Here is a 57,671-nt window from a genome sequence, read left to right on the forward strand (position 1 = left end):
TTATCTACCTGGCCGCTCGTTCGTCACACCTTTTATTATCAAATATTAAAAAAAAATATTGGCTTTAGTTCAAAATTTCGAACCACTAGTAAAGTTCAGCTCATAAAAAATGGGCTTTATGGTGTCAGGAATCTTCTTAGAATAAAAAAGTTCGATTATCTTTTTTTTAATAATGCAGATAAAAGAAATCTGGTCGTTGATAAAAAAAAATATGATGTTTTCTTTGATGCCTGGGCCGATAAACTAGGGCAAGATCGCTCACTTTTCATAGAATGGGCAATTGAAAAGCATTGGAAATCAAGTGAGGTATATTCGAAGCATGTAATTTCTGACTTGTTTGTTAAATTCGGAAGTTTCCTGTTCACCCTTTTTACCAGAAAGCAAATCAGCGCATTTGAAGCTCTGGAAAAGGTAAAGCAGGAATATCAACTTGAGATAGATATTAAAAAAGAAGTTAACTCCATGTACGGCAAAATTCGCTTTTATAGGTTTTTGCTAAGATTGATTCGACCAAAGGCTATTTTTTTGATAAGCAGTTTTACCAAAATGGATTTGGTTGTCGCTGCCCACCTAGAGAATGTAAAGGTATATGAGGCCCAACATGGCTATATTGGGGACAACCACCAATTCTACCTTTCTTATCTGAATTTTGGAAGTCTCTATTACCCCGATTTTTTGATTGCTTTTGGTAACCAGGAAAAAAACGTGCCTGTTGACCATTTTATTTTTAAACAACAACAGATTATTCCTGTTGGGAGTCTCTATTTAGAGCATGTTAAGAGTAACATCAAGAATAAGTACCTTGCGGAATTGAAGGAGAGCTATACCAAAATATTCTGCGTGACTTTGCAAACAGTGGAAGAAACGCATCTATTGGATTTCATTATGAAAGAGGCACTGAAAAATAAAGAATGGTTGTTTATTCTTAAGCCAAGGAATTTCAATCATCTTGACTATTCCAAATATACCCAAGTTAAAAACGTTGTTCTTTTTCCTGAGTATAGTGTTTATGAGATTCTTAAATATTCAGATTATAACATCACTATTTATTCGACAACAGCGGTAGAGGCAGAAATGTTCGGGGTCAAGACGCTCTTTTACAATATTGGGGGTTTGTCAGAGAAATATTTCAATGTAAGAAAGATGTGTGCCTCAATTGTAGATGCCGAGATAGGAATTGAAAAGGAAGCACTCATGGGTGGTCATAGTTTTGTCCCTTACTTCAAGTTGGGGTATCATGAAAATGTTAAAAATACCGAGCTATCTTGAAAAGTTTAATATTCATACTATTGGTTCTTCAGCCGTTGGTCAATAAACTTACTTTGAAATCAGGTGTTCCTTTCGATGTATACAATGAGCTCATAAGCTTGGCTGTTTTTCTACTATATGCCCTTCAGGTATTACAAAAAAAGAAGATTGCAAGTATTGCATTACTATTTCTAATCTTGGTTGCTTACATGACCTTAAATGTAGTTGCCAAAAACATATACCCCCTAGGGTTTTTACAGATTGCTATATACAGCCAATGGTTTTTTTATTTTCTGTATTATCACTCATTGAGTGAAGACGCCAAGATAAGGACTATGGTTGACATTAAGTATATACTTGATAAAGTGCTTATTTTCATGGTTTTTTTCGGGGTTTTTGAATTATTTTTTTATGCAGAGTACCGAGCATTTTTAGATGTTAAAAGTTTTAATAGGGGATTGGGTGGATTTTACATGGTCTCGATTTTTGGATCCGGGGCAAGTTTGGCCAATTTTATGAGTTTTTATCTGATGGTATGGTTTTATTTTCATTATGGGTTAGGCTATAGTATAGCAAGAAAAGACAAGATATTTCTCGTAATTGCTTTTATGTTCTTGGTACTATCCTTTTCGCGAAAGGAAGTGCTTTTCATGTTTTTGTTTTTAATGTTCTTTCCCTTCTCATACCGCTCTACCCTTAGAAAATGGTTTAGAAAAATCATATTATTTGCCGGTGTTGTTACCGGCCTATTAATATACTACTTGGTCTTTTTTTCGGAAGCTAATCAAGTGGCTTTCGGAGATAAGTATATTCGTTGGCGCATTGCTGGTAAATCTGGGGAAATACTAATGGATAATCTGCCTTGGGGCACTGGTGTTGGAACTTTTGGATCAAGAGTATCTTTGATGGTTACCGATATTTACAAGAAATATGATATTGGTCCTGAAATGTTGGGTTATAGATCTTTGGGTCAGCTACGGGGCCCCATATACGACGCTTTTTTCTTTACATTTACAACAGAAATGGGTATTGGCATACTGCTGTTTTTATTTTTCTTCTTTAAACTTTTTAATGCAAGGGCATTGAATGAAAATAAAGCAAAGACTTATATCAAAAACTTTTTGATTCTCTATGTTCTTGGGTTAAGCGTTTTTCAGCCTGTTTTAATAAGTTCGTTCGGATATCTATGTGCTATCTTTTTAGGATTATCTATTCATCGAATTCCATTGCTAAAGTTTAGGACATATGCGAAAATTTAAGTTGATAATCTATTACCTTTTGGTTCAAAATCTGCCTCATTCCCGGTTTTTGATGTTAAGCAATGCAATTAGAATTTGGTATATGTCCCGAATTCTAAAAGTTATGCCATATGATAGTAACTCGAAATTCGAGAACAATATTTATATATCCGATGGGCGACATATTGAGATTGGAAATTTTGTACGTGTAAATGAAAATGTATTTCTTCAAGGAGAGGTGCATATAGGTAATCATGTTATGATTGCACCAAATGTGGCTATATATAGTAAAACCCATTTACATCATGATATCAACATTCCCATGGTTTTGTCGGGTGAAACACCAACAAAACGGGTCACGATAGGAAACGATGTTTGGATTGGTATCAATGCCGTGATATTGCCCGGGATTACTATCGGGAATGGAGCTATAATTGGTGCCAACGCCGTGGTCACCAAAGATGTGTCGGCCTATTCCATTGTGGGTGGAGTACCAGCTAAGTTTATTCGAAATAGAGATTAATGTCAGTCATCAGTACAATATCGAAATGGTCAAAGCAAAATTACGTAATACTTCTATTGCCGATATGTATATTTAATCTTCTTTACTTTGGTTTTTTCTATGAAAAGGAATATCGAGAGGTTTCCATTCGTACCGAGATTAACTGTGCCCAATCCACCGAAGTATGGTACGTTTACAAAGAAAAATTCTCGGAAAAGCGTTTTTTCTCAGATAGGAAGGAGATTGGCCCGAACAAGGATTATTCCTACCAGTTTCAAATTGCTTCTAAAAATGAAATTGAATATATAGGTCTTTATTGGAAGACAGAACAGAAATCGTTCCTTCGAATTAAATCCTATGCTTTTACTGTGGACGGAAATTGGCTAACAGAAAAAAAACATAGAAATGTCTTAGAATATGTAAGCGTTGGGAGCGAAACTACGGAGGGCGAACAAGGCGTTAAGGTACAATCGAAAAAGGGTGGGTCGAACTGGATAATGTTGAACACCACGGAGAGCTTGAATAAGAAAAGACATAGCAAGGTGCGTCATTTCATTCCTGTTTGGGCGAACATATTTATTCTAATCATTACAGTGGTATTCTTATTGCTAAACCCCAAAAAAGAATATTTTGCCATTTCAAGAGTGACATCAATAAACGGAACTAAAGTTTTAAAAATCATATTTTCTATATGGGTATTTATAATGCCTTTTTGGACTATGATTTCCCATGTATTAATGGCCCTGACAGTTGTAGTGACTACGTACTTAGAGATTAAGGCAAAGAAGCAAGAATCTCTTCTCAAAGTGTTTAAGAATAACTATCTCTTTTATTCGTTCTATGCATGGCTACTAATTTCCTCCATCGTAACAGATAGTCCGTCTACTACGATGAAAGTTGCATTGGATTATAGTTATTTTATATTATTACCCGTCGCCTTCGGTCATATAAATAAAGAGAAACTCCTAAAAGTATTTGAATTCTTTGAAAAAGGTGTTTTGATTTATTTTTTTCTTTTGAGTGTATATGTTATCAACAACTATATAAAAATTGTTCCAGAAGGGTCTTTTTTTAATTTTGTCGAGGCTTGTGTAGAGCGATTTTGGCATACTAGTTATTTGAGTCTTCTTCTTTTACTCCTTTTTATAAAAAACCTTGAAACGCCATTAAGAAATGGCTTTTTTCAGTTCGCATTTTATCCAATGGCACTCTTTTTTATGTTTATGGTAAATGCGAGAATGCCTTTTATGGTTGGTATATTATTGCTGGTAATTAAAGTGGTATTAATCTTGAATACCAGGAGAAGGAAATTTACATTGGTAGTTTTGGCGCTATTGTCTATAGCCGCCATTACCTTTTATTTTTCAGTTGGAAAAAACAATGTTCACAATATAACTTCCAAAGGAACCAGTACCGAGGCCCGAATTTCCTTATGGAAAGCAAGTACGAATCAGATTGAGAAACATTATCTATTCGGGGTAGGTCATGAAAGTACCCAAGAAGCTATTGGACAGGCATTAGAAAAAAATGCAAATACTAGGTTTAGAAACTATAATGCACATAATCAATTTTTAGAAACGGCTTTGGGCAATGGTGTCTTGGCACTTTTACTGTTAGTTGCTATGTTGGTGCGTTTTTTGCGAAAGGGAGGCCCCTATGCGTTTTGTTTCGCAATCAGTTTTGCGTTTCTCTTTATGGTAGAATCGTACCTGAACAGACAGGCAGGAATGATTATTTTTACATTCTGGTATTGCTTTTTTTTTAAAACGGATGTGAAACGGCATTAAATAGGCCAATAGATTTTCTATAAAGTCAATTTGGGCTGCACATTTCCAGATTGCTAAAAACTACAATGTTTTTCGATCGAAAGCCCCATTTGATTAGATTTAAAAAGGATTACCTTACTTTTGTCCATCAATCGATATTACTTAGAAAGTATGGAGCATGACTTCCAGAAAATCAATAACAAAAAAATCTATGCATTTACATCTAAAGACCAGTTCTTGGATTTTATACAAGGCAAAAAAAGCATATTGATTGCTTTAAATGCGGAAAAGCTTAATAGATCTGATCCTGAATTAGACGATTTAATTAATTCCAATATCGGTTACCCTGATGGTATTGGAGCGGTTTGGGCCCTAAGGCGAAGAGGTTTGGACGCTACCAAAATTGCTGGTGCCGAATTTTGGCTTGATATTATTGAGAAGTACCATCATGAAAAATCGTTTTACCTTATAGGTGCGGCGCAGGAGGTAATAGACATGACTGTTACCAAGTTAAAGACCGAATTTCCCCAATTGGACATTAAAGGCTATAGGAATGGTTTTCTCAAAAAGGAAGATACGGATTTGTTATTAAGTGATTTTGCCAGAAAAAAACCCGATATAATTTTTGTTGCTATGGGCAGTCCAAAACAGGAATTTCTAATGGCTGAGTTTATGAAAAGTTACCCTGCTCTCTATATGGGCTTGGGAGGTAGTTTTGATGTATACTCGGGAACAAAAAAAAGAGCCCCTCGTGTTTTTATCAGTTTGGGGCTTGAGTGGTTATATCGACTTTTGAAGGAGCCCACAAGAATAGGCCGGCAGTTAAATTTAGTAAAGTTCTTTTTTAAAATTATCTTTGATAGAATGTAAAATCATTTTATAGCATTTGTTTTTTCTCGAAACCGCCATATCAATTTTCATAGGAGCATTTCTCCTAACCTATTTGACAATTCCTAAAATTATCAAAATAGTCGAATACAAGCGCCTAATGGATAACCCCAACCAGCGGAGCTCGCATAGTTCGAGAACGCCCACCTTGGGAGGCATTGCATTTTTTTATACCCTCATATTTGCGCTGTTCTTTATACGTGGCCGCGACGTTTTTGATGAGGCCATGTACATTATTCCAGGCCTTACCATACTCTTCATAGTAGGGTTGAAAGACGATTTAGTAGTCATTTCCCCTGGGGCAAAACTACTATCGCAAGTTTTTGCCATTGCTTTTATTTTGACTAACCCCAGTTTTACTATTCATTCGTTGAACGGGTTTTTGAATATTAGTGAAATACCGTATTATCTCTATCTTATTATTGGAGGTTTTATGATGCTGACCATTATAAATTCGTATAATTTGATTGATGGTATCGACGGGCTGGCTTCTGTTGTGGGTATTGTGATCATGGTTATTTATACCACCATCTTTTACTTAACGGAGGAGTACTTTTTTGCGTTGTTAAGTATAACGCTAAATGCTAGTTTGATGGCTTTTTTAGGGTTTAACCTCTCCTCTGATAAAAAGATTTTTATGGGCGACACCGGTTCGCTTATTGTGGGCTTTATTATTAGTATTTTGACCATTAAGTTTTTAGCATTGAGGCCTGATTCTTATACCGAATTACCCTTTTTATTGGAGAATGCTCCCTTGATTGCCATTAGTATTTTGATTGTCCCGCTGTTTGATACGGCTCGGGTTTTTGCTATTCGGATCGCGAATAATAAGGCGCCTTTTTCGCCTGATCGGAACCATACACACCACGTGCTCATTGATTATTGGGGACTGACCCATAAACAGGCTAGTTTTATTATAGGTTGCTTTAATTTGTTGTTTGTTATGCTTTTTATCGTTTTGGGCAGTAAAGCACGAAATTTGGGCATGGTCATCATGTTGGTGTCGGTAGTTGTTGCACTTGGGTATATTTTCTTTAAGTACAACTACAGTTTTGCAACCCTAAAGCAAAAGATTATGTTGCGGAGAAAGGTTGATAAAATAAAGGGTAAAGTGGAAGAGGTAAACGGGAAGAAGAAAAAGAAGAATTTGAGTGACCAGGCACAAAACAAAGAAGAGGTAGAATGAAGAAAGTTCTTATAACAGGCGCAGCAGGGTTTTTAGGATCACATTTATGTGATAGGTTTATAAAAGAAGGGTTTTATGTTATTGCCATGGACAACCTTATCACAGGAAATATCAAGAACATAGAACATCTTTTTCCTCTGAAGGAGTTTGAATTCCATCACCACGATGTCACAAAATTTGTGCATTTACCCGGAAAATTGGACTATATATTGCATTTTGCCTCTCCGGCAAGCCCTATTGACTATTTGAAAATCCCTATTGAGACCCTGAAAGTCGGGTCTTTGGGTACTTTAAACTTATTGGGTCTTGCCAAGGAAAAGAAATCGAGGATTTTAGTAGCTTCCACTTCGGAGGTATATGGCGACCCATTGGTACACCCTCAAAACGAGGAGTATTATGGCAATGTGAGCCCGATTGGCCCACGCGGAGTTTATGACGAAGCCAAACGTTTTATGGAATCGATAACTATGGCCTATCACCGTTTTCATGGGGTAGATACACGCATCGTTCGTATTTTTAATACGTATGGGTCACGTATGCGCCTAAATGATGGCCGCGTAGTGCCTGCATTTATGGGACAAGCATTACGAGGAGAAGACCTTACCGTTTTTGGTGACGGTTCCCAAACACGTTCTTTCTGCTACATAGACGATCAAGTGGAGGGTATTTATCGCTTATTAATGAGTGATTACACAAACCCTGTGAACATTGGTAATCCGCACGAGACTACTATTTTGGAGTTTGCCCAAGAGATTATAATGTTAACGGGCACCGAACAAAAAATTGTTTTTAAGCCTTTGCCAAAAGATGACCCATTACAGCGACAGCCCGATATTGCTAAGGCTAAGGAAATATTAGGGTGGGAGCCCAAGGTAGGTAGAGCTGAAGGGCTGAAAATAGTTTTCGATTACTTCAAATCCCTTTCCCCCGAAGAATTACAAAAAAAGAAGCATAGGGATTTTTCAGGTACGGTATAGATAATTCCATGGCAAGCCGTATTTTTGACCAAATTTGAAAAAAAATGAATATCCTTATACTTGGCTCAGGTGGCCGCGAACATGCATTTGCCTGGAAATTGAACCAAAGCCCTAAAATTAATAAGCTGTTCGTTGCGCCGGGTAATGCGGGCACCGCAGAAATTGCAAAAAATATACCGATTGGAGTAAATGACTTTGATGCCATTAAGAAATTCATTTTGATCGAAAATATCGACATGGTAGTTGTCGGCCCCGAAGACCCATTGGTCAATGGGGTGCACGATTTTTTTCTTAATGACGATGAAATCGATCATGTTTCGGTTATCGGGCCCCAAAAGGCAGCAGCAACATTGGAAGGAAGTAAGCAGTTTGCCAAAGAATTTATGTTTAGACATCAAATTCCCACGGCTGCTTATGAAAGTTTTACTTCAGAAAGTCTTGAAAAGGGCTTTTCGTTTCTAGAGACGCTTACCCCTCCATATGTGCTGAAAGCCGATGGTTTGGCTGCTGGTAAGGGCGTTTTGATTTTGAACGATTTACAAGAAGCTAAGAAAGAATTGAAATCAATGTTGGTAGATGCTAAATTCGGTAATGCCGGTGCCACGGTTGTAATCGAGGAATTTTTGTCGGGTATAGAACTGAGTGTTTTTGTATTGACCGATGGAAAAGGCTATAAAGTACTGCCTACCGCAAAAGATTACAAACGTATAGGTGAAGGAGACACAGGGCTGAACACAGGTGGTATGGGTGCTATCTCCCCTGTTCCTTTTGCAGATAAGGAGTTTATGGACAAAGTACATGAACGAATTGTAAAGCCAACTGTAGAAGGGCTTAAAATGGATGATTTGCCTTATAAGGGTTTTATCTTTATAGGATTGATTAAAGTTGGTGATGATCCTTTTGTGATAGAGTATAACGTTCGAATGGGTGACCCAGAGACTGAAGTCGTCATCCCTAGAATAGCGAATGACCTCGCTGAAGTTTTTCAAGCTGTTGCCGACCAGACTTTAGATGCTATCGATCTAGAGATCGACGAACGTAGCGCTACCACTATAATGACTGTTTCCGGTGGCTATCCTGGAGTATACGAAAAAGGAAAAGAAATTACCGGATTAGAAAATATTTCAGACTCATTGGTATTTCATGCAGGAACAACGACTGATCAAGGAAAAGTGGTGACCAATGGTGGAAGGGTGATTGCAGTAACTTCTTATGGAAATGAATTCAGGGAAGCATTGGAAAAATCATACCGAAACGTTGAAAAAATCAAATTTGACGGAATTAACTTCCGTACCGATATCGGTTTCGATCTTTAAACCTACTCAACTTCAAAATAAGGACATCTTTAATCGAGATGTCCTAAAATTCTATTTCAAAAGCCCAATGAGATTCTAAAGATAGGAATGAGAAGAAATACTTTTGTCTTCTTCACCATTGTCATTATACTGTTTCAACTGAAGCATCCAGTAAACAAAGGCAACAGCTACAACAATAAATAAGATCCAGTTTACTATGTTGGCCGTCCACCAATTATCCATAAACCGAAAAAAATCATAGGGCGCAAAGAGATAATTCACAAATAAATCTTGTATACCTTCAAAAAATGCTTTCATCTTATAGTATATTTACGTTGCAAAAATATAAAAACCGTAGATGATTTCAAGCGTTTTTGGTAAAACAAAACCAATAAATTACATAATTGTTCTTTCGTTCTTGTTTGTTTTCTACTGGTTCGTACATTTTTTTCTTTTTGAGCGGGTATATTCACCACTTCAACTTCTGCTACAAGCTATTGCATTTCTGCTATTAATGTTTAGTTTTTTCATAGTAAATTTTATTACAAAGCGTAATAAGATTACGGGTACCAATTCTTTTTCATTACTGTTCTATTTCTTGTTAATGTTGGTTTTTCCTAAGACAATAGCTGATAATAACACTATTTTCTGTAGTTTTTCTTTATTGTTGGCTATACGGCGGCTAATTAGCATGAAATCACTGAAAAACGTAAAACTTAAAATTTTTGATGCCTCCATCTGGATTATGGTGTCAAGTCTGTTTTATGATTGGGCTCTATTATTTATGCTTGTGGTGTTTGCTGCGATCTATATCTATGAACCCAAAAACATTCGAAACTGGTTAGTACCGTTCGCTGCCTTGTTTGCGGTATTTATGATATCGTATAGTATTCTAATTTTGGCCGGGTATCCCAATTTTTTAGTAACACATTACAAGTTTAACTTTCAGTTTAATACGACCTATTTTCTTGATTTGGGCAACGGATCGAAGCTTATAATATACGTCTTAATTACTTTTGTAACGGCAGTACTGGCTTTTTTAAAATTAGGCAGTGCGGGCCTTGGAAAAATAGCCTCAATGCGGCTAATAGCTCTTTATTTTATTGTTGGCTTGGTTTTAAAGGTCTTGACTACGACTTCAGATGCATACCCAATTCTGATTACCTTTTTTCCTGCGGTGGTGTTCTTTACGAATTATATCGAGTCGATAAGAAAGGCCAATATCAAAGAGATTGTGCTTATGGCATCAATTGTCATCCCTCTTTTGGTGTTTCTTTTTGAAGTGTCGATAAAATAAATTTAAGGTATCTTCGTAACAAATTTATATTGCCATGTTTAGTGAATTTGCTTACAGAATTTTTGACGAGAGTATCAAGAAGTATCATGAGAAAAATGATGTTTCCCAACCCTTTGAGAACCCTTACCCCATTGACGAAATAGGCCACCTTCTTTATCGTAAAAATTGGATCGACACTGTGCAATGGCATTACGAAGACATCATTCGTGACCCCAATATTGATCCTAGCGAAGCTCTTGTGCTCAAACGAAAAATTGACGCCAGTAATCAAGACAGAACTGATTTGGTAGAATATATTGATAGTTTTTTCCTTAAAAAATACCAATCGGTAGATGTGAAGGAAGAAGCCACGATAAATACCGAGAGTCCGGCTTGGGCTATCGATCGCCTTTCAATTTTGGCTTTAAAGATTTATCATATGGATGAGGAGGCCAATCGAAAAGATGCTTCCGAAGAACACCTGATAAAGTGCAGACAGAAATTAAATGTGCTGTTAGAACAACGAAAAGATCTTTCCTTGGCCATAGACCAATTGCTTAGCGACATCGAATCGGGAAGAAAGTATATGAAGGTCTACAAGCAAATGAAGATGTACAATGACGAGGAATTAAATCCGGTGCTTCGTGGCACTCAATAGAAATTTTTCTGGGAACACAGAAAACTTGGAATTGGATAAAGAAGTCCATATTCTAGTAATACGTTTGTCCGCCATGGGTGACGTTGCGATGGTTGTACCCATTCTCGCTGAAATTGCAAGACGTTATCCTAAGGTTAAAATCACCATGTTGACCAGGGGATTCTTTAAGCCGATGTTCTCCCACATAAGTAATGTGCAGGTATTTGAGGCCGATGTTAAAGGAAAACACAAAGGAGTTTTCGGTCTGTGGAAACTGTATAAAGAGCTTAAGGCGCTTAATATTGACCAAGTCGCTGATTTGCATAACGTGCTTCGCAGCAATATTTTAAAGTTGTATTTTAAAATCGGAAATATACCATTCGTTCAGATTGACAAAGGACGGAAAGAAAAGAAAGCGCTTACCTCGGCAAATAGCAAAATTCTCAAACCATTACGAACCACGCACCAGCGGTATTCTGACGTTTTTTCCCAATTGGGAGTTTCTGTCGATTTGAATGAAGCGGTTAGCTTGCCAAAGCAACCCCTAACCGAAAAGGTATTGGAAGTTGTTGGCCAACCGTCAAAAAAATGGCTGGGCATTGCTCCTTATGCGGCCTTTCCAGGAAAAATGTATCCTTTAGATTTGATGGAACAGGTCGTCTCCCAATTGGATACTTCCAAAAAAACTAAAATCTTGTTTTTTGGTGGTGGTCATAATCAAAGACGGCAGTTCGAAACTTGGGAAAAAAAATTCCAGAATTGTATTAATGTTGCAGGCATTTTTTCCTTCGAAGAGGAATTGGCCCTGATTTCAAATCTCGACCTTATGTTGTCAATGGACAGTGGCAATGCTCATTTGGCCGCAATGTACGGGATACCGACCTTGACATTATGGGGTGTTACCCATCCTTTTGCTGGCTTCGCTCCCATAAGCCAAAATGATAGTAACATGCTACTCTCCGATAGGGATGAATTCCCTTTGATACCAACATCGGTATATGGAAACAAACTTCCGGAAGGGTACGAAAGGTGTATGGCAACCATTACACCTGCAACCGTCATAGCTAAAATTAATACCTTGTTAGGTAAAACAGTGTAATTTTTTTCTATACCGTAATATTTCTAGGTTCCATAGATTTGAGGTATTGTCTTAATTGCGACATATAGCGATATTTACGGGCGCTTGGCGCTGTTTCCACCATTAAGGTACGTATGCCAATATACGAGCTTATCAAATAAACGGCTACACCTTCAGCATCTACGTGCCTATCAATATTCCCGTTGAACTTCCCCTTTTGAAGGGCACCGACTAGATTCACTTCCCATATTTGCATAATGTTGTTTAAATGTTTCATGATTTCCGGGTTACGACCATTGAACTCATTAATAAAGTTGCTCAAAATAAAACCATAGTCCATCTCATTGTGAACAGCTGTTTCAAGTGCATCGTCGAAGCATTCGGTAATAAGATCCAATGTGTTTGAATGACCTTCAATCGGTTCAATAAGCATGCTATATACCTTTCGGGTAAGCAAGTTCTCAATGATTTGGATAAGGAAGTCTTCTTTGGAATCGAAATGATAATAAAAGGCTCCTTTAGAAAGCGATAGCTCTTTTAAAATATCATCGACGCTCGTATTGTAATATCCTTTTTTGTAAAATAACTCTAGGCCGGTAACTTGCATTCGGTTCATGGTGGCCATACGTTTTAGACTCTTGTTCATAAGATTTGGGTTTTGGGTTAAAACAGACCCTGAGGTCCGTAACAAAGAACCCTCGATATGCCAACGCGTTCAATATTTAAAGATGTAATACTTAAGAAAATCGTTAAAATGACGGAATCTCGGTGAACAACATGTTTCTGAAGAGAAGTTACCGACCGACTGGTCAGTTTAAAGGTTTTATTTTTCGGATTAAAAGCAAGTATTTTCCTACAAAGATATACGTAGACCTAAAAAGAAAGGGTATTTTGACCTGAAAATGGAATGTTCAAATAAAGATTCGGTCCTTTTGAGCTAAAACACTACCGTATCAGGCATTCCCTTGCAGTTTCCAATAACGAGATGCGTTTGCCCAAATCAATTTCTAAGGGAAGTTGCGCCAGCCCCAAAAGTCTTCTTATAATTTCAATGGCGGTGAACTTGGCGCACAGTTCATTGTCTAATTTCGCCAAGGTTTTATAATGTGTTAACGCATTGTCAATCAGTTTTTGAGGTTGATCGGCCATTTTCAAATGGGCAATAGTTACCCCGATTTCAAATTCGGGAAATCCGAAAAAGCAGAATTCGGGGTCAATGACTTTGATTCCATTATTTGTTTTTAACCAACTTCCCGGAAAATAATCTCCATGCAAAAGTGTATTGCCATCCGCTAGATAGCGTCTCCCCAGTTCCTCAACTTTTGTCTTCAAGTCATCATCTTTTGAAAATGATGCTCCAATACTCTTTAGCCCAGGAAGTATTTGGTCGAGATCAAGTCCGTTATCACTTAAATAAAGATATTGAAAAATATGTTCATGATTCAAGGCGCGCATCTTTCGATTCCGAATGGGGGCAGTAACCGAATTAGCATCGAAACTTGTATGCAGGGTTGCAACAAATGTAATGATGTCTAACAACTCTTTTTCACCGATTGTTTTACCACTTTTATAAAGAAAAGTGTAATCTGATCCGGCACCTAGGTCTTCCATTGCCATCACACTATTCACTTTATCAAGTCCTATAAGTGTGGGCATCATTTGATTTAATGATGGTTTCGTTCTGATTAGCTCATAGAATTCCGCTTCACGAAGTACCCGTTCTTGAGGCGCTGCAACTTGGGGATATTTTTCCACATAATCACGGCTCTGTTTTATTATAAAAGTACGCTGGCCCGTATCAATACGAAGGGTAAAGTTCATGTTTCCTTCCCCGGGCACTTCCACAGAAGCTATTTGCTCATGTGGTTTTAGCCAACCCTGCTGTTTTAAGTACGGTTGTAATTCGATTATGTCGTTTGATAATTTTTTCATTCGTGCTCTACTTTTATCCGACTATTCACTGGCAACTAGACTAGAAATCAATTTCTGATGATAACCTTCCACAACATCATAACAGTAGGTGATTGGATAGCCATCACCGTTATCGCAAAGTAAATACTGTTTGTAGACAGTATTGTTGTTCTGCTTTACGGTGTCATCAAGATGTATTTCCAAACGGGCATTTAATGGTTCTGAAATAATATCTTCAGGAGCCATAATATAGTGGCTGGCTAAAACGTCAAAGGGATTAAAGCCCTTGGCTCCTTGATCCAACCACTGTTTTAACCAAGGTTCGGAAGCTTCTGCCAGCCATTCATTTTTTATATCCCCATTTTTTAAAGTTTCTACATCTTCTTTTTTTAGCCATACTTTATTTGAAATTTCGAACGGACAGAGTACAACGGGAACCTCGTGTTCAAAAAGAATTCTAAAAGCATCATTGTCTAAATCAAAGTTCAGGTCTTGGGCGTGATTGCCCTGATTTCCGATTTTAAAATAATCGGTGGGTTTTCTGCGTCCCGCGACTAAAACGACTTCTTGTATTTGAGATTTAAGTTCAGGATATTTCAACAGCAACAGCCCAACATTAGTAGCAGGGCCAATCGCCATAATAATCATTTTTTGGTGCTTTAGGGCTTCCGCTAAGGCTTCTACGGCATCATTGGTTGTCACGTTTTGTATGTTAATGCCTTTATCGGCACCTTTATAAACGGGAATTTTATACGACGAAAACTCATCAGCCATTTTTTTTGACAGGCTAAAGGCATTTTCGATAAGGGTATTTCCGAAAATCGCACTGATACCGCAAATATCGATATTATCAGCTTTCATCAGCTGAAGTACGGCGTAGCCATCGTCAACGTCACAATAGCCATCTCTTTTATGTCTTTTCATTCCTACGGAGAGATCGGTATCGATCCAAACCTGTTTTTTGTTCATTGCTCTAATTATTCGTTATTAAATTCCGGACTAAAATACTTTGTAAATTTTGATGTCTAATAGGTCGTTCTATATGCCAAAACTTAATTTTAATCACTGTTCACTTTCAACCCGTCCCAAAAAGCAATTTCATGCTGTACGCCGGTATTTGGGTCATTGATAAACTCTTTTTTGCCTTCATACACCTTGAGTTGACCTTTATGCATATATCCGATTTTATCTCCCATCAATACAGCTTCCTTAAGATCATGAGTGACGAACAATGATGTAATTTGATATTCCTTTGTTAATTTTTTGAACAACACTTGCATACGTTGGCGTGTACCTGCATCTAAACTTCCAAAGGGCTCGTCTAACAGCAATAATGAGGGTTCGGTAATGATGGCTCTTCCGAAAGAAACGCGTTGTCGCTGACCGCCCGAAAGTTGATTGGGCATTTTTTTTGCCTGCCCTTCCAATTCTAAACTTTTTATCATCTGGCTTACTCGCTCCGTTATATCGGTATTTGATAATTTTTTCAAGCGCAGACCAAATGCAATGTTCTCGAAAATATTGAGATGCGGAAATAGTAAATCCTCTTGATAGAGATACACAATGTTACGCTCCGAAGGTTTTTTATCATTGATGCGTTCGCCGTTCAATATTATACTTCCCGAATCTGGGCTTACGAGTCCGGCAATTGTTTTCAGCATGGTAGTTTTTCCACAACCTGATTTTCCTAAAATACTCAGGGTTTGATGGGCCTCCAACTGAAAATTAAGCGTCTTTACAACATGCTCGTTATGAAAACTTTTTACAATATCCTTTATTTCTAAAAACATCAGACCATTTTTTTGAATACATACCGCTTGTTAAAATATAACAGTACAACAGGCGGGAAAATTAATAAGCAACAACTTAAAGCGCCATAGTAATAATTGGCTTCTTTGATAAACAAGAATACCTTAATAGTCAACGTCTGTACTTTTCCAATCCCAATAATGGAGGTAAGACCGTATTCGAACCAGGAAATAAGAAAGGTCTGGAAAAAGCAGACCAATAACATACTTTTGGCCATGGGCAATAATACCTTGGTATAAGTTTGCAATCGGCTCCCCCCTAATGTGGCCGTTAAATCGGCATAGCTTTTCATCTTTTGGTTCCAAAAACTGCTAAAGAAAATAAGGGCATACGGAAAGGCAATCAGAAACTGCGCTACGACTACGCCGGTTACATTGCCAAAAAGCCCAAGTTTTATAAAAAAGAAACTCAAACAAGCCGCAAATACTACGGGTGCCAATATATAGGGAAAATAGGCCAATACGTTCAGTACTTTACTTTTAGGATGGTAATAAACAACCCTACTTATAAAGAAGCCGGAAATAGTTGTGACTATGGCAACGGATAATGATATGATAACAGAAATGACAAAACTCTGTAGAAGTCCGCCCTCAGAGGTCATAATTGTCGCCCAGTTCTTAAACCCGAAATAAGAGGGCAAGAAATCAGGAAACTGCCAACCGGACATTAATGATAGCAAGACCATATAGGTAAAGGGAAATAGCACCAAAAGCACTAAAAAACTTAGAAAAAAAGGTTTCCAGTAGCGTTTCATATCAAAGCATTTTTTCTTTTGGGCAAAAACAGAAACAATACAGTAGCTGAAACGATTATCGTGTAGAGCACGGCAGCAACATAACCTTCTGAAATTTTATCCAAATCATATTGTTTTATTTCCCTGATAATAAGAACCGAGAGCATTTGTGGTGATTCTTGCCCCAAAATCAGTGGTACTTCGTAAGAACCCAACAAAAATATAAAGTAAAGCACAATCAGAATGCGTGCCTTTTTTAATAGGATGGGCAGCTGTATGCGTTGAACCACCTGTCGGGGGTTTGCACCTAGAGACTGGGCAAGTATCGACAGCTCATCTAAGCGCTCATTTTTAAAGACATTGAGAAATAACAACACAAAAAAAGGAAGTACCATGGTGATAAAGGCCAAGTTGATTCCCAATGCAAAAGTATCATTTACCAAATCTGGAAAATCCGTGGCTTCCCGAATCCATCCGAAAGCATAGCTGATTCGCGCAAAAAATCCACTTTTGGATAGCAATTGGAAAATAAAAAAACCGGTTACCACGCCCGGGATAGCCAAGGGGAGGTAAGCAATAAAAGACAAGAATTTTTTTTCAAGGTTTTGGCGGAATTGAATGGTGATCCATAATGCTCCTCCAACGGAAGCTGCCATCGAAACAAAGGCAATCAAAGCACTATAGATAAGTGACTTAAAGAATTCACCCGATTGCAATACGGCGAGCCAGAATTTGAAAGTAAACCCCGTGTTTACCACTCCTACTACGCCAAAACTATAGAGCAAAGCATAGATGAAAGCTAATGCGAAAGGCAATATACCGATTAGCACAAAAAGTACTAGCCCTATATGTGGTATTCTATTTTTCAATTACTTTGGTTCTAAAGTCTTCATACAATCGAATCATATATTCAGGTGCCGGTTCTTCCATGGCATAAGGTTCCAATTCCTCCATAGTAATGCCGTAATTTCTTTTTGGGGCACTTTTGAATTTTTTTTGCCATTCTACCGGTAGTTTTGAAACCTTCAATACCGTATTGGCATCCATACCATCAGCTCTTGATTTTTCGAGCTGTGCTTCTGGGGATATCAAGAAATCGATGACCTGCATCGCTCCGGCCTTTTGTGACGCATTATCTAAAATACCCAAATAGTTCGCATTTTTAATGGTACCGTTTTCCCAAGGATATCCTTTTGTAGATTTTGGATAGAGTCCGCTCAATACTTTGTCTTCTATTCCTCCCTCATTAAAACCATACACAATATGAAGCTCGCCAGTGGCGAATAATTGGTTCATTTTCGACTGTTCTTTTGGAAAGGTTTCGCCTTCCTTCCAAAAATACATTTTGTTGGAATTGATAAAATCCCAAAGTGCTTTTGATAGTGTCTTATATTTTTTTTCGTCGAAAGGCCCGTCGAGGCCTTTAGGTCCTTCTGCTAATTCGGCGAGGAAACTTTTCAGCATGGTCATTCCCGTAAAGTCGTTGGAAATGGTGAATGTACCCGGGTATTCTCTCACATACGCTTCCAACTCGCGAAGATTTTTAGGAGGGGCTGGTACTTTTACCGAATTATAAACCATGGCGAACTGGTTGATGCTCCAAGGGCATTCCATATAATTTACGGGTTGCTGAAAATCGGTATTGATAAAGGTGTCGTTAAAATCAATAAATTTTGCATTCGGCAGTTGTTTGACAAAAGGGCCCCAGAGTCCGTCTATTTTACGAAGTTGAAAGAAGGTTTCTCCGTTTATCCATACCATATCGACTTGACCATTTCTTACATTGGCCTGTTTCTCACCCATGACCAATTGAACGATTTCAGGCCCCTGCCCACCACTGATTCTTAGGTCAATGTTGTATTTTTTCTTTACAGTGGGCACCACATAGTTATTCATGTAGTTATTGATGACCGGGCTACCCTGCCACATCATAAAGTTTACAGTGGTTCCTGTCGCTTTTATCGAAATCTGTTCCCAAGGTTCTTTTCTCAATTGCTCATCGTCTGCTTTCTTTGCATCACCATTACAGGCAATCAATAAAAATCCGATTAAGAATATGGCCAATGATTTATACATCGTCACGTTTTTTATTTTTTAGAAGACTGTCCAGCTCCATATATTTTTCCTTGTAGGTACTTAAAGCAAAAGCCGCTGCGGCGGCCGTAAATACGGAATAGTCAAAAGCTCCTTTTATTCCTGTCGAAAAAGTCATTGACAGCGCAAAAATTAATAAGAGAACACCACTGAGTTTCGCAAATAGTTCCGTCTTGAAGCCCACAATTAAAAATAGTGCAAAAATGATTTCCGCAATCGTTGCTATCGTTCCGATTGTCGGAATGATCGCCTCAGGAAACCAAGGATTTATGAGTTGGGTATACCGTAAAAAACTTTCCCAATTGCCCCAAGTTGAAATCTCGGTTGGCCACACTCCCAGGCGATCTGCCACTGCCGATAAAAAGCCTAGAGAAATCGCAGTGCGTAAGAATAGCTTGATTATTTTTTGCTTCATGTCGTTACATTTTTGTCATCAGTCCTACTCTTTTTCCCACCAGGCTTTACTATTGATATTATCTCCACCGATACGATCGACAGCCTCGGTATAGTTAACCTTATTAGTGGCCTGTTCCGATTCAGGATACAAATACCGAACGGGATATTTTCCTTCGTTGAGGTTGTCAGGGCCAGCCTTGAGTCTAGGTACACCTGTTCTGCGAATATTGAACCAGGCTTCGTGCCCAACCCCTATAAGACTCAACCACTTTTGGGAGAGTATCTTGTTGAGATTATCGGCCCCGTTCAGTGCGATGGCTTCTCGAGTGAAATAGTCATCGGGTAGGGCAACATCATAATATTCGAAGCTGGCAGCAATTCCATTTTGATAATACGTAGCTGCATCTCCGGCAATATAGTTTTTTTCTACCGCTTCCGCTAGCGCGAATTGTACCTCCGCGTACTGCATGAATTGAGCGTTTACCCCATCAGGCACATCCCTGAAAATACTTCCGAAAAGTGAAACATCGTTCAAGTCGATGCCTTCAGCACTTATAGTTTCACGAGTCTGACCGTTCAAAAGTCCTTTGTATATAGGAGTATTATTGGCCAGACTAGTCTGCGTAGGTTTGTAAAGTACCGTTACACGTGGATCGTTCCATAGAGAAAGTACAGAATCGACCGTTTTCGTCATACGGTGTTCTTGATAAAGTCCGAGACTGGCCGTCGACATGGGCCATTGATTGGGCGCCGATCCCAAATAAGGTACCACGGCATTGTCGGCATTCGAAGCAATCAGTTTACCATCATCTGCCAATGCCTGAATTTCCGAAAAATCGGTAAGCCGGTTGCTGATACGTAATAAATAACGTAGACGTAGTGAATTTGCAAAACGCACCCATTTGTTCAAATCATTGTCGAACATAACATCACCCTGAATGCTTGATGCAGTATTTTCTAATCGGGTGGCGGCACTTTCAAGAACTGTCAAAATACCATTTTCGGGATCGGTATAAATAGCTTCCTGTGTATCGTACTTCGCAGTGAATTGTCCATCCAAAGCCTTTACTGCTTCGGAATAGGGAACATCGCCCCAAAGATCGGTCAGCTGTGAATAAAGATAACTAGCCATAATATCACCTACTGCAACATAAGCTTCGTTGGAGGTTTCAAGTGTTTGCATGGACCGAATGTCAGACAACAACCTAAAGATGGTGTTCCAATAACTACTGTTTGAACCCATTTCGTAACGATCTATGCGTTCAAATTCTACACTTGCCGCGAATTGTGCGAGGTAGTTCGACAACCGAAAACCTTGTTCATAGGCGTTTCTGTCAGCAGCGACCGATATAATATTTGTGAGTAAAAATTGTGGGTCTACATTTTGTGGTGCATTGGGGTTTTCGTTAAGTTTATCAAAGTCTTCGGTGCACCCCGTGGTAAGAAAGAGAAGGGAAAGAAAGCTTATAAATATGTGTTTTGTGTTTTGCATTTGAAGCCTTTTAAAATTCGGTTTTTAAACTAAAGCCAAAACTTCGGGTTGAAGGATATGACATATCTTCCACCCCTTGAATGATATTGGTTTCTTGCAACGCGTTCAATTCGGGGTCAAAATGCGGATTTTCGGTAAACAACAGCAGATTGCTTCCCACCAACCCGAACTTGATATGTTGAAAGCCCAACAATTTTGTCAGATTATCAGGAAAAATATAGTATAGGGCCACTTGCCGAAGCTTAACATAAGACGCACTATACAGAGCACTTGCTTCGTTACCGCGATCGAAGAAGTTATTGTAGAATTGACTGGCGGGCACGACCGTAGTATTTGCAACATATTCGGGATTATCTGTCGTGCCTACATCTACCAAACCATCACCGATAATACCCTCTTCCCTTCCGACTAGGGTCTCCTTTAAAATGCCTGAGGTACTCCCCAGAGCTTTGGTACGTGATACTATTGTACCACCCTTTCGCCAATCGACTAAAATTTTCAATTCAACCCCTTTGTACTTGAACTTATTATTAAAACCCATTGTATAATCAGGATTATAATTGCCCAACAATCGCAAGGTGCCATCTTGTAACGGCAACCCATTGGAACCGTAAAGTGTTTGTCCGTCAATCTCAATAAAACCACTACCGTACATATCACCCACTTGTCCATTTTCCTTGGCAATATAAAAAACAGTGTTGGCACCGCCCGACCCTCCAAATACATTTGCCATTCCCGTGACGAATTGGTCTACGCCTTCAGGAAGTTCGGTGACCACACTTTTATATGTGGAGAAATTCATCGATGTCTGCCAATTGAAATTCGTATTTTGAATTACTTCTGCACTCAAAAGGGCCTCAAAACCACGGGTGCGGACTTTCCCACCGTTGACATTAAAGTTTGCAAAGCCGCTGGAGTTTGAGATGGGGCGAGAAATAATCTGATCGACACTGGTATTTTGATAGCCAGAAACATCAAATTGTACTTTGCTATTAAAGAAACGGATATCCAATCCTGCTTCTAAGGCATTCAACCTTTCTGGCCGCAGATTGGTGTTTTTAAGCACCGTTTCGTTGGTGACCCTAAAATTTGGTCCATAATTTTGATTAAAAAGAAAGTTTTGCGCATTTTGATATGGATCGGTATCGTTACCTACACTTGCCGCACTTAGACGAACATTCAAAAAAGAAATAGGGTTGGGAAGTTCGAACATGTTGGAGGCCACGTAGCTTAAACCAGCAGAATAGTATCCAAATGAATTATTGCTTTGGGGTAGGGTGCTGCTCCAGTCGTTCCTATAGGTCAAATTTAGATATACGGAATTCTGATAGGAAATATCCCCCGTACCATAGATACTATGAATACGTTTTTCGAATAACTGGCTATCCCCTTTCAAAGGGGTTCTAGAGTTTGCCAAGGTATAAATGCCGGGCAACGCCAATTGCGAAGCTTCCGAAAATTGGTATTTAATACGTTGATCAAAGCGGTTGGCACCTGCTGAAAGTGTATAGTCCCAATCTTCATTGATAATATCTTTATAGGATATCAATATATCAGTATTCAATTCTCTAAAACGAACATTGTCTTCTCGATAAGTACCAAATGGATTGCTATTTGTGCTCACAGCCCTTCTGAAAGCTCGGGCATCGTCATAAGTATCCAATCCGGTTCGTACGCTTAGGTTTATCTTATCAGAAAAATTATAAGTAGCAGATGCGTTCCCTAGAATTCTATTTTTTGTAAAACTATTGGTGTTCTCGAAAAGCGTTAAATAGGGGTTCGTTAGCCATAAATAATTGAAGTCGTAATGCTGTAAACCTTCTTGGCCTGCCTGCCAATAGTTACGCAGTGATTCAATATTGGTCTGTCTTCCCGTCCAATTAAAGCCGTACAGCACATTTTCATACCCATACCCCAAATTAGGCCTGTTTTTACTGCGGGTATTGATATAATTTATGAAGGCCCTTGCCTTCAATTTATCACTTAAGACCTGGTCTATACTGACGGCGAAACCATCACGTTTCAAATCAGTATTGGGCAAGATGCCTTCACTTCGTAAATTACTGTATGAAAGCCTACTGCTTCCGTTTTCTCCGGATGAACTGATGGCAATATTGTTTTGGGTCGTAACACCGGTCTTGAAAAAATTACGGACATTGTTGGGCCTAGATTCCCAAGGCGTCGGTGTAATTTCGGTAAACGAACCATTGGGGAAAGTACGGGCAATTACATCACCAGCACGAACTGGATTGCCATTAATGTCCGTTGATGGGCTATCAAATTGAGCTATCAATTGACCTTGGTCTAATCGAGGGCCGTAACTACTAATTCCTCCGTCGTTGATGCCCGAACCGATGCCATCTTCAAAGGCGTATTCGCCATTTGATCCACCGCCATAAAGATTTTGATAATCAGGCAGGGTAAGTAAATTTTCTATGGTCAAGGTACTATTGATACTTACACCTAAACCCTGTTTTCTGCGACCTCTTTTAGTCGTGATAACCACTACGCCATTAGCTGCACGGGCACCGTAAAGTGCGGCTGACCCAGCTCCTTTTAATATGGAAATGGAAGCAATATCATCAGCACTGATTTCCGATCCGCCATTGCCGTAATCTACCTCTTGAAGCGTTCCATCATTCACAAGGTTACTGGTAATTTGCTCATTGCTTATAGGTACGCCATCCACAACAAATAGAGGTTGGTTACTCCCGCTTAAGGAGTTTTCACCGCGAATTATAATACGTGAAGACGAGCCAACGCCCGATGACCCATTGGTAACCTGCACCCCGGCAACTTGTCCGGCTAGGCTATTAACTACATTAGTAAACGAAACCGCTGTAAGCGCTTCCGCGTCAACTTTTGTCACTGAAGACCCTAGTGACTGCTTTTCGCGCTCTATGCCTAAAGCAGTTACCACGATTTCGTCGAGCTGTTCCGTGGCTATTTGAATGGTTATGAACTCAGGAATATGACCGTTGATTACTTCAATATCTTGGGAGACGTAGCCAATTGACGAAATATGTAAAGTAAAACTACGATTATCGGTATTCAACTTAAAAACACCATTTTCATCGGATGTCGTATAATTCTGTGTCCCCAATTCATTGATTGTTGCATAAGCCACGGGAAAATCGTCAGCACCAATTAATTTGGAAGAATAGGTATTTGTTTGACAAAAACCTGGAGCCAAAAATAGCTGCATAAGCGCTATTATTGCTATTTTCATTACTATTTTTTTTGATTAAGGAGCGATAAAAACACAAGACACGGAGCGTCCAATGGTTTTTATCCGATAAAGTGTTAAGAATCTATTGGGCCAGTAAGTGTGGGGGTCCCCTTAAAACATGAAGGGTATTATGGAGTGTCGAGGTTATATCTTTCGATTGACGAAAATTGGGCAATTGATTTTCCCGCAAATGAAAAAAGATAAATTGAGCGATAACCGAATGTATTTGGCGATGTGCAAATTCAAAAATGTCAGCTACCTGGTCTAGGTCGGATAAAATGGCCAAACTGAAAATGGTGGCATTATTTCTACGACCGTGAAGTAGAAGTTCTTCGTAAAGCGAATCTTTTTCCCAAGGTAACCAACAGAATTGTTCCGCAGTAAAAGCCTGTTTTTGAATTCCGATGAGGTAGGCACCTCCATCTTTTGATGGCCCGATTACAAAATTGTTTTGTTCGAGTTTTTTAACGGAATAGTTGATTTCGGCTGCCGTCAAATCAGGACAGTCATTGCCAATGGAAAGAACATTGGTGTAACCTTGGTTAAATAGTTCTTGAAATGCATTGGCATACCGCTGGCCGAATGAATTTCCATTTTGTTTTTTTTCATCCATCCAAACCACATCGAGACCACTTTCTATGGCGATACCTGAAGTCTGTCGAATAAGAAGTTCAAAAAAGCTTTTGGAAACAGATTTATTATGGTGACGAAACAACGATTTACGTTCCACTTCTTGCGCTGCAGAAAGGGAAAAAACCATCAAAACCGTTTTGTTTTGAACCATATAAAAATAACGTTGTAGGTGTAAACTTACGATAAAAACCTTCGTACGTTGACTTAGTCGTTGCTATTTTTTTTCATTACAAGAAGATATAAATTGCCTATGAGATTATTTTTAAATACCGACCGCAACGTTTTGTGCAGTACTTTCAAATAATCTAGGAATTGTATTTTTGACTATTAAATTGGATAAATAGAGGATGTATGACTTCATTAGACAAAATCAAATGATAGTGTACAGGGAAAACAAACCGTCTGGTCAGTTACCACAATGTTATTAAGTGCCAAAATTTGTCTCAAACGAATGACAACTTGCTATTTTTGTTAGAAAAGAAACTGTTTTGAAAAGTACAGACCTTAATATAGAATTGCTGAAATCAAGTTCGATAGGTTTGGTGCTTTCAGGCGGTGGGGTAAGAGGTATGGCCCATATCGGTTTAATCAAGGCGATGGAAGAATATGAACTGTCTGCCGATGTGGTCAGTGGCAGTAGCGTTGGTGCCTTGGTCGGGGCGCTATATGCCAACGGTAATTCAGTAGATGAAATGTTGGCTTTTTTTAAAGAGACCCCTCTGTTTAAATACAATTTTTTGACTATTCTCAAACCTGGCTTTATAGACACCGACAGGTATTTCGATATTTTTAGAGGCTATTTTTCCGAAAACAGCTTTGAGTCTTTACAAAAGAAGCTACATGTGGTGGCCACAAATCTACAGCAAGGCGAACAGACTTTTTTTTCTAATGGAGAGTTGATCGGTCCCTTATTGGCATCTGCGGCCCTGCCCCCGGTTTTTAGTCCTGTGGAATTAAATGGACAGTTGTATGCCGATGGAGGTATTATGAATAACTTTCCTTCAGAACCGGTACGGGAAAAAGTTGACTTTCTAATAGGAAGCAACGTTTCAACGGTGGGCGGACTCGAAAAATCGGATCTTAAAAACTCTTGGCAAATTACCGGGCGCGTTACAGGCTTGATGATTTATGCAAATAACCAGAAAAAGTTGAAAACCTGTAATCTGCTGTTGGAGTTTAGGGAATTGGAAAAAATAGGCGTTTTAGATCGGAAAGGTATCGAAAAGGCATATCAAATCGGTTATGATTATGGGATGAGAAAGTTGGGAGAATCGATAACTGATAAATAGCGTCCAGAAATCTGTCAACAGTCAGCAAGTAGCAGTAAAAACGACTAGTCCCTTTCGAACATTATTTGATAAAGCAATTAAGATTTATGTATCAGACTAAACATCATCATAATCCACCGTCAAAGTCGGTGTTAACGGATGCGCTTGACAGGTCAAAATAAGGCCTTCGGCAATCTCACCATCGGTCAAAATCTGATTTTTGACCATTTCGGCCTTGCCTTCTTTGATGCGGGCGATGCAACTACTACATACGCCGCCTTGACATGAATATGGGGCATCAATGTTTTCCTTGAGCACAGCATCAAGTACCAACGTATTTTTATTCATTGAAAAGGAAAATTCCTCATCATCGACGATTACGGTAAGGTTAGTTTTTCCATCCGGTTTTTCCGGAAGTTCGTCTAAAATTTCGGTAGTAGTAAACAGCTCAAAATGAATTTTATCCTCTGGAACATCATTATCCTTTAAGGTGTCTTTCACCAAATGAATCATTTCTTCCGGTCCGCAGAGATAATAGGCGTCAAAATCGGTGTCCTTATGTTTATTCTTTATAGCATAATTGACGGTAGAAGTGTCAATACGACCGAAAAGAGAATTGTCTTCTTGAGTCTGGCTATTGGTGAAGTAAACAAAAAACCGATTGGCATAATCGAGTTCTAATTTCACCAAATCAGTATAGAACATAGTGTCTTTAAAAGATTTGTTGCCGTAAACCAGTACCATTTGATTTTTGGGATTGCTTTCCAAAACCGCCCTGGAAATACTCATTATAGGCGTAATACCGCTCCCGGCGGCAAAGGCAATGATTTTTTTTGGTGTATTGGAGGGTTTAAAAGTAAACCTTCCTTCTGGAGGCATCACCTCAAGCATATCACCTACCGCTAATTTAGAATGGGCATAATCGGAAAATCCGCCTTTGTCGACTTTTTTTACTCCTATAGTAAAGCAATCGCTCTTTGGAGATGAACTGATCGAGTAGGCACGACGAAGTTCTTTTCCCTTGATTTCTTTTTTGATAGTAATATATTGTCCCGGTATAAAATCAAAAGTTTGAATCAACTCTTTTGGAATACTAAAAGTAATCGCTACGGAATTAGGAGTAAGCGCTTTTATATGTTTTACCGGTAATGAATGAAAATCTGCCATGCAAAGGTGTTTGGTCTTTTGGAGACTATTGTTAATGGAGTACAAAATTAAGCAATGGCGTGACGATTTAAAACGGAAAGCGTAAAAAAACATACCTAAAAAACTTATGCATAAGAAAGTTATGCATACATTTGTAGTGACTGAACAAAGTATATGCAATAATCTTAGGGCTGTAATAAGTGAAACTTAATCAGGGTTTAAATGAGGTTACATAGCATTGATTCAAAAACAAATTGAACATTCTTCCTTTTATTAGGAAGATTATGATGAACAGATGGCAAATTCAAAACTTTACAAGGGGAGTCTTAACACAATCATTTTAAAACTGCTGGAAGAACAGGGCAAAATGTATGGTTATGAAATCACTCAAAAGGTGAAGGTACTTACCAAGGGAGAACTTAGTATAACCGAAGGGGCGCTCTACCCGGCACTTCATAAATTGGAAGCCGAAGGGTTACTTGATGTTGAAGTGGCCAAGGTCGATAACCGTTTACGCAAATATTATAAACTGACCGAGGCGGGCGAAAAAGAAACCGTAAACCGATTGGCCGAGCTCGAAGAATTTATTCGTAGCATGCAACAGCTTGTTAACCCGAATTGGAGTATTAATTAATCCCTGCACTTATAAAACTATAACATTTTAGAAAATGAGAAAACTCGTAGCCATTTTTATTTTTTTGATGATAACTGTCACCATCTCGGCGCAAGAAAACCCCGAATTCAAAAATCAAACCATAGAGTTCTTAAAGCTTACCGGTACTGGAGCCGCTTTTGAAAACGCAATTGGACAAATCGGGGCTACGGTACCTGATTTGAATCGCGTGGCCTATACCGAAGAGGCCAACACAACATTGGACGGACTTTACTCAAAAATGGCAGATTTGTACATGAAGGAATTTACTCCCGATGAAATTAAGGAATTAGTAGCCTTTTATAATACCGATTTAGGCAAGAAGGTGTCTTCAAAACAAATGGCCCTATCACAACAGGCCATGATGCTGGGCCAAGCCTGGGGCGGAGAGATTCAACAGATAGCCCAAAAGCATAGCAAATAGTTATTTAGTATTTCAGAAAAGTTTTTATATAACAAGAACGACTTTATGGCACAACTGACCAAAGACCAAATACTGTTTATAGACGATTATCTCAAAAGAAACAAGGTTAAGTACTGGGATGTGCGCATGGAGCTTTTGGATCACGTCGCCAGCGCCATTGAAGATGAATTGAAAAAAAGTATTTCTTTTGAACAGGCCCTACAAAATGTGCACTTGAGTTTTGGGAACAAAAAAACTTCCAAATCATTGAATAAATCCCGCACCGCATGGATTATCAACGAATCTATTTATGCCGATAATTCTGGATATAAAAAATTTATCGGGGATAAACAAAAGGCGCTACAGTCGAATTTGCGAAAAATGTACGGGCAAGCACTTATAACATTTTTTAAGACTCCTTTATTGTTAGTTACCTATATTCTGCTTTTGTACATTCTATTTAAAGCTAACGGTCATATTGGTGGCGAAGCATTGCTTAAAGGTCTCGCAAGTATAGTTAGTATTGGCGTAGCAATTCCGTTCTGTTTTTCATTATTCCATTTCATAAAATATGGTAGGTCAATATATCTTTCGGTCTTATCGGGTCTGACATTCGGCCTACTTTATGGGGTTTCTAGTTTATTATTCTATTTACCCAAGGGTTTTATTTTTGGCGACGACAAAGTTTTTTCACACGGTTATTTTGTTGTAATGTGTGCCATTTTAGTGCCTTTGTTGTTTACGCAAACAAAAGTCTTCTTTAGTTATCTCTCGAAAATTAAAAAGATTCAATCAAGACTTGCATGAGCCTCACCAAAGAAAACATAGAATTTATAGATACGTATCTGATAAATACTGATATACAATTCGTTGATGTACGAATGGAGATGGTAGATCATATCGCCACCGCCGTGGAAAATGATATGCAAGAAAACAACCGTTCTTTTTATGATACCTTCAAGTACTACATGGTGCTTCACAAAAAGCAATTGGAAAAGGATTATGACCGCTTAAGAAAAGATCTTCAGACGAAATCATTCGGAATTTTAGGCAGAAAAATGGCAACCTATCCTTTTGTTGTATTGTTTATTACGCTTTGGACTATGCTTTTTTTTTTGGAATCAGGCTTTCAGTGCTAGTTTCCCTTATGTCTCTGTTGTTTGGGGATGTTTTATTTTTACTGCCTTGATTTACTTTTTGGGTACGTTACCAAAGCGAAACTACCGTTTTTCGAGTTTAGAAATGTTGGCTTGGCCTATGCTTTTAGGGGTATACATTCTGAACTTTTTCTATAATTTTTCATATTCCGAGGCAATATTCATCGAGCGATGGCCACTGCTGGTAATGTTAATGACTTGTCTTTTTCTTAGCAGTAATGCCGCTTTTTTAGTGCTCTTTTTTTCAAAACGTAAAGAAATGAAACAAAAATTTGCCTAAATGACGCTGACCCACCACCAAATTCAAGAACTCTATAAGTTTACTCGAAAGCACTACGTGGAGTATTACGACCTACAGGCCGAACTGGTAGATCATTTGGCCAACGGTATTGAGGCCCAGTGGAGAGAAACACCTGATATGCTGTTCAAGGAAGCAATGGTGGGGGAATTTCAAAAGTTTGGCATCGGCGGTTTTGAAAAGGTTGTTCGTAAACGGCAGCGAGCCATGGAATGGCGGTACCTTAAAATTGTCGTACGTTTTTATCGTACATACTTTAAACTTCCCCAAATTTTGCTAACGACGACACTGGTTTTAATACTGCCTCTAATTCTTTTTACCCTACCTCTGGCGTATCGATATGATATTATTTTAGGTTTGTTTATGGCCATCGCGGTAGCAGTATTGATTATATCCTTTAAAAAGAGGAAAGATAATGATCTTGAATGTGTAAAGAACGGTAAAAAGTGGATGCTTAAAGATCAAATCTACTCCTATGGCCAGTATGCAGGAGTGTTCAATCTATTTCCGATTGTTCTGAACACACAATTTTTCAGGTCTAACATTCCTGTCGATGCTAATTACGTAATTTTGATATTCGCTACGATGATTGTTTGTTTATTGCTTTTATCTTATGTCACCATTTTTGTCATCCCCAAAAAAGCCGAAGAACTCCTTGCAGAAACCTATCCGGAATATAAGATTGTCTCCCAACTGTAACAAAAGATAAAATTAACGCACTAATCTACTAGCGAACTCAAAGTATCATGTTCAAACACTTTATAAGTCTGCAATGGAAGTCGTTTTTTAGGTCTTCCTCTCTAGGGAAAGGTCTTGCGCTAAAACTGCTCATGATTTTCTTTGGCATCTATATGCTTGTTTCTTTGATTGGCTTGGGTACTGGATTATATTTTATTCTTGAAAAGATTTTTCCCGGGGCCGACCCTATGTTAAAGTTGAGTGAGCTATTGATATACTGGCTGTTTTTTGAGCTTTTTGTCCGCTATTTTATGCAAAAACTACCGGTTTTAGATGTTAAGCCATTGTTGCTATTGCCTATTAAAAAAAGTACGATCACCCATTATGTTTTGGGGAAATCGATATTTTCTATTTATAACTTCTTCGCGCTTTTTATTTTTATCCCTTTTGGTATTGTCTTGATGATGCATGGGTATCCAATGCCTTTGGTTCTCTTTTGGTTTTTATCCATCTTAGGTCTTGTGCTGATGGTTAATTTTATCAACTTTATAATTAACAAGAGTGACAAAGCGCTTATTGGGCTTGTTTTAGTAATGGGTACGGTACGTGCTGTGGAATATTTTGATTTGATGCCCATTTCGAAATATGCTGGTGACGTGTTTTATACGCTTTATGAGAACCCTTTACTAGCGGTAATTCCCTTGTTGTTTGCCGTCATCGGGTATTCTGTCAATTATCGTTTTTTAAGAAACCGCATCTTTTTAGACGCTTCTTTGAAAAAGAAGAACAAGGAAGTTGTTTCTTCTGATATGGGATGGACTAAACGCTTCGGCAGCATAGCTCCCTTTTTACGATTAGATCTTAAATTAATATGGCGAAATAAACGCACCAAAATGCAGGTGTTCATCTCCTTGGCCATGGTGCTTTACGGATTGATTTTCTATACCATGGATGATTTTGGACCCCAATCACCGATGTTGGTTTTTGTGGGTATTTTTATGACTGGAATATTTTTGATGAATTTTGGCCAGTTTATTCCCGCGTGGGACAGTGCTTATTATTCCATGATGATGTCTCAGAACATTCCGTTGCGCAAGTATTTAGAGTCGAAGGCCGGGCTGATATCCGTCAGTGTGGTCGTAATGTTTTTGCTTTCGGTACCCTATGTTTATTTTGGATGGGAAGCGTTGGCGATAAATTTTAGTACTGCACTTTACAATTTGGGCGTGAATATTCCCGTAATTTTGTTTTTCGGGTCGATGAACAAGAAACGAATTGACCTAGCAAGAAGTGCTGTTGGCAATATGCAGGGTACGGGTGCAGCACAGTTTTTGGTAGGCATACCCCTTTTTGGCGCTCCAATGCTCATCTATATGGCATTGGTGTTTTTTGTTTCATTTAATGTGGCCATGATTGTGCTATCTGTTTTGGGCATTATCGGTTTTGTCTTGCGTAAACCTTTGTTAGATAAAATCACCAATGTATATCGAAAGAAAAAATACGGGATGATTGCAGGTTTTAAAGAAAAAGAAAGTTGATATTTTAATCAGAGCAGAATGTAAGCCTTTTGGGATTGTAAAGGTACAAATGCAATAAAAACGCGACATGTCAATATGATTTCAGTACAGAATATCACAAAAAAATATGGCACTCAGGTTGTTCTGAATTTAAGCAATTTAGAAATACCCAAAGGGCAGAGCTTTGGCCTTGTGGGTAACAACGGGGCGGGGAAGACTACTTTTTTCAGTCTTTTGCTAGATTTGATTCGACCGACTACGGGTTATATCATTAACAATGGTATTCAGGTAGATGTCAGTGAAGACTGGAAGCCTTTTACCTCATCGTTTATTGACGAAACATTTCTTATCGGCTATCTTACCCCGGAAGAATATTTTTACTTTATCGGAGAACTTCGAGGTCAAAATAGAGCGGATATTGACGCCCTATTGGCCAATTTTGCTGATTTCTTTCATGGTGAGATATTGGGGCAAAAGAAGTATTTGAGAGATCTTTCGAAAGGAAACCAGAAAAAAGCGGGAATAGTGGCTTCTTTTATTGGAAACCCGGAAGTAATTATCTTAGATGAACCTTTTGCCAATCTTGATCCCTCAACACAAATTCGGTTAAAAGCAATTATTAAAGATTTGGCGGAGCAACAAGAGGTTACCGTTTTGGTTTCAAGTCATGATTTGATTCATGTTACCGAAGCTTGTGAGCGCATTGTTGTTTTGAACAAGGGGGAAATCGTTAAGGATATTCAAACTTCGACCGAAACGCTACGCGAACTGGAAAATTTCTTTGCTGGATAGCTGTGCTGTGATAGACCCAATACTTATTGTCTCCAATAGGTACTGTATTTTGAGCTCCTTATAGGTCTAATATCCAATAATTGTTCTTTTCCAGTAGAAGCCTGTGGTCTGAGATTAAACTTTTTATCGACCAACTACATAATAATCCCGTTCTTTTTCAGTTAAGTTTAAGTACGCATATATACCATCTTGAAGGCTAGTTATAAACTTATTATATTTTCGATTTTAGGGGGCATCGCTTTTAGCGCTTGTTCTACCAAAAAAGATGCATTTCTAAACCGCAATTGGCACGGGTTAAATACCAAGTACAACGTATTGTATAACGGTAATATCGCCTTTGAAGATGGGCGGGAGTCGTTGAATGCAAATTATAAAGATGATTATTGGGAGGTGCTTCCAGTAGAACGTCTTGAGGTAACCGAAGATATAAAACTCGATTCCGAAGATAATAATCCGAATTTTATCCTCGCCGAAGAAAAGGCGACAAAAGCCATACAAAAGCACAGTATGGATATCAAAGATGAGGAACGCAATCCACAAACCGACGAATCTTTTCTATTGTTGGGCAAGGCTCGCTATTTTGATCAACGTTATATGCCGGCACTTGAGGCATTTAATTACATCATCAATAAATATACCTATAGCGATAAACTGAACGAAGCCCATATTTGGCGAGAAAAGGTAAATATTAGGTTAGAGAACGAAGAGTTGGCCATCAGAAACTTAAAGCGCCTGATGAAATTCGAAAAACTGAAGGATCAAGATTATGCTGATGCCAGGGCCATGATGGCGCAGGCCTATATTAACCTGAAGGTCATTGATACGGCAGTGCAACAATTAAAGATTGCCTCCTATTATACCAAAAAGAACCCAGAGAAAGGAAGGTACTATTATATAATAGGGCAATTGTACAATCAAATGGGCCATAAAGATAGTGCCAATTACGCTTTCGATAAGGTCATAGACTTGAATCGAAAATCACCTAGGGTGTATATGATCAACGCCGAAGTCGAAAAAATACGAAATACCGAAATTACAAATGAAAATAGTGAAGAACTCCTAGCTTATTTGACAGATCTTGAAGAGAATAGGGAAAACCGCCCTTTCTTGCATACGATTTACAGACAAGTGGCAGAATACCATTTAGAACAAGAATCAGATAGTTTAGCATTGTTATATTTTAACAGATCATTACGGGCAACACAGAACGAACCAAAGTTAAATGCCTTGAATTACGAAAACTTGGCCGAATATAATTTCGATCAGAACAGCTATAGGGCCGCTGGTGCTTATTACGATAGCGTACTTAGTAATTTACCGGAAAACACGAAAAAATTTCGCGCCGTAAAAAAGAAACTTGACAATCTCGAAGATGTCATTAACTATGAAGATATTGTTCATTACGCCGACAGCGTAATTACGTTGTATAAGATGAGCCCTGAGGAAAGAGTGGCTTATTTTGAAGGTTATATTGCCGAAATTAAGGAGGTAGATGAAGCAGCGAAGAAGAAAGACGAAGAGCGACAATCTGCCGGTTTTGCCGCTTTTGGGGAGACCAAGGGAGGAAAAGAAAATAAGGGTAAATTTTACTTCTACAATATTACGGCCTTAGGCTACGGCAAGACTGATTTCGTTGGTAAATGGGGAAATCGCGAGTTGGAAGACGATTGGCGATGGAGTACAAAAAGCAAATCTTTGCCTTCTGATATTTCTGAGGATGTTGTGGTCGATTCTTCTGAGCAAAACAGTGAACCCGTGGGTCAAGAAAAATATTCGCTCGATTTTTATATGGATAGAATCCCCAGCCATGTCTCGGTAATCGACAGCTTACATTCCGAGCGGAATTTTGCCAATTATCAGTTAGGCTTGATTTACAAAGAAAAATTTAAGGAAAACATGTTGGCCGCCGGAAAGTTGGAAGAGGTGCTTGCAGCTGAACCTGAAGAACGTCTTATACTTCCTTCCAAATACAATTTGTACAAAATATATGAGGAAGAGGGCAGCCCATTGATGGCAGGTATGAAAGCGAATATCGTTCAAAACCATCCAGATTCACGATACGCCGAAATTCTGTTGAACCCCCAAGCCGTTTTGGCCGATAGTTCCGACAGTCCAGATGCTCGCTATGCCGAACTATATAAAAAGTATAAGAATCAAGATTTCTTGGCGGTGATTACTGGTGCCGAGGAGAACATCAGTAAATATACAGGAGATCCAATCGTGCCAAAATTTGAAATGTTGAAAGCCAATGCTATCGGCAGGTTACAAGGTTATGAGCCATTTAAAGAAGCCTTAAACTATGTGGCATTGACGTATCCGAACAATGCTGAAGGTAAAAAGGCCGAACAGATGGTGGTAGAACAACTGCCAAAGCTGGAACCCAAAGAATTTTCTCAGGAAACCGATTCAAAAGGTACTGGAAATTGGAAAGTTGTATTTCCGTTTAAACGGTATAACGATGAAGTGGCTTCGCGCCTTATGAAGGTTTTAGAAGAGTCTATCGAAGATTTGAGGTATAAAAATGTGGTATCTAAGGATATTTATAATTTGGAAGATGAATTTGTAGTAGTACACGGATTCAAATCTAAAGATTTTGCCTTAGGCTACGCTGAATTGCTAAAAAATAACAAGGATTATAGAGTTGACAATGAGAATTTTGTAATTTTATCGTCCAACTATAAAACCATTCAAGTACATAAAAACCTACAAGAATATAAAAATCAAATTTTAACCCCAAAACCATGAAAAATGTTTTCAGATAACAAAAAACCAAGAACTATGAGCGAAATAGGCGGACAACCCAACAGAATCGAAAAAAACACTAAGATCAAAGGAGAAATAGTTTCCGAAGCTGATTTTAGAATTGACGGAAAATTAGATGGTAACTTAAAGACTTCCGGAAAAGTGGTTATAGGAAAAGATGGTTATATCAAAGGCAAGGTAGAGTGTGTCAATGCTGATATAGAAGGAAGTTTTAATGGTGAGCTTTTGGTTTCCGATTTGCTTTCCCTTAAATCATCGGCAGTAATAGAAGGTACTGTAGCGGTGACCAAATTGGCTGTTGAACCCGGTGCTACTTTCAATGCTTCTTGTACGATGAAAGGCAAAGGTGGGGCTAGCAGCCTAGGTTCTGGCATGGCTTCTTCAAGCGGATACAAACCTTCGATGAGTTCCAATACTAAAAATGAGCCAGCAAAAGCCTCGTAAGAATAATAATTTAAAGAACGTAGCAATGCTTTCTGGTATTGCCTTTGAAATGGGCGCCATTATATTTTTGGCGGCTAAAGGGGGCATTTGGCTAGATGACCATTACCAAAACGAAAAACGTATTTTTACAGCTATTGCCACACTTTTGGGTGTGGCAATTTCTATTTGGTTAGTTTTGCGACAGCTGAAAAGAATTAAATATTGATGACCAAAGTAAATCCGATTCTTTCTTTCCTTATAGGTATAATTGCTTTACTAATACTTGTTTTTGTTATTCATGTTACCGTCCTGGGAAGCCTTGGCCTCGAAAAATATGATGATAAGATTGTATTGTCGTATGTTATCAATTTTCTGTTAGCGGCCACTATTTATATTGGTCTTTACAGCCTCAGAAATCGCTTAAAGACACAAATAGGCTTTATATTTATGGCAGGCAGTTTTTTAAAATTCCTATTTTTTTTCATTCTGTTTTACCCCGCCTATAAGGTGGACGGCGAAATTGACACCAGTGAATTTGCGGCATTTTTTATCCCCTATCTTGTATGTCTCGTTGTAGAGACCATTTCTACGGCCAAGATGCTTCAAAAAATGGAATAATTTCGGATTCAGTAATCCCTTTAAAATAAACCTCTAAAATGCTTTTTTCTTTTTAAGAGAATACCGTACATTTGCACCGATTTTTAGAGACCGATATTTTAGAGCGACATGCGAATAACCTTCCTTTTTAAATTCCTTCTGACTGCCGCACTTTTTTTGGGCAACAATACTTTTGCCAAAGAAACTGATTCCGAGCCGGCCAAAGACACCAAAGCCGAAATCAAGGAATACATAGAACATCACCTTCAAGATTCCCATGATTTCAACCTCTTTTCAAATACTGATGAGAATGGAGAGGTACACCATTATGGTTTTCCTTTACCTGTTATTTTATGGGACGATGGACTAAAGGTATTCTCTTCCTCGGAGTTTCATCATGGTGAAACTGTGGCTGAAGTTGATGGTAGTCATTACAAGTTGTATCACAGTAAAATTTATAAGACCGATGCAAATGGTACGATTTCTTATGATGAAGAACATCATCCTACCAATGTACGTCCTTTAGATTTTTCCATAACCAAAAGTGTAGTTATGATGTTGGTTACAGGATTGCTGTTAATCTGGTTGTTCAGCAGTTTGGCAAAAAGCTATAGTAAAAACGGCGCTATTCCCAAAGGTGCAGGTCGTTTCTTTGAGCCGATTGTGCTTTATATTCGTGATGACATAGCCATCGCCAATATTGGTGAAAAGAAATACAAGCGTTATATGCCTTTTCTTTTGACTGTATTTTTCTTTATTTGGTTTTTGAACATGTTCGGTTTGACTCCCCTTGGAGTTAACGTAACAGGAAACATCGCTGTTACTACGGCTTTGGCGGTAATTGTATTCTTGATTACCAATTTTACTGGAACCAAAGATTACTGGAAACACATTTTTGACCCACTGGGCGATGGTATGCCCTGGTTCGGAAAAATGATTATATACATTATTCTTGTTCCTATAGAAATTTTAGGATTATTTATAAAGCCCTTTGCGTTATTGATTCGTTTGTATGCGAACATGACCGCTGGGCACGTAGTATTGATGAGCTTGATCGGTTTGATATTTATTTTCAAGAGTTGGGTCGGAGGCCCATTATCGTTCGGTCTGTCATTTGCCATTTCAATGATTGAGTTGTTGGTGGCTTTGTTGCAAGCTTACATCTTTACGATGTTGGCCGCTTTGTATTTTGGTTTTGCTTCTGAGGAGCACGACCATAACGATGAGCCTGAGCTGGCGCATTTGTAGGATAGTAAATCTCTTGCCGAACTCAGGTTAACTGGCAATAGAATGGGTTGAATGTTTAATTTTTAATATATATTTTATGGAAATTCCAAGTGTAATAGGTGCAGGTTTAGCAGTTATCGGTGCAGGTATTGGTATTGGTATGATCGGTGGTAAGGCTATGGAAGCGATTGCTCGTCAGCCTGAGGCCTATGGTAAAATTCAAACAGCGATGTTGATTGCAGCAGCGCTTATTGAAGGAATTGGTTTTGCAGCAATTTTTGCAGGATAAGCCAAAACGAAATAAGCAGTTGTAACGGTTGGTTGCAACTGCTTATTATTATCTTATTAAACATTGAAATAACCTTTTAAGATACCCGTTTCAGCGGGCATTGATATGGACAAATTAATAAACGACTTTTCATTCGGACTTTTCATTTGGCAGATAGTACTATTTGTACTGTTACTTTTCTTACTTCGCAAATTTGCGTGGAAACCGATACTCAATGCGGTAAACGATCGTGAGGAAGGCATTAAAACGGCTTTGGCGTCGGCAGAAGAGGCAAAAAAGGAAATGCAGAATGTTACTGCTGACAGCGAAAAATTGTTGAAAGAAGCACGGGCAGAACGAGAATCAATGCTTAAAGAGGCGCGTGAAATAAAGAATAAGATGATTGCCGATTCTAAGGAACAGGCGAAAACCGAAGGTGACAAAATGATTAAGCAAGCGCAGGCCGCCATAGAAAGCGAGAAAAAAGCTGCTGTCGCCGATATCAAGAATCAAGTCGCGGAACTTTCTATAGAAATAGCCGAAAAAGTAATCAAAGAACAATTGTCGAATAAAGACAAGCAGTTAAAGCTAGTCGATGACATGTTGGGCGATATTAAATTGAACTAATCAACCGATGAACAATTCTAGAGCGGCTACCCGATATGCCAAGGCTATTTTAGACCTGGCTAAAGAAAACAAAGCTATCGATGCTGTCGAGAAAGACATGCGCTCGGTACTGGCTACAATTTCCGATAGCAAAGAGTTAAGGTCCATGTTGGCGAGTCCGGTTATAAAAGGTGAAGTCAAGAAGAAAGCTTTGATGGCTATCTTCAAAGGCAGCCACAAGATTACGGATGGCTCGATCAATCTATTGGTCGACAATAGGCGCATTGGTATGCTGAACGAAGTAGCGCTAAAGTATTGTATCTTAAGTGAACAGTTGAAGGGGAAAGATGTGGCTTTTGTGACTACAGTGATTCCTTTGACTTCGGCATTAGAAAAAAAAGTATTAAAACAAGTGGCTCAAATCACGGGCAATGAGGTTACCTTGGAAAATGTAATTGATAAAAGTATTATTGGCGGGTTTGTTCTTCGTGTAGGCGATTTACAATACGATGCCAGTGTTGCCAATCAACTGGGTAATTTAAAGAGAGAATTTACAAACAGTCAATAAATAACAACTGAGATTAAAGATGTCTATCGTCTTACGTCTAAAGTCTAACGTCTAGAACAAATGGCAGGAGTAAAAGCGGCTGAGGTATCAGCAATTTTAAAGGAACAATTATCAGGATTTAAAGCTACCGCTACATTAGATGAGGTGGGAACCGTTTTACAGGTGGGTGATGGTATCGCTAGGGTTTATGGCTTGGCCAACGTCCAATATGGTGAATTGGTAGAGTTTGAAGGCGGACTTGAAGGTATCGTTCTTAACCTTGAAGAAGACAATGTTGGTGTGGTATTGTTGGGGCATTCCAAAGAAATTGGAGAGGGCGCGACAGTAAAACGTACACAACGAATTGCTTCTATCAATGTTGGAGAAGGAATCGTAGGCCGGGTAGTAAATACATTGGGAGTTCCGATAGATGGTAAAGGTCCTATTGCTGGAGAAACTTACGAAATGCCTTTAGAGCGTAAAGCGCCTGGGGTTATTTTCCGTGAGCCAGTTACTGAACCGCTCCAGACAGGTATCAAGGCTATCGATGCCATGATTCCTGTAGGTAGGGGACAGCGAGAACTTGTTATTGGTGACCGTCAAACCGGAAAAACTACGGTTTGTATCGATACTATTCTGAACCAAAAAGAATTTTACGATGCAGGAGAACCTGTATACTGTATATATGTGGCTATTGGCCAAAAAGCATCTACTGTTGCGGGTATCGCCCAAACCTTAGAAGACAAAGGCGCATTGGCTTATACAACTATTGTTGCTGCGAATGCATCCGATCCTGCACCAATGCAGGTTTATGCTCCTTTTGCAGGTGCCTCCATCGGAGAATATTTCCGAGATACGGGTAGACCTGCTTTGATTATTTATGATGATTTGTCTAAACAAGCGGTTGCTTACCGTGAGGTATCTCTTCTTTTGAGAAGACCACCAGGTCGTGAGGCTTATCCAGGAGATGTATTCTACCTTCACTCCAGATTGTTGGAGCGTGCGGCAAAGGTCATTAATGATGACAACATTGCTAAGAATATGAATGATTTGCCCGATGTATTGAAGCCCATGGTAAAAGGTGGTGGTTCTCTAACAGCGTTGCCCATCATTGAGACTCAGGCTGGTGACGTTTCGGCGTATATTCCAACGAATGTGATTTCTATTACTGACGGACAGATATTCTTAGAACAAGATTTGTTCAACCAAGGTGTACGTCCTGCGATTAACGTGGGTATTTCGGTATCTAGGGTTGGAGGTAACGCACAAATCAAATCCATGAAAAAAGTGGCGGGTACATTGAAGTTGGATCAAGCCCAGTTCCGTGAATTGGAAGCGTTCGCGAAGTTCGGCTCCGATTTGGATGCAGCAACCTTGAATGTTATTGAAAAAGGTCGTCGCAACGTGGAGATATTAAAGCAAGCACAGAACGATCCATTTGCTGTTGAAGATCAGGTCGCAATCATATATGCAGGTTCTAAAAACCTGTTGCGTGATGTACCTGTGGAAAAGGTAAAAGAATTCGAAAGAGATTATATCGAATTTTTGAATGCCAAGCATAGAGATGTATTGGATGCCTTGAAATCTGGAAAATTGACCGATGAAGTTATCGATACTTTAACGGCAGTGGCTAAAGATCTTTCAGGAAAGTACAGAAATTAGTTAAAGTTAGGATAGCATAAAGTATTGAGCACCAGTATTGGGTATAAAGCCTTGTTGGAATTTATTTTCCGCTTTGTTCTCAGTTCTAAATACTATAAAGAATGGCCAATTTAAAAGAAATACGTAATAGAATAGCGACGATATCTTCGACGATGCAGATTACCAGCGCCATGAAAATGGTATCCGCTGCTAAGTTGAAGAAAGCACAAGATGCTATCACCGCGATGCGGCCGTATGCAGATAAGCTGACCGAACTATTGCAGGGCTTGAGTGCTAGTTTAGATGATGATTCGGGTAGCAAGTTTTCTGATAATAGAACCGTTCATAAGGTTTTGGTCGTTGCAATAACTTCAAATAGAGGTTTATGTGGTGCATTTAATACCAATATCATCAAACAAAGTATGGTTTTGGCGAATGAGACTTATGCTGGTAAGCAAGTCGATTTTATGGCCATTGGAAAGAAGGCAAATGATATTCTTGGAAAAAAGAAAAACATTGTAGCCAACCATAGTGCAGTATATGATGATTTGAACTTTGATAATGTCGCTGCAATTGCAGAAGATTTGATGGATAAGTTTACCTCTGGTGCTTACGACAAAATTGACATCGTTTATAATAAGTTTAAAAATGCGGCCACGCAAATCGTAATGACGGAGCAATTCTTGCCGATTGTTCCCGTTGAAGGTACTGAAGGCGGAAATGGCGATTATGTTTTTGAACCATCGAAAATAGAGATTGTTGACGAATTGATACCTAAATCACTTAAAACACAATTGTATAAGGGAATACGAGATTCTTTTGCTAGTGAGCATGGAGCGCGTATGACTGCTATGCACAAAGCGACCGATAATGCTACAGAATTGCGTGATCAGTTAAAATTAAGCTATAATAAAGCACGACAGGCCGCAATTACAAATGAGATTCTTGAAATTGTTGGTGGTGCTGAAGCATTGAATAATTAAAATGAATATTGCCTCGAGTATGGTCGAAGGCTAATATTTTTAAGTGTATACAATTTAAGACCTCACAGGAATGTGAGGTCTTTTTATTTCTAATCTTACTTACAAGACCCACCCAAAGTAGCTGCTGACCGATTATTTAAAATTTAATTGGAGGTAAAGTACCAAATTTAATACCGTCTCATAAAAACATATAAAATATGCCATTGGTTCAAACAAATAAACAAACTTTGTTTCAAGCCTATAAATAGGTACTTTTGAACATAAATCGGTGCCCTATTGAATCCGCTCAAAAAACTCTTTAAGCAAACGGCCATTTACGGTCTGGCCACGGTGCTTCCGCGAATGATTTCTTTTTTACTGGTCAGGGTGCATACCGATGCAATGCCTCCAAGTGTATATGGTGAACTTGCCGTAATATTCGCGTATTTTGCGATGTTCAACGTGGTTTTGGCCTATGGTATGGAAACCGCATTTTTCCGGTTTTATAGCAAGTCAAACGATAAGGAAAGGGTGATTTCGACCTCATTGATTTCCATTCTGACCTCTACGCTTTTGTTTATGGTACTCGCTTTGGTGTTTCAAGACTCCTTCGCTTCCTTGTTGAATATTAGTCCGAAGTACATAAAATATGTCATCTTCATACTTTCTTTAGACGCCTTGGTAATCATTCCTTTTGCATGGTTAAGGGCCAATGAGCGTCCTATTAGATATGCCATTATCAAAGTGATGAATGTGGTGATTAATTTCGGATTAAATATATTTTTTCTACTGCTATTGCCACGGATTGTTACCGAGAATCCTGATAGCATTTTTGCGTGGATGTACGAACCGAATTATCAAATCAGTTATATTATTATTGCCAACCTTATTGCAAGTGGGGTAACACTTTTATTAATGTTGAAGCCCTATACAATTAGTTCCTATAAATTTGATGCTGATTTGTGGAAACAAATGATGAAATATGCTCTTCCAGTACTTGTGGCGGGGGTAGCCTTTACGATAAATGAGGTTTTCGATAGGGTAATGCTTGAGGCCTTATTACCTGAAGATATTGCTGATAAGCAGGTCGGGATGTATAATGCCTGTGTTAAGTTAGCTTTGTTCATGACCTTGTTCTCTACGGCTTTTCGTATGGGAATAGAACCGTTCTTTTTTAGTCATGCGGGTACTGAAAATCCGCAAAAGGCCTATGCTCAGATCACGAATTACTTTGTAATCTTAGGAAGCGTTATTTTACTTGGTGTCGTCGTCTTTGCCGATGTCTTGAAAGTTTTGTTCGTCAAAAACCCTGCCTATTGGGATGCCATGTCCGTAGTGCCGCTTATACTTTTGGCCAGCTTCTTTTTGGGAATTTATCATAACCTTTCGGTTTGGTACAAGGTGACGGATAGAACCCGATATGGGGCTTTAATTTCAGTAATCGGAGCAGTGGTAACTATTTTTGTCAATTATGTTTTTATTCCCAGTATTGGCTATATGGCATCGGCCATAGCTACAGTGTTGGCCTATGGTACTATGATGGTGCTTTCCTATTATTTGGGGAGGTCGCGTTATCCTATACCTTACAATTTCAGAAAAATTCTTTTTTACCTATCGGTATCTATATTATGCTCCGCGCTATCGTTCTATGTATTCAATAGAAACCTCATTTTAGGAATCGTATTACTTTTATTGTATTTAGGTTTAGTCTATAAAATGGAAAATGCCACGTTGAAAAGTATATTTTTGGGAGGAAAAAAAGTACAAAATTAATAAGCAAGGCACAAGGAAGAACTAATATCTAAATTGGGTAAAAGTTAAAAAGCAAAACCATATTCCTTTTTTAATTTAAATTCATATTTCCAAAATCACCTTAATATTCCGCAACGGCGGTAGTCTAAAATCTTAAATGAGTATGCAAATAAAAATTATCAACAATTCGGCACACGATTTGCCACAATACGAAACAATGGCCTCGGCCGGTATGGATCTTCGCGCCAATATTTTAGAATCGGTTACGTTACAACCATTAGAGCGGGCCATCATCAAAACAGGGCTGTTTATAGAGCTTCCTGTTGGCTTTGAGGCTCAGGTGCGGCCAAGAAGTGGTCTTGCCGCTAAAAAGGGCATTACGGTGCTCAATGCTCCAGGAACAATAGATGCGGACTATAGAGGAGAAATTGGTGTTATCTTGGTAAATTTGTCCAACGAGCCCTTTACCATTGAAAATGGGGAACGTATTGCCCAACTTGTCATCGCCAAACACGAACGTGCCATTTGGGAGGCAGTTCAAGAACTGTCAGAGACCTCAAGAGGAGAAGGAGGATTCGGGAGTACCGGAGTCGGATAAGATTGTGCTCTCAACATAAAGACTATGATACTGCAATGAGAAATGTCTTTCTTAAACTTATTTTTCTATTGGGATTGATTCAAACCCCAGACACAGGGTATGCCCAAGAAAAAGAAATTGAAGTTCAAGAAAGTGCCGAGGTCTCTTTAGAAGAATTTTCAGATGCATTTCAAGAGAATTTCTTTGAGGCCCTTAAACAAAAGGGTATTGAAAACTATGATAAGGCGATCAACCTTTTGTTGCATTGCAAACAGCTCGACACAAACAACAGTGTGGTCGACCATGAATTGGCAAAGGCCTATCTGGCAGATAAACAATTTATCATGGCACAAGAATACGGTATTGAAGCCTTGGTTTCCGAGCCGGCCAATCTATGGTATCTAGATACCTTGGTTCAAATTCTTGAAAAGCAAGGTGGCGCTGTTGAAAATTTAAGAACAGCTATACCTTTTGAAAATGATAAGCTGAAAGAGAATCTGGCATTAATCTACTTCAAACAAAAGAACTATGAAAGTTCGTTGGCTTTATTGAATCTCTTAAAAAGAAATGCATTTACTGAAGACCTTTCGGCAAAAATCAGCGATTCGCTTGAAAAAAAACGCGAAAATAGTGATAATAAAATAGCCTTGACTCCCACGAAGGGAGGCAGCCTCAATCCGCTGGAACGCTATAAAAAGCGAGTAGATGATCTTATCGTTATTGATAGCCTTTCATTGCTTGAGTCCGTGTCGTTAGAGGCCTTGGAGAGCTACCCTTCACAACCTTATTTTTACTTTGCCCAAGGGTATGCGCTTCATAAAATGAGCAAACATAATGAGGCAGTTGAAGTGTTGGAGACGGCACTTGATTATTTATTGGACGATGTTTCACTCTCCAATAAAATTTATGCTGTATTGGCGGATGCTTATACCGCACTCAATAACACTTCGAAGGCAAATACGTATCTTCGTAAGATAAAACCCGGATTTTAAAGAATGGTCAAACTATTTCGAGGCATGTTAAAATACATGCGATTTGTCGTTTTTGCAATACTTGTAATTTCCTGTAAATCGACTAAAGTTGTTCGAGATGGCGCTTTGGATGAAAATTTGTCTGCCAAAGCAATTATTCGAACACACTATCAAAATCAAGTTGGTTTTAAAACCTTGAGCGGAAAGATGAAAATCGATTATTCCGATGGCGAATCGTCCCAGGGTGTATCGGTGAGTTTTCGAATAGAAAAAGATAAAGCCATTTGGATGAGTGCACCTTTGGGTATTGTCAAAGCTTACATTACCCCTGAACGGGTAAGCTTTTACAATAAACTTCAAAATGAATACTTTGACGGTGATTTCTCGTATCTCAACAATCTTTTGGGTACAGAATTGGATTTTAATAATGTGCAGAACCTTTTGTTAGGCGATGCATTGTTCGATTTACGGAAGTCAAAGTATAGCGCTTCAGTTTCTGGGGGAAACTATCAATTAAAACCGAAGGACCCAATGGTGCTGTTTAAGACGATGTTTCAGATTGAACCAAAGAACTTTAAAGTTGTGTCCCAGCAACTATCACAGCCTTTAAAAAAGAGGCTTTTGCAAATTAACTACACCGATTATCAGAAAATTAGCCGATGGATTTTACCCCAATCGGTTGCTATTGCTGCCATTGAAGGAGAGAAGCGGAATATAATCGATATCGAATATCGGAACATCGAATTCAATCAGTCTTTGACTTTTCCATATAAAATACCTAAAGGGTTTAAAGCGATAGTATTAAAGAAAGATGATTTATAGGAAACTACATATTATTTTTTTTACCACGGTTACCTTTTTCTTGTTGTGTGTGGGATTGCAGGCACAGACAGAAGAGCAAAAAGCACTTGAAACTAAGAGGGAGCAACTTCAGAAGGAAATAACGGATATCAATCGGTTATTGTTCGCTGAAAAGAAAGAGAAAGGTTCAGTTCTGGATCAGATGGAGGCCTTGGACAAAAAAATGAGTGTTCGGCAACAGTTGATTAATGTCACTAACCAACAATCGGCCTTGTTGAATAAACAAATCAATGGCAATATATCGAGTATCTCCAAACTTCGAGGAGACTTGAAGGAGCTTAAGGACGAGTATGGCATGATGATACAAAAGTCGTATCAAAACAGTTCGAAACAGAGTCGTTTGATGTTCCTACTATCTTCTGAAAATTTCATTCAAGCCTTCAAAAGGTTGCAATATATGAAGCAATATGCCGATTACCGAAGGGAGCAGGGGCAGCAGATTGTTGTGAAAACTGATGAATTGACGCAATTGAACAGAGATCTCACGGTTCAGCGTAAGGAAAAGGAGAAATTAATAGCCGAAAACAGAAAGGCAAAGGCTCAGATGATGAAAGAAATGAAGGATCAAAAGGCGCTTTTGGGAAGTATAAGAAAGAATGAAAGTAAATATGCCGCGGCTATAAAGAAAAAGACCCAGGAGTCAAAACAAATTGAGCGACAAATAGATAAATTGATTCGGGATGCGATAGCTTCGGCCAATAAGAGTACGGGAAAAAAAGCGCTTAGCGCCAGCAAGTTTGTTTTGACACCAGAAGCAATGTTGGTGGCCAATAGCTTTTCGGCCAACAAGGGAAAACTTATTTGGCCTGTTGAAAAGGGGATTAAGAGTCAAGGTTTTGGTGTTTACAGCGATGCGGTCTATCCGGGGATCAAACACGAGAGTAATGGGGTTATTATAACCACGGATCAAGGGGCTAAGGCGAGGTCTATTTTCAAAGGCGAGGTGATTGCAATCATGGCAGTCCCAGGCGGTAATAAGGGGGTTTCCATAAAACACGGAAACTATATAAGCACCTATTATAACCTGTCGGAACTTTTTGTGAAAAAGGGAGACAAGGTTTCGACTAAGACGGAGCTAGGAACCATTTATACCAATCGGTTTAATGGACAAACACGGTTAAAATTTTACCTCTATGAAGACACTTCTAAGCTGAACCCTGAAGAATGGGTATATCAGTTGTAACTATTGTTCTGCAACAAGATAAACGAAAAACCCGAACCGATTTTACCTCATATTTAGTCTTGCTTACCCATAAACAACGCTTTTAACTCTGTAGCATCGTTTGGCTTCATTTTTCCCGCTAAGACTAAACTTAATTGCTTTCTACGCAAGGCGGCATCATAGCGTTCCTTTTCTAAATCGGTTTCGGGCTCAAGAGGTGGTACTTCGGTAGGTCTGCCCCTTTCATCGACTGCTACAAAAGTATAAATAGCTTCATTGGCCTTACTTCTGTCGCCGGTATTGCGATCTTCCATCCACACATCGATATAGACTTCCATGGACGTTCTAAAGGCCCTGGAAACAGCCGCTTCTACAGTTAGTACACTACCTAAGGGAACCGATTGATTAAAAGCGACGTGGTTGACTGAGGCGGTTACTGTTATATGACGGCTGTGGCGCCCTGCCGCAATGCTAGCGGCTCTATCCATACGCGCGAGCAATTCTCCTCCGAAAAGATTGTTCAACGGATTGGTCTCGCTCGGAAGCACCATGTCTGTCATTATCGTACGTGATTCACAGGGGCGTTTAGATTGCATATACTTTTTTTACAAAGATAGCAGTGTCCCGTTACTTATTGGTCTTAATAAAAGAAGAAATAGGTGTTATTTTACAGACAACAACCAAGCATCCTTTGATTGGGTGCGTTTAATTTGGTGAAGTGATTCAAGCGCTTGTTCTGCATCGGTAAAGCTATCATAGGTAACCATGTGGAGACCGAAGGGGTTAGTTCCCAAATATGCAGCATCGTAACCAAGATCTTTTAACTGCTGTATTTTTTTATCGGCATTTGTTTTGTAGCGAAACGCTCCGGCCACAATATGATGGGTCTTTTGGGATTTAGCTTTGGTTTTTGAGGTAACATCCAAATTAATTGCAGGCAATTCCATTGGTGCCGTATTGAAAAAAGTGGCTTCCTGTATTTGTTTGGATACTTGCTCCTGAGCTTCCTCCCTGGCCAATTGATCGTTATTCTTGTTTTCGTTATACAGTCGTAGTCCAGTAAATGCTGTAGAAACAGCCAATAAAATGACGGCCGCATATTTCAGATAAGACCTAGAATTCGTTTGTTCCCGTTTTTCAGGAGTAATGATAAAGGGAATCTTTTCCTCAAGTTGAGCAACTTCTTTCTTTAAAATTTCCCTTGTTACAGGAGTCGATGTGAAAGACGATAATCCAAAAGAAGCTGTGAGATAATTAATTTTCGTAATCGGTTGAAATTGTGTTTTTCCTTCGTCATTTAACCAAAGTTCGCCAATATCGGTTAACCGTAAACGTTCTCCAGCTGCCAATTGTAGCTTCCATTCTTCGGAAGCATCGATAACTTTTTTAAGCATTTCCTCATAAGAGATTTTCTCGATACTTGCCATATGCGAAACTAATAGCCCATCGTTTGAAGTAAGCTGACTATTAAAGGAAACCGTTTTTGAAGGAGGATAAAAGGTATTGGTGGTTTGATGTATTGTCGATGATTTTAACTGTGTTAAAAATGCACCGAATTCAGGTACAACCACGCAATTATATCGATATAAAAGCTCTACTATATAGTGTTCTAATCCCATTGTATACAAATATCACTAAAAAAGACAGTGCTATAAAAGCCTTTGCGCAACTTTTTATTAACATATTATTTGTTGTAATTTGTGGATAACTATGATGGCTTCACAACTCTCTAAAGAAGAACTGATTGCGCTGCTGCGATTACAAAATGTCTCAAATATTGGAGATGTAATCGCTAAAAAATTGATTTCTCATTGCGGGAGCCCCGAAGCTGTTTTTGAAGATAGGCGGAGACAATTACTTAAAATCGACGGAATAGGAGTCCACACGCTTAGAGGGTTATATGATTCCGAACACCTAGAGGCAGCGGAAGCGGAATATGATTTTATTAAAGGCAACGACATAGGTTTTTCTTATTTTATGGATAAAGACCACCCGACCTATCTAAAGCATTGTGTTGATAGCCCCATATTATTATTTAAAAGAGGCAATATTAGCCTTAAGGGAAGAAAAATAATAAGCGTTGTCGGCACACGAAATATCACGAGTTATGGCATGGCCTTCTGCGAGAAATTTATTGAGGAAATTGCGCCCTTAGACCCCATCATCATTAGTGGATTTGCCTATGGGGTAGATATATGTGCACAGCGAATGGCAATAAAGTACGGGCTACAAACTATTGCATGTCTTGCTCATGGCCTGAATCAAATGTATCCAAAGGCGCATTCGAAATACCAAAGAGACGTTGAGAAAAACGGAGGTTTTTTAACAGAGTTTTGGAGCACTAGCAAACCTGATCGCGAAAACTTTTTGAAACGTAATCGCATAATTGCGGGTATGAGCGAGGCAACCGTGGTTGTCGAATCAGCGGAAAAGGGAGGCAGTTTGGTCACTGCTGATATTGCCAACAGTTATAATCGTGATGTGTTTGCCGTACCCGGACGGGCGGGCGATAAGTTTAGTATTGGTTGCAATAACCTCATCAAGCAGCAGAAAGCACACATGATTACCTCGGCAGCCGATTTAATCTATTTGCTTGACTGGGAAATTGAAAGTATGGAAACTAAATCTATTCAGAAGCAGTTGTTCGTCGAATTGAATGAAACCGAAAAATCTATTTACACTTATTTACAGCGTGAAGGGAAACAAATGTTAGATAGTGTAGCCCTCGAATGCCAATTACCTGTTTTTAAAGTTTCATCAACGCTTTTGAACATGGAGATGAAAGGGCTTATACGACCCTTGCCGGGGAAATTGTTCGAAGCAATATAATTCAATGTCTTTTCTTCAAGGTTTTCGCGTCATGCTATAATGTATGCACCGTTTTCGCATTAATATTCCCTCTTACTTAAAACTCGTAATCGGAGCAAAATAACAAACTGATCATTAGGTAGGCTTAGGTGAAAATTAGATAATGTCCCATCTTAAATTTTTTGGTATTCAAATATGGTTATTCAGCAAAAAGCTATGCCGACATCAATGAAACGGAAAAGTCGAGAGCAACTGGTTGGTTGGTTTTTGAAAAAAGGTATCTTTGCTGAAATTTTTTTGACCTTTTAATTCAATCTTTCAATAATTAGTATCATTAATGAACAAGAGCTTTATAGTATTAGTTGCGTTTTTAATAGGGACCACCACTTATGCGCAAAAAAAGAAAGATTTAATAAACGAAGTTGCGAAATTAAAGGCTGAAGCTACTGAAATTAGGTCTGAATTAAACGCTTTAGAAAAAGCAAAAGAGGTTAACCTTGAAAATGACCTTCATAAATTCAGCTATGCTTTTGGAGTTGTCATGACCAATAATTTGAAGGCAGCTGGTTTTGATTCGTTACCCTACAATGTGGTGGCCGTAGCGATAGAAGACGTTATGAAGGAAGAAGAGAAGATAACGGTCGAAGAAGCCATGGGCATTGTTCAAAGCAGGTTTCAGGAAATGCAGGAAGCTGAAGCGAAAGAAAAAAGTGCCGAAGGAGAGTTGTTTTTAGCTGAAAACGCGAAGAGACCTACAGTGGTTACTACTGAAAGTGGATTGCAATATGAAATATTAACAGAAGGCAAGGGCGTCATTCCTGAAAGTACTGACCACGTAAGCGTGCATTACAAAGGAATGTTGATAGATGGAAAGGTTTTCGACAGTTCAATAGACCGTGGCGAACCTGCTACCTTAGGTGTAACCGGTGTAATTCAAGGATGGCAAGAAGCCTTACAATTAATGCCGGTAGGCTCAAAATGGAAAGTATATGTACCGCAAGATCTTGGGTATGGGCCACGAGGTGCGGGTAATGGAATGATTCCACCCTACGCCGCCTTGATTTTTGAAATGGAATTACTTTCAATAGAAGGTCAGTAAATGATGCAAATCAGCATCGGTCTTTTATAAACTATCCCCGATATTGTTATTTAAAAACCCAAAGAACATAGTTTGTCGGTAAATTCAACGAACTATGACAAACCAATGGGTCTGTTTTTAATTATTCATTAGCTATCAAAGAGTGTTTTATGTAGTTCGTCGAACAATGCTATCGCCTCATCTTTGCAGGGATTACTGGTCTCCTTTAATGAATTTACAAAAGCGACTACTTGGTCGGTTTGATTAAATTGAAAATCGTTTTTCACTTATACCGATTTTCATTCCGTTTCCTAATCTTGGGGTATGAAATGCATCTTATAAGAGGTCGTCGCGATTTTTAAGATGGTGCGATAAATATATTCACAGACCAGACGCTCGCCCTCAAGATTAATTAACTCTAAGGTGTCTTCAGGTGTGTGATACTGAGGATGACCCCCAGTATGAATTCCCAAAACAGAAATCCCCTTTTTGTAAAAAGACACATGGTCAGACCCTCCTACCGACCCAGCGTGAACAACAGGGTTCAATTCACATTGTTCCCCTAAATTTTTCATGAGTTCAACACCATTGGGAAAGGTGCCTGCTCCGCCCATATAAACTTGTTTGCCATCGTTCAATCTTCCGACCATGTCCATGTTGATCATTAGTTTTATTTGGGAAAGTGGAACAGGAGGGTGTTCAACAAAATTCTTACTCCCTAAAAGACCTTGTTCTTCGGCACCAAAGGCGACCAACAGCACGCTGCGTTTTAGAAGGCTTTTTTGACTTACAAGCTTTTCTCCAATCTCAAGAAGGGCTGCCGTGCCACTAGCGTTATCATCGGCCCCATAATGAATCGTATTTTTTTTATCCGATTTTGAAGAAGGCCCTCCGAGGCCCAAATGATCGTAATGTGCGCCCAAGACCACGTACTCATCTTTTAGTTCTGGGTCATTGCCCGGTATTATGGCAATGACGTTCCAAGTTTTGGCGATAGGTTTATCAACAACCTCTTTTTCAGTACGTAGTTGTGCTTTAAACGACTGTTTGTATGATTTTTTCAGGGGAAGCGCACCAGCATCTTTAAAAGCCTGTTGAATATACCGAACGATCTTTTTGTTTTTAGCTCCACCGGGATACCTTCCCGCATTCGCTTCGGAAGTTAAAAAGGCAATATGTTCCTTGAGTTCGTTCGTAGTGATTTCCGTTTGGGAATAAATAACTCCTCCCCATAGGAGAAGTAAGGCATAACATAAAAATCGCTTCATAAAATCAGATTAAAATCAATAACCCACTTTTTTCCGAACTCGCTCCAGTACCCCATTGGCTACTTTTTGAGCTTTTTCTGCACCTAAGGCCAAGGCACTGTCTATTTCATCTAAATGATTCATATAATAATCATACTTTTCACGAGCCTCGCCAAACTGTTCGACGATAAGTTCATAGAGCGCCTGTTTCGCATGGCCATAGCCATAATTTCCGTTTTGATAATTCGAACGCATTTCAGCAATCTGTTCCGCTGAGGCCAAAATTTTGTAAAGAGCGAATACATTATCGGTATCAGGGTCTTTGGGGTCTTCCATGGGCGTGCTGTCGGTTTGTATGCCCATAATCTGTTTGCGTAATTTTTTATCGGTTTGAAAAAGACTAATGAGGTTTCCCATACTCTTGCTCATCTTTTGGCCATCGGTGCCCGGTATGTACATTGTTTCTTCTTGAACTTTGGCTTCGGGCAGTATAAATGTTTCACCCATTTGCGCATGAAAACGCGAGGCAACGTCGCGGGTTATTTCCAAATGTTGTAATTGGTCCTTACCTACTGGAACGATATTGGCATCGTATAGCAAAATATCGGCTGCCATCAACATCGGGTAATTGAAGAGTCCTGCATTTACATCTTCCAAACGGCCTGCTTTATCTTTAAATGAATGAGCAAGAGTCAATCGCTGATAAGGGAAAAAGCAACTAAGGTACCAAGCGAGTTCGGTCGTTTGAGGCACGTCGCTCTGACGATAAAAAACGGTTTTTTCTATGTCAAGACCAAAGGCAAGCCAAGTAGCCGCAATGGCGTAGGTGTTATTGCGTAAAGTGCTTCCATCTTTTATCTGGGTCAACGAATGCATATCTGCAATAAAAAGAAAAGATTCGTTTTCTGGGTCTTGCGCCATTTTAATTGCGGGCATTATCGCACCTAAAATGTTACCCAAATGTGGTGTGCCCGTACTTTGTATGCCTGTTAATATTCGTGCCATGAGTTCTTTTTCAATAAGGAGCAAAGGTAAAAGAAATCACAATTATATTGCTACTTTTGACCTTATGCTTTCCACCTTAAAAAAAACCGGCCAAGCGATTTATCGAATTTGGTTTTATATACTTGTTGCACTTCCCATTTTCGTATTTTTTCCGTTTTTACTAGTGACAACAATATCGGAAAAAACGTACCCACAGTTTTTTTGGATGGCGCGAAACCTATGGGCAATCCCGATTCTGTATGGTATGGGGTGTCCTCCTAAAGTTATTTATGAACAGCAAATCATTAGAAGAAAAAGCTATATGTTGGTTGCCAATCACACAAGCATGCTAGATATAATGCTTATGCTGAAAGTGAGCAAAAACCCTTTTGTGTTTATCGGTAAGAAAGAATTGGCAAAAATTCCATTGTTTGGGTTTTTTTATAAACGTGTCTGCATTATGGTCGACAGGGAAGATGCTAAAAGTAGAACAGGGGTATATCGAAGAGCGCAACGGCGACTAAATCAAGGGTTGAGTATTTGTATTTTCCCCGAGGGCGGAGTGCCAGATGATGAAACCGTCGTGTTGGACGACTTTAAGGATGGAGCTTTTAAAATGGCCATAGGGCATAAGATTCCCGTAGTGCCCATTACATTTTACGATAATAAAACACGTTTCTCGTTTACATTTTTTAGTGGTGGGCCTGGGACGATTCGAGCCAAAGTGCACAAGTTCTTTGAAACTGGAATGTTAGATGGGGAAGACAAAGTTATGTTACGAGAGCAGGTAAGGGAAGTTATTTTAACGGAGTTGCAGAAAAATCGATAACCATTATACCAATTTATTTCATTTGTGGTTCAAGATCGTGGTAATCTTTCTTAAGTTGACCTAGCTTCTCGGGAAAAGTAACGGCGAGATTATTTAATTCTGTAGGGTCTTCTTTCAGATTGTATAATTCCCAAGAACCGCCGTTAAGACGCACAATTTTATAATCTCCCTTTCTAAACATTCTGAACTTGTCAAGGCCAGAAATGAAATAGTCGGGCTGTTCACGCTGTTCCCCTTTAAATATGGGTAACAATGAACGGCCGTGGAGCTTAAGGCTGGCGTGTCCATCAATGGAATCTGGATACTGCGTTTGCAGAATCTCTAATAAGGTGGGTGCAATATCGACCACATGTCCGGGTTGTGCGCTTATAGTGCCGGGGTTGATTTTATTCTGCCAGTAAGCAATAAAAGGAGTGCGGCTGCCACCTTCGTGACCAGCTTGCTTGTATTGTCTAAAAGGAGTGTTCGACAGATTGGCCCAAGTGGATCGTAGGCTCCAATATGAATTGCTGGGTCCAGGTTGTACATCTTTGATTTTGTTGGTGTAAAATGGACAGGCTCCGTTATCTACCAAAAACAAGATCAAGGTATTTTCTAGTTTACCACTTTGCCGGAGTTTATCCAAAACCCTTCCTATGTTTTGATCCATTCGGTCAATGATACCAGCATACACGGCCATCTCAAGGTCAAGGGAATCTTGTTGTGCCTCAGACAGACTTTCCCATGGATAATAATCGGTATAACTCGGTATTAGTGGTCCGCGTGACGTATTCAGATTACCTTGTGCAGGACTGAGTTTTGCGTTTTCCGGAAGAATTTTCATCCGCTGCATTCGCTTAAACCGTTCCTGTCGCAATGTGTCCCATCCTTTGCGATAGGTGCCTCGATATTTGGCAATATCTTCAGGTCGAGCCTGTAATGGGTAGTGTGCGGCATGATAGGGCAAATACAAGAAGAAGGGATTCTGGTTTTCAAAAGTATCCTCCAACCATTTTAGGGCATAATCCGTAATAAAGTCGGTCTTGTACATAGGTGAACGGGTATGCTCGATTTCATTTGCAGCGAGTTCGCTGCCATTGAGATAAAAGGGCCTTTCGAATGCACCGGAAGGCGGTAGGAAATATTCCGTAGTGGCCCAAAACTGAAAAGACTTATCGAAAACATATTCGGCCTTGCAGTAGTCTGGCACCCAAGAGTCAAAATGCTCTTTGCCGCTCATAATATTGGTATATCCCGCTTGTTTGGTCAGGTGTGCCAAGTGTACGGCCCCGTTGCCTCCATTGTAAAGACCTGTGAGTAGCGATGAACGTGTCGGGTTGCATTTAGCCATATTATAGAATGTGGAAAAACGCATACCCCCATTGGCTAGAAAATCTATATTAGGGGTTTCGATTTCCCCTCCATAACATCCAATATCGGAGAAGCCGATGTCATCGGCCATGATGATTACAATATTGGGCGTTTCTGTTTCTTTAGTGGATTGCGAGAAACATGAAAATATGGAGAATAATAATATAGAAATATAGAACCTTGGACAAAGGACGAATCTCATTTTTAGGTATGTTATGGAATTTCACGCTAGGGTAAGATACAAAAAAAGGAGCGCATAAAGTTTTGGTTTTATGCCATTTCAAGGATTAAAAAAAGAAAGAAAAAGAGTTAATAGCAAAATACCGGATGGTTTATTATGCCGATAGTCTTCGTCTTGTATTGCGCAAGTTCTGTACAATACATCTATTATTATTAGAGTATATCACACTAAAATTTAAAGTTGAGCCCGCTGTAGATACCTAAAGAAAAGGGTTGAAAATCACCTGCCGTATTCGAAAAGGTGTTCAATTGATATTTGAAAACCGGTTCTACGTTCAACCTTATTTTAGGGGTTACTTTATAATTTAGTCCGAAACCGACATTGGTGCTGAAATTGACAGTGTTGAGATTATTGGCCTCCCCTACTTCGGTAGTTAATTCACCCGAGGTCAAAGCTACAGAGTTATCAATTAAAAACAGTGAACTTATTCCGCCCACCAAGTCAATGCCGAACTTATTATCGATCAGCGCATAATTTAACTCCATAGGAATTTCCAAATAACCAAATTGTTGCGCCATAACACCGTCGCGGGCAATTTCAACGAAAGCATCTTTTTGAACCAAACCGTTACTCGACTTCTCGACACTTTCAACTACCAAATTCTCGGAAGTTTGGATATAGTTGATATTAGTAATCTCTCCATTCGTAGAACTTGCCAAGGAGGATGAAAATTCAATATCATTGGTATTATAGCCATAATCAACCTTATTTACTCCTGAACGAAGACTTAATTTTTTACTTATTTGGTAAGAAACCGAAAGTCCGTAACTCATATTGATATTACCTGATTTTGAATTAGGCGCAAAACTGGAATGTATTGGAGAACCATCACCAAATGAATTAAAATAAACCGGGGCTACATTGGCACCAACGGCCCATTTCCCGTCTTTATTTTCGACTATTTTTTCTTCTTCTGATGCTTCAATCTCATCAAATATTGATTTCTTTTTCTTTAGTTCTTCCTCAATCTCGGAATTTTCTTCTTCGATTTGCGCTATGGCCTGACGATTCAAGTTAGCGGTGCTTGGGTCAATATTTTCCGAAGTAGGCCTTGTAGTGTCTTTTTCAATAGTTAGGGTTCTTGAGGCATTCTCTTCTTCCTCATTATTCACAGCTACTAAATTTCCCTTTTGGTTTGAAATAGCAATATTCTTGTTTTTCCCTTTCTTAACAAACCCTTCTTTTTCTTCGCTGGCCAGGGTTGGCTCATTGTTTTGAACAATCTCTGCTTCTTGATTCCCTAAGTCTTGTGGTGTGGTTTTTAGCTTTTCTTTTCCCGTTTTGGAAGTCACGACAGTATTTTTGTCAACTTTCCTTTCAAGCAAAGAATTGTCCTCTGGGGTGTCGAAATCATTTTTCTGGCTTTCTTTAGCCACATCAACAACTTCATTTTCTGTTGAATCGGTATTCCCCAAAATATGTTGGCGTTCTTGCGAATCTTCTTTCTCTACGGGTTTTTCAACGTTCGTTATGGTAGCAGGATTTTCCTTGTCCGAAGTACTTTCAAACGGGTTTAATATGAATATAAAAAAACCTAAAACGGCAGCAGCACCAGAGAGTTTCCACCACAATGGGACGATTTTTTTCGATTTTTTCTTTTTATCCAATGACGCCGTTATCTGTTGCCAGACTTTTTCGTCAGGAACCTCTGAAAAGTTTTTGAACTTTTCTTGGAACAACTTGTCTAAGTTCTTTTTGCCCATCCTAATATTACTTTGTGTTTTGTATGAGTACCCAAAAAAGGGTCACATCATACTTCCAAATGCAATAATCAGTACGCCGATTATTGACCTGTTGATTTCGGTTTCGATTTTTTCTTTTAAAATACTTCTTGCGCGAGCAAGATTTGATTTTGATGTTCCGGGCGATGTGCCCAAAAGTTCGCTTATTTCTTTGTGCGAGTATCCGTCAAGCACATAGAGGTTAAAGGTTGTTCTATACTTGTTTGGAAGACTTTGAATATGGTTTAAAAGAGTCTCTAAGCTCACATCGACATAACCTGATTCTACATATGTTTCTTCCTCTGTGTTTTCGGAGACGAGACTGAGGTGTTCTTCCTTTCTATACTTTTGTAATACCGTGTTTACGGTTATACGTTTCATCCAACCTTCAAAAGACCCTTTTGATTTGTACTGTTCGATTTTTTCGAAAATGGTAATAAAGCTATCGTGAAGGTTGTCTTCAGCCTCCGTTTTATTGCGCGAATATTTAAGGCAAATACCGAACAGTATATCGGCGTATTTTCGATATAACTGTTCTTGTGCCTTTCTGTCGCCTTTTCTGCAACTCTGTATTAGCTCGTCCAGACTCAAACTATGGGTTAGCTATTAATATTGGTTTAATTTACCGGTATTTCAACTTCGATGTACTGGGGTTCTCCATTTTCGTCTTCCCCAGAATAAAACCGAAAAAGATAGGTGTCGTTATATAATACTTCAAATCTAAAAGAATCTTCTACTTCTTGGTTCAGTGCAATAC

Annotated in this window: 58 protein-coding genes and 1 pseudogene (2 of these 59 cut by a window edge); 37 read left to right on the forward strand and 22 right to left on the reverse strand. The window is 39.0% G+C overall.

Translation table 11 applies throughout. From position 1 onward, the window contains the following. The 8 genes and pseudogenes from BLS33_RS11895 to purD form a co-directional block, all read left to right on the forward strand. On the forward strand, nucleotides 1-1,269 hold the 3' portion of the coding sequence (locus BLS33_RS11895) for a hypothetical protein (RefSeq protein WP_089889066.1). Its footprint begins 117 nt before the window's first position; the window shows 1,269 of its 1,386 coding nt (coding positions 118-1,386); its start codon lies beyond the left edge, outside the window; the stop codon is at nucleotides 1,267-1,269. Beyond that, on the forward strand, nucleotides 1,266-2,507 hold the full coding sequence (locus BLS33_RS11900) for a hypothetical protein (RefSeq protein WP_089889070.1): 1,242 nt from the start codon (nucleotides 1,266-1,268) through the stop codon (nucleotides 2,505-2,507). The genes BLS33_RS11895 and BLS33_RS11900 overlap by 4 nt, the downstream gene beginning before the upstream one ends. A 337-nt stretch (nucleotides 2,508-2,844) precedes the next feature. After that, a pseudogene (locus BLS33_RS25415) lies at nucleotides 2,845-3,003 on the forward strand (DapH/DapD/GlmU-related protein); the annotation flags it as partial. Between the two features lie 5 nt (nucleotides 3,004-3,008). Then, nucleotides 3,009-4,775, forward strand: coding sequence for an O-antigen ligase family protein (locus BLS33_RS11910; RefSeq protein WP_089889077.1), 1,767 nt, complete (start codon nucleotides 3,009-3,011; stop codon nucleotides 4,773-4,775). A gap of 150 nt (nucleotides 4,776-4,925) precedes the next feature. Next, nucleotides 4,926-5,624 carry a WecB/TagA/CpsF family glycosyltransferase gene (locus BLS33_RS11915; RefSeq protein WP_089889080.1) on the forward strand — a complete coding sequence of 233 codons (699 nt, stop codon included), beginning with the start codon at nucleotides 4,926-4,928 and terminating at the stop codon, nucleotides 5,622-5,624. A gap of 118 nt (nucleotides 5,625-5,742) precedes the next feature. Continuing rightward, nucleotides 5,743-6,828 carry an MraY family glycosyltransferase gene (locus BLS33_RS11920; RefSeq protein WP_245731418.1) on the forward strand — a complete coding sequence of 362 codons (1,086 nt, stop codon included), beginning with the start codon at nucleotides 5,743-5,745 and terminating at the stop codon, nucleotides 6,826-6,828. Beyond that, entirely contained in the window at nucleotides 6,825-7,805 is a 981-nt protein-coding gene (locus BLS33_RS11925; protein ID WP_089889085.1) for a UDP-glucuronic acid decarboxylase family protein, read from the forward strand. Before BLS33_RS11920 ends, BLS33_RS11925 begins: the two co-directional genes overlap by 4 nt. Nucleotides 7,806-7,849: 44 nt before the next feature. Continuing rightward, entirely contained in the window at nucleotides 7,850-9,121 is a 1,272-nt protein-coding gene (gene purD, locus BLS33_RS11930) for a phosphoribosylamine--glycine ligase (RefSeq protein WP_089889088.1), read from the forward strand. A 75-nt stretch (nucleotides 9,122-9,196) separates the two neighbouring features. On the opposite strand, the gene BLS33_RS11935 is transcribed toward purD, so the two are convergent. After that, nucleotides 9,197-9,418, reverse strand: coding sequence for a DUF6341 family protein (locus tag BLS33_RS11935; protein ID WP_089889091.1), 222 nt, complete (start codon nucleotides 9,416-9,418; stop codon nucleotides 9,197-9,199). A 373-nt stretch (nucleotides 9,419-9,791) separates the two neighbouring features. On the opposite strand from BLS33_RS11935, the gene BLS33_RS25170 reads away from it, so the two are divergent. The 3 genes from BLS33_RS25170 to BLS33_RS11950 are packed head-to-tail and all read left to right on the forward strand — an operon-like array spanning nucleotide 9,792 to nucleotide 12,112. Beyond that, the gene (locus BLS33_RS25170; protein WP_245731420.1) at nucleotides 9,792-10,397 is read left to right on the forward strand and encodes a hypothetical protein; all 606 of its coding nucleotides are present in this window, start codon (nucleotides 9,792-9,794) and stop codon (nucleotides 10,395-10,397) included. A 34-nt stretch (nucleotides 10,398-10,431) separates the two neighbouring features. After that, nucleotides 10,432-11,034: a DUF4254 domain-containing protein gene (locus BLS33_RS11945; protein WP_089889096.1), complete on the forward strand. Its 603-nt coding sequence runs from the start codon at nucleotides 10,432-10,434 to the stop codon at nucleotides 11,032-11,034. Beyond that, nucleotides 11,021-12,112, forward strand: coding sequence for a glycosyltransferase family 9 protein (locus BLS33_RS11950; protein WP_317039853.1), 1,092 nt, complete (start codon nucleotides 11,021-11,023; stop codon nucleotides 12,110-12,112). The genes BLS33_RS11945 and BLS33_RS11950 overlap by 14 nt, the downstream gene beginning before the upstream one ends. 7 nt (nucleotides 12,113-12,119) lie before the next feature. Here BLS33_RS11950 and BLS33_RS11955 read toward each other — a convergent pair whose 3' ends face one another. The 11 genes from BLS33_RS11955 to BLS33_RS12005 form a co-directional block, all read right to left on the reverse strand. Beyond that, nucleotides 12,120-12,737, reverse strand: a complete 618-nt coding sequence (locus tag BLS33_RS11955; RefSeq protein ID WP_089889098.1) for a TetR/AcrR family transcriptional regulator — start codon at nucleotides 12,735-12,737, stop codon at nucleotides 12,120-12,122. Nucleotides 12,738-13,036: 299 nt separating this feature from the next. Next, entirely contained in the window at nucleotides 13,037-14,023 is a 987-nt protein-coding gene (locus BLS33_RS11960) for a phosphotransferase (protein WP_089889099.1), read from the reverse strand. A gap of 21 nt (nucleotides 14,024-14,044) precedes the next feature. Further along, complete coding sequence (locus tag BLS33_RS11965) at nucleotides 14,045-14,971, reverse strand: nucleoside hydrolase (protein ID WP_089889101.1); 927 nt, start codon at nucleotides 14,969-14,971, stop codon at nucleotides 14,045-14,047. Between the two features lie 89 nt (nucleotides 14,972-15,060). Next, complete coding sequence (locus tag BLS33_RS11970) at nucleotides 15,061-15,792, reverse strand: ABC transporter ATP-binding protein (RefSeq protein ID WP_089889103.1); 732 nt, start codon at nucleotides 15,790-15,792, stop codon at nucleotides 15,061-15,063. Next, nucleotides 15,792-16,565, reverse strand: a complete 774-nt coding sequence (locus tag BLS33_RS11975; protein ID WP_089889105.1) for an ABC transporter permease — start codon at nucleotides 16,563-16,565, stop codon at nucleotides 15,792-15,794. The genes BLS33_RS11970 and BLS33_RS11975 overlap by 1 nt, the downstream gene beginning before the upstream one ends. Beyond that, the gene (locus BLS33_RS11980) at nucleotides 16,562-17,413 is read right to left on the reverse strand and encodes an ABC transporter permease subunit (RefSeq protein ID WP_089889107.1); all 852 of its coding nucleotides are present in this window, start codon (nucleotides 17,411-17,413) and stop codon (nucleotides 16,562-16,564) included. Before BLS33_RS11980 ends, BLS33_RS11975 begins: the two co-directional genes overlap by 4 nt. Then, a complete protein-coding gene (locus tag BLS33_RS11985) occupies nucleotides 17,403-18,620 on the reverse strand; it encodes an ABC transporter substrate-binding protein (protein WP_089889110.1) in 1,218 nt (405 codons plus the stop codon). The genes BLS33_RS11980 and BLS33_RS11985 overlap by 11 nt, the downstream gene beginning before the upstream one ends. Then, complete coding sequence (locus BLS33_RS11990; protein WP_089889113.1) at nucleotides 18,613-19,053, reverse strand: DoxX family protein; 441 nt, start codon at nucleotides 19,051-19,053, stop codon at nucleotides 18,613-18,615. The genes BLS33_RS11985 and BLS33_RS11990 overlap by 8 nt, the downstream gene beginning before the upstream one ends. A 24-nt stretch (nucleotides 19,054-19,077) precedes the next feature. After that, a complete protein-coding gene (locus tag BLS33_RS11995; protein ID WP_089889116.1) occupies nucleotides 19,078-20,526 on the reverse strand; it encodes a SusD/RagB family nutrient-binding outer membrane lipoprotein in 1,449 nt (482 codons plus the stop codon). Between the two features lie 10 nt (nucleotides 20,527-20,536). Next, nucleotides 20,537-23,755, reverse strand: coding sequence for a SusC/RagA family TonB-linked outer membrane protein (locus BLS33_RS12000; protein WP_089889119.1), 3,219 nt, complete (start codon nucleotides 23,753-23,755; stop codon nucleotides 20,537-20,539). Nucleotides 23,756-23,837: 82 nt separating this feature from the next. Next, complete coding sequence (locus tag BLS33_RS12005; RefSeq protein WP_176801381.1) at nucleotides 23,838-24,515, reverse strand: TIGR04282 family arsenosugar biosynthesis glycosyltransferase; 678 nt, start codon at nucleotides 24,513-24,515, stop codon at nucleotides 23,838-23,840. Nucleotides 24,516-24,876: 361 nt separating this feature from the next. Here BLS33_RS12005 and BLS33_RS12010 point away from each other — a divergent pair, with 361 nt between their 5' ends. Continuing rightward, nucleotides 24,877-25,677: a patatin-like phospholipase family protein gene (locus tag BLS33_RS12010; RefSeq protein ID WP_245731422.1), complete on the forward strand. Its 801-nt coding sequence runs from the start codon at nucleotides 24,877-24,879 to the stop codon at nucleotides 25,675-25,677. A 96-nt stretch (nucleotides 25,678-25,773) separates the two neighbouring features. Here BLS33_RS12010 and BLS33_RS12015 read toward each other — a convergent pair whose 3' ends face one another. Continuing rightward, on the reverse strand, nucleotides 25,774-26,823 hold the full coding sequence (locus BLS33_RS12015) for a ferredoxin--NADP reductase (protein WP_089889125.1): 1,050 nt from the start codon (nucleotides 26,821-26,823) through the stop codon (nucleotides 25,774-25,776). A gap of 274 nt (nucleotides 26,824-27,097) precedes the next feature. Between BLS33_RS12015 and BLS33_RS12020 the strand changes: the two genes are divergently transcribed. From BLS33_RS12020 to BLS33_RS12130, 22 genes are all read left to right on the forward strand, one after another. Beyond that, nucleotides 27,098-27,436, forward strand: coding sequence for a PadR family transcriptional regulator (locus tag BLS33_RS12020; protein WP_089889129.1), 339 nt, complete (start codon nucleotides 27,098-27,100; stop codon nucleotides 27,434-27,436). 34 nt (nucleotides 27,437-27,470) lie between these two features. Next, nucleotides 27,471-27,878, forward strand: coding sequence for a DUF2059 domain-containing protein (locus BLS33_RS12025; RefSeq protein ID WP_089889132.1), 408 nt, complete (start codon nucleotides 27,471-27,473; stop codon nucleotides 27,876-27,878). A 45-nt stretch (nucleotides 27,879-27,923) separates the two neighbouring features. Further along, complete coding sequence (locus BLS33_RS12030; RefSeq protein ID WP_089889134.1) at nucleotides 27,924-28,664, forward strand: hypothetical protein; 741 nt, start codon at nucleotides 27,924-27,926, stop codon at nucleotides 28,662-28,664. Then, complete coding sequence (locus tag BLS33_RS12035; protein WP_089889137.1) at nucleotides 28,661-28,996, forward strand: hypothetical protein; 336 nt, start codon at nucleotides 28,661-28,663, stop codon at nucleotides 28,994-28,996. The genes BLS33_RS12030 and BLS33_RS12035 overlap by 4 nt, the downstream gene beginning before the upstream one ends. A 298-nt stretch (nucleotides 28,997-29,294) precedes the next feature. After that, nucleotides 29,295-30,011: a hypothetical protein gene (locus tag BLS33_RS12045; protein ID WP_089889143.1), complete on the forward strand. Its 717-nt coding sequence runs from the start codon at nucleotides 29,295-29,297 to the stop codon at nucleotides 30,009-30,011. Nucleotides 30,012-30,058: 47 nt separating this feature from the next. Next, complete coding sequence (locus BLS33_RS12050; protein ID WP_089889145.1) at nucleotides 30,059-31,528, forward strand: DUF5687 family protein; 1,470 nt, start codon at nucleotides 30,059-30,061, stop codon at nucleotides 31,526-31,528. 75 nt (nucleotides 31,529-31,603) lie between these two features. Beyond that, nucleotides 31,604-32,299, forward strand: coding sequence for an ABC transporter ATP-binding protein (locus BLS33_RS12055; RefSeq protein ID WP_089889148.1), 696 nt, complete (start codon nucleotides 31,604-31,606; stop codon nucleotides 32,297-32,299). Nucleotides 32,300-32,488: 189 nt separating this feature from the next. Beyond that, nucleotides 32,489-35,044 (forward strand): type IX secretion system periplasmic lipoprotein PorW/SprE, encoded by a 2,556-nt coding sequence (gene porW, locus BLS33_RS12060; RefSeq protein WP_089889151.1) that lies wholly within the window; start codon nucleotides 32,489-32,491, stop codon nucleotides 35,042-35,044. A 3-nt stretch (nucleotides 35,045-35,047) separates the two neighbouring features. Beyond that, nucleotides 35,048-35,506, forward strand: a complete 459-nt coding sequence (locus tag BLS33_RS12065) for a bactofilin family protein (RefSeq protein ID WP_089889155.1) — start codon at nucleotides 35,048-35,050, stop codon at nucleotides 35,504-35,506. Further along, nucleotides 35,484-35,711 (forward strand): AtpZ/AtpI family protein, encoded by a 228-nt coding sequence (locus BLS33_RS12070; protein WP_089889158.1) that lies wholly within the window; start codon nucleotides 35,484-35,486, stop codon nucleotides 35,709-35,711. The genes BLS33_RS12065 and BLS33_RS12070 overlap by 23 nt, the downstream gene beginning before the upstream one ends. After that, on the forward strand, nucleotides 35,711-36,103 hold the full coding sequence (locus tag BLS33_RS12075; RefSeq protein ID WP_089889161.1) for a DUF6168 family protein: 393 nt from the start codon (nucleotides 35,711-35,713) through the stop codon (nucleotides 36,101-36,103). The genes BLS33_RS12070 and BLS33_RS12075 overlap by 1 nt, the downstream gene beginning before the upstream one ends. 108 nt (nucleotides 36,104-36,211) lie before the next feature. Further along, nucleotides 36,212-37,330, forward strand: coding sequence for a F0F1 ATP synthase subunit A (atpB, locus tag BLS33_RS12080; protein WP_089889164.1), 1,119 nt, complete (start codon nucleotides 36,212-36,214; stop codon nucleotides 37,328-37,330). Between the two features lie 76 nt (nucleotides 37,331-37,406). Further along, entirely contained in the window at nucleotides 37,407-37,598 is a 192-nt protein-coding gene (gene atpE, locus BLS33_RS12085; protein WP_089889166.1) for an ATP synthase F0 subunit C, read from the forward strand. Nucleotides 37,599-37,703: 105 nt separating this feature from the next. Further along, nucleotides 37,704-38,204: a F0F1 ATP synthase subunit B gene (locus BLS33_RS12090; protein ID WP_089889169.1), complete on the forward strand. Its 501-nt coding sequence runs from the start codon at nucleotides 37,704-37,706 to the stop codon at nucleotides 38,202-38,204. 7 nt (nucleotides 38,205-38,211) lie between these two features. Further along, nucleotides 38,212-38,751, forward strand: a complete 540-nt coding sequence (gene atpH / locus BLS33_RS12095; protein ID WP_089889172.1) for an ATP synthase F1 subunit delta — start codon at nucleotides 38,212-38,214, stop codon at nucleotides 38,749-38,751. Between the two features lie 60 nt (nucleotides 38,752-38,811). Beyond that, complete coding sequence (gene atpA / locus BLS33_RS12100) at nucleotides 38,812-40,392, forward strand: F0F1 ATP synthase subunit alpha (protein ID WP_089889175.1); 1,581 nt, start codon at nucleotides 38,812-38,814, stop codon at nucleotides 40,390-40,392. A gap of 101 nt (nucleotides 40,393-40,493) precedes the next feature. Beyond that, complete coding sequence (atpG, locus tag BLS33_RS12105) at nucleotides 40,494-41,354, forward strand: ATP synthase F1 subunit gamma (protein WP_089889178.1); 861 nt, start codon at nucleotides 40,494-40,496, stop codon at nucleotides 41,352-41,354. 276 nt (nucleotides 41,355-41,630) lie between these two features. Then, entirely contained in the window at nucleotides 41,631-43,106 is a 1,476-nt protein-coding gene (locus BLS33_RS12110; protein ID WP_089889181.1) for a lipopolysaccharide biosynthesis protein, read from the forward strand. A 142-nt stretch (nucleotides 43,107-43,248) separates the two neighbouring features. Continuing rightward, nucleotides 43,249-43,683, forward strand: a complete 435-nt coding sequence (dut, locus tag BLS33_RS12115; protein WP_089889737.1) for a dUTP diphosphatase — start codon at nucleotides 43,249-43,251, stop codon at nucleotides 43,681-43,683. A gap of 35 nt (nucleotides 43,684-43,718) precedes the next feature. After that, nucleotides 43,719-44,654, forward strand: coding sequence for a tetratricopeptide repeat protein (locus BLS33_RS12120; RefSeq protein WP_089889184.1), 936 nt, complete (start codon nucleotides 43,719-43,721; stop codon nucleotides 44,652-44,654). A 3-nt stretch (nucleotides 44,655-44,657) separates the two neighbouring features. After that, nucleotides 44,658-45,455 carry a lipoprotein insertase outer membrane protein LolB1 gene (locus BLS33_RS12125; RefSeq protein WP_245731424.1) on the forward strand — a complete coding sequence of 266 codons (798 nt, stop codon included), beginning with the start codon at nucleotides 44,658-44,660 and terminating at the stop codon, nucleotides 45,453-45,455. Continuing rightward, nucleotides 45,445-46,677, forward strand: a complete 1,233-nt coding sequence (locus BLS33_RS12130) for a murein hydrolase activator EnvC family protein (protein WP_089889187.1) — start codon at nucleotides 45,445-45,447, stop codon at nucleotides 46,675-46,677. Before BLS33_RS12125 ends, BLS33_RS12130 begins: the two co-directional genes overlap by 11 nt. 53 nt (nucleotides 46,678-46,730) lie before the next feature. On the opposite strand, the gene BLS33_RS12135 is transcribed toward BLS33_RS12130, so the two are convergent. Both BLS33_RS12135 and BLS33_RS12140 read right to left on the reverse strand, forming a co-directional pair. After that, complete coding sequence (locus BLS33_RS12135; RefSeq protein WP_089889190.1) at nucleotides 46,731-47,252, reverse strand: acyl-CoA thioesterase; 522 nt, start codon at nucleotides 47,250-47,252, stop codon at nucleotides 46,731-46,733. A gap of 66 nt (nucleotides 47,253-47,318) precedes the next feature. After that, complete coding sequence (locus BLS33_RS12140) at nucleotides 47,319-48,275, reverse strand: HU domain-containing protein (protein ID WP_089889193.1); 957 nt, start codon at nucleotides 48,273-48,275, stop codon at nucleotides 47,319-47,321. A 91-nt stretch (nucleotides 48,276-48,366) separates the two neighbouring features. Between BLS33_RS12140 and dprA the strand changes: the two genes are divergently transcribed. Then, on the forward strand, nucleotides 48,367-49,485 hold the full coding sequence (dprA, locus tag BLS33_RS12145) for a DNA-processing protein DprA (RefSeq protein ID WP_449405322.1): 1,119 nt from the start codon (nucleotides 48,367-48,369) through the stop codon (nucleotides 49,483-49,485). 316 nt (nucleotides 49,486-49,801) lie between these two features. Continuing rightward, on the forward strand, nucleotides 49,802-50,563 hold the full coding sequence (locus BLS33_RS25305) for a BamJ family beta-barrel-assembly machinery protein (protein WP_089889197.1): 762 nt from the start codon (nucleotides 49,802-49,804) through the stop codon (nucleotides 50,561-50,563). A gap of 128 nt (nucleotides 50,564-50,691) precedes the next feature. Here the strand turns inward: BLS33_RS25305 and BLS33_RS24855 are convergent, their stop codons facing one another. The 3 genes from BLS33_RS24855 to trpS are packed head-to-tail and all read right to left on the reverse strand — an operon-like array spanning nucleotide 50,692 to nucleotide 52,794. Beyond that, nucleotides 50,692-50,829, reverse strand: a complete 138-nt coding sequence (locus BLS33_RS24855) for a hypothetical protein (RefSeq protein ID WP_176801382.1) — start codon at nucleotides 50,827-50,829, stop codon at nucleotides 50,692-50,694. Nucleotides 50,830-50,853: 24 nt separating this feature from the next. Then, complete coding sequence (locus BLS33_RS12155) at nucleotides 50,854-51,810, reverse strand: M28 family metallopeptidase (RefSeq protein ID WP_089889200.1); 957 nt, start codon at nucleotides 51,808-51,810, stop codon at nucleotides 50,854-50,856. 15 nt (nucleotides 51,811-51,825) lie between these two features. Further along, nucleotides 51,826-52,794, reverse strand: a complete 969-nt coding sequence (trpS, locus tag BLS33_RS12160; protein WP_089889203.1) for a tryptophan--tRNA ligase — start codon at nucleotides 52,792-52,794, stop codon at nucleotides 51,826-51,828. 64 nt (nucleotides 52,795-52,858) lie between these two features. On the opposite strand from trpS, the gene BLS33_RS12165 reads away from it, so the two are divergent. After that, complete coding sequence (locus tag BLS33_RS12165) at nucleotides 52,859-53,602, forward strand: lysophospholipid acyltransferase family protein (protein ID WP_089889746.1); 744 nt, start codon at nucleotides 52,859-52,861, stop codon at nucleotides 53,600-53,602. A gap of 13 nt (nucleotides 53,603-53,615) precedes the next feature. Here the strand turns inward: BLS33_RS12165 and BLS33_RS12170 are convergent, their stop codons facing one another. From BLS33_RS12170 to BLS33_RS12185, 4 genes are all read right to left on the reverse strand, one after another. Beyond that, complete coding sequence (locus tag BLS33_RS12170; RefSeq protein WP_089889206.1) at nucleotides 53,616-55,154, reverse strand: arylsulfatase; 1,539 nt, start codon at nucleotides 55,152-55,154, stop codon at nucleotides 53,616-53,618. Nucleotides 55,155-55,360: 206 nt separating this feature from the next. Then, on the reverse strand, nucleotides 55,361-56,896 hold the full coding sequence (locus tag BLS33_RS12175) for an outer membrane beta-barrel protein (RefSeq protein WP_089889209.1): 1,536 nt from the start codon (nucleotides 56,894-56,896) through the stop codon (nucleotides 55,361-55,363). Between the two features lie 42 nt (nucleotides 56,897-56,938). Then, entirely contained in the window at nucleotides 56,939-57,505 is a 567-nt protein-coding gene (locus tag BLS33_RS12180) for an RNA polymerase sigma factor (protein WP_089889213.1), read from the reverse strand. A 26-nt stretch (nucleotides 57,506-57,531) separates the two neighbouring features. Next, nucleotides 57,532-57,671 carry the end of a hypothetical protein gene (locus BLS33_RS12185; RefSeq protein ID WP_089889216.1) on the reverse strand. The gene runs 277 nt beyond the window's last position, so only the last 140 of its 417 coding nucleotides appear in the window; the start codon falls outside the window, past its right edge; it ends in the stop codon at nucleotides 57,532-57,534.

Origin of the sequence: Kriegella aquimaris (genome assembly GCF_900103215.1) — a bacterium.
GTDB lineage: Bacteria > Bacteroidota > Bacteroidia > Flavobacteriales > Flavobacteriaceae > Kriegella > Kriegella aquimaris.

Coding starts and splice junctions, on each gene's coding strand:
- BLS33_RS12165 (WP_089889746.1), top strand. CDS start 52,859: ATGCTTTCCACCTTAAAAAAAACCGGCCAAGCGATTTATCGAATTTGG.
- BLS33_RS12170 (WP_089889206.1), bottom strand. CDS start 55,154: ATGAGATTCGTCCTTTGTCCAAGGTTCTATATTTCTATATTATTATTC.
- atpH (WP_089889172.1), top strand. CDS start 38,212: ATGAACAATTCTAGAGCGGCTACCCGATATGCCAAGGCTATTTTAGAC.
- BLS33_RS12030 (WP_089889134.1), top strand. CDS start 27,924: ATGGCACAACTGACCAAAGACCAAATACTGTTTATAGACGATTATCTC.
- BLS33_RS12090 (WP_089889169.1), top strand. CDS start 37,704: ATGGACAAATTAATAAACGACTTTTCATTCGGACTTTTCATTTGGCAG.
- BLS33_RS12050 (WP_089889145.1), top strand. CDS start 30,059: ATGTTCAAACACTTTATAAGTCTGCAATGGAAGTCGTTTTTTAGGTCT.
- dut (WP_089889737.1), top strand. CDS start 43,249: ATGCAAATAAAAATTATCAACAATTCGGCACACGATTTGCCACAATAC.
- BLS33_RS11960 (WP_089889099.1), bottom strand. CDS start 14,023: ATGAAAAAATTATCAAACGACATAATCGAATTACAACCGTACTTAAAA.
- BLS33_RS11965 (WP_089889101.1), bottom strand. CDS start 14,971: ATGAACAAAAAACAGGTTTGGATCGATACCGATCTCTCCGTAGGAATG.
- BLS33_RS11935 (WP_089889091.1), bottom strand. CDS start 9,418: ATGAAAGCATTTTTTGAAGGTATACAAGATTTATTTGTGAATTATCTC.
- BLS33_RS12025 (WP_089889132.1), top strand. CDS start 27,471: ATGAGAAAACTCGTAGCCATTTTTATTTTTTTGATGATAACTGTCACC.
- atpB (WP_089889164.1), top strand. CDS start 36,212: ATGCGAATAACCTTCCTTTTTAAATTCCTTCTGACTGCCGCACTTTTT.
- BLS33_RS11985 (WP_089889110.1), bottom strand. CDS start 18,620: ATGTATAAATCATTGGCCATATTCTTAATCGGATTTTTATTGATTGCC.
- BLS33_RS12075 (WP_089889161.1), top strand. CDS start 35,711: ATGACCAAAGTAAATCCGATTCTTTCTTTCCTTATAGGTATAATTGCT.
- BLS33_RS12070 (WP_089889158.1), top strand. CDS start 35,484: ATGAGCCAGCAAAAGCCTCGTAAGAATAATAATTTAAAGAACGTAGCA.
- BLS33_RS11945 (WP_089889096.1), top strand. CDS start 10,432: ATGTTTAGTGAATTTGCTTACAGAATTTTTGACGAGAGTATCAAGAAG.
- BLS33_RS11925 (WP_089889085.1), top strand. CDS start 6,825: ATGAAGAAAGTTCTTATAACAGGCGCAGCAGGGTTTTTAGGATCACAT.
- BLS33_RS12015 (WP_089889125.1), bottom strand. CDS start 26,823: ATGGCAGATTTTCATTCATTACCGGTAAAACATATAAAAGCGCTTACT.
- BLS33_RS12120 (WP_089889184.1), top strand. CDS start 43,719: ATGAGAAATGTCTTTCTTAAACTTATTTTTCTATTGGGATTGATTCAA.
- BLS33_RS11910 (WP_089889077.1), top strand. CDS start 3,009: ATGTCAGTCATCAGTACAATATCGAAATGGTCAAAGCAAAATTACGTA.
- atpA (WP_089889175.1), top strand. CDS start 38,812: ATGGCAGGAGTAAAAGCGGCTGAGGTATCAGCAATTTTAAAGGAACAA.
- BLS33_RS11970 (WP_089889103.1), bottom strand. CDS start 15,792: ATGTTTTTAGAAATAAAGGATATTGTAAAAAGTTTTCATAACGAGCAT.
- BLS33_RS12065 (WP_089889155.1), top strand. CDS start 35,048: ATGTTTTCAGATAACAAAAAACCAAGAACTATGAGCGAAATAGGCGGA.
- BLS33_RS25305 (WP_089889197.1), top strand. CDS start 49,802: ATGAACAAGAGCTTTATAGTATTAGTTGCGTTTTTAATAGGGACCACC.
- BLS33_RS11995 (WP_089889116.1), bottom strand. CDS start 20,526: ATGCAAAACACAAAACACATATTTATAAGCTTTCTTTCCCTTCTCTTT.
- BLS33_RS11955 (WP_089889098.1), bottom strand. CDS start 12,737: ATGAACAAGAGTCTAAAACGTATGGCCACCATGAACCGAATGCAAGTT.
- trpS (WP_089889203.1), bottom strand. CDS start 52,794: ATGGCACGAATATTAACAGGCATACAAAGTACGGGCACACCACATTTG.
- BLS33_RS12000 (WP_089889119.1), bottom strand. CDS start 23,755: ATGAAAATAGCAATAATAGCGCTTATGCAGCTATTTTTGGCTCCAGGT.
- BLS33_RS11975 (WP_089889105.1), bottom strand. CDS start 16,565: ATGAAACGCTACTGGAAACCTTTTTTTCTAAGTTTTTTAGTGCTTTTG.
- BLS33_RS11920 (WP_245731418.1), top strand. CDS start 5,743: ATGGATAACCCCAACCAGCGGAGCTCGCATAGTTCGAGAACGCCCACC.
- BLS33_RS12125 (WP_245731424.1), top strand. CDS start 44,658: ATGGTCAAACTATTTCGAGGCATGTTAAAATACATGCGATTTGTCGTT.
- atpE (WP_089889166.1), top strand. CDS start 37,407: ATGGAAATTCCAAGTGTAATAGGTGCAGGTTTAGCAGTTATCGGTGCA.
- dprA (WP_449405322.1), top strand. CDS start 48,367: ATGATGGCTTCACAACTCTCTAAAGAAGAACTGATTGCGCTGCTGCGA.
- BLS33_RS12045 (WP_089889143.1), top strand. CDS start 29,295: ATGACGCTGACCCACCACCAAATTCAAGAACTCTATAAGTTTACTCGA.
- BLS33_RS11990 (WP_089889113.1), bottom strand. CDS start 19,053: ATGAAGCAAAAAATAATCAAGCTATTCTTACGCACTGCGATTTCTCTA.
- BLS33_RS12130 (WP_089889187.1), top strand. CDS start 45,445: ATGATTTATAGGAAACTACATATTATTTTTTTTACCACGGTTACCTTT.
- BLS33_RS12035 (WP_089889137.1), top strand. CDS start 28,661: ATGAGCCTCACCAAAGAAAACATAGAATTTATAGATACGTATCTGATA.
- BLS33_RS25170 (WP_245731420.1), top strand. CDS start 9,792: ATGAAATCACTGAAAAACGTAAAACTTAAAATTTTTGATGCCTCCATC.
- purD (WP_089889088.1), top strand. CDS start 7,850: ATGAATATCCTTATACTTGGCTCAGGTGGCCGCGAACATGCATTTGCC.
- BLS33_RS12135 (WP_089889190.1), bottom strand. CDS start 47,252: ATGCAATCTAAACGCCCCTGTGAATCACGTACGATAATGACAGACATG.
- BLS33_RS11915 (WP_089889080.1), top strand. CDS start 4,926: ATGGAGCATGACTTCCAGAAAATCAATAACAAAAAAATCTATGCATTT.
- BLS33_RS12005 (WP_176801381.1), bottom strand. CDS start 24,515: ATGGTTTTTTCCCTTTCTGCAGCGCAAGAAGTGGAACGTAAATCGTTG.
- BLS33_RS12140 (WP_089889193.1), bottom strand. CDS start 48,275: ATGGGATTAGAACACTATATAGTAGAGCTTTTATATCGATATAATTGC.
- atpG (WP_089889178.1), top strand. CDS start 40,494: ATGGCCAATTTAAAAGAAATACGTAATAGAATAGCGACGATATCTTCG.
- BLS33_RS12020 (WP_089889129.1), top strand. CDS start 27,098: ATGGCAAATTCAAAACTTTACAAGGGGAGTCTTAACACAATCATTTTA.
- BLS33_RS12055 (WP_089889148.1), top strand. CDS start 31,604: ATGATTTCAGTACAGAATATCACAAAAAAATATGGCACTCAGGTTGTT.
- BLS33_RS12155 (WP_089889200.1), bottom strand. CDS start 51,810: ATGAAGCGATTTTTATGTTATGCCTTACTTCTCCTATGGGGAGGAGTT.
- BLS33_RS12175 (WP_089889209.1), bottom strand. CDS start 56,896: ATGGGCAAAAAGAACTTAGACAAGTTGTTCCAAGAAAAGTTCAAAAAC.